The sequence below is a fragment of the Alcaligenes sp. PF14 genome (genome assembly GCF_037150615.1).
Classification (GTDB): domain Bacteria; phylum Pseudomonadota; class Gammaproteobacteria; order Burkholderiales; family Burkholderiaceae_B; genus Alcaligenes; species Alcaligenes phenolicus.
Genome location: NZ_JBAGRS010000004.1, coordinates 342,463 through 400,133 on the forward strand (window position 1 = coordinate 342,463; position 57,671 = coordinate 400,133).

At 57.0% G+C, this 57,671-nt stretch carries 48 protein-coding genes, 1 tRNA gene and 1 pseudogene (1 of these 50 running past the window's edge); 24 read left to right on the plus strand and 26 right to left on the minus strand.

Annotated features, from left to right (window positions below):
* Positions 1 to 39: 39 nt before the first annotated feature.
* Genes WFM49_RS11030 through gcl form a run of 3 tightly spaced genes read right to left on the minus strand, consistent with a single transcriptional unit; the run spans position 40 to position 3,556 of the window.
* The gene (locus WFM49_RS11030) at positions 40 to 924 is read right to left on the minus strand and encodes a 2-hydroxy-3-oxopropionate reductase (RefSeq protein ID WP_035271253.1); all 885 of its coding nucleotides are present in this window, start codon (positions 922 to 924) and stop codon (positions 40 to 42) included.
* Between the two features lie 39 nt (positions 925 to 963).
* Positions 964 to 1,752, minus strand: a complete 789-nt coding sequence (hyi, locus tag WFM49_RS11035; protein ID WP_021446971.1) for a hydroxypyruvate isomerase — start codon at positions 1,750 to 1,752, stop codon at positions 964 to 966.
* Between the two features lie 28 nt (positions 1,753 to 1,780).
* Entirely contained in the window at positions 1,781 to 3,556 is a 1,776-nt protein-coding gene (gene gcl / locus WFM49_RS11040; RefSeq protein WP_009461112.1) for a glyoxylate carboligase, read from the minus strand.
* Positions 3,557 to 3,666: 110 nt separating this feature from the next.
* On the opposite strand from gcl, the gene WFM49_RS11045 reads away from it, so the two are divergent.
* Positions 3,667 to 4,584 (plus strand): LysR family transcriptional regulator, encoded by a 918-nt coding sequence (locus tag WFM49_RS11045; protein ID WP_021446969.1) that lies wholly within the window; start codon positions 3,667 to 3,669, stop codon positions 4,582 to 4,584.
* Positions 4,585 to 4,645: 61 nt separating this feature from the next.
* On the opposite strand, the gene WFM49_RS11050 is transcribed toward WFM49_RS11045, so the two are convergent.
* From WFM49_RS11050 to uraD, 6 genes are all read right to left on the minus strand, one after another.
* Positions 4,646 to 5,521 (minus strand): outer membrane protein OmpK, encoded by an 876-nt coding sequence (locus WFM49_RS11050; RefSeq protein WP_009461111.1) that lies wholly within the window; start codon positions 5,519 to 5,521, stop codon positions 4,646 to 4,648.
* Positions 5,522 to 5,716: 195 nt separating this feature from the next.
* Positions 5,717 to 7,201: a nucleobase:cation symporter-2 family protein gene (locus WFM49_RS11055; protein WP_022983253.1), complete on the minus strand. Its 1,485-nt coding sequence runs from the start codon at positions 7,199 to 7,201 to the stop codon at positions 5,717 to 5,719.
* Positions 7,202 to 7,574: 373 nt separating this feature from the next.
* Positions 7,575 to 7,760 (minus strand): 4-oxalocrotonate tautomerase, encoded by a 186-nt coding sequence (locus tag WFM49_RS11060; RefSeq protein WP_009461108.1) that lies wholly within the window; start codon positions 7,758 to 7,760, stop codon positions 7,575 to 7,577.
* A gap of 27 nt (positions 7,761 to 7,787) precedes the next feature.
* Positions 7,788 to 8,579, minus strand: coding sequence for a class II aldolase/adducin family protein (locus tag WFM49_RS11065; protein ID WP_022983252.1), 792 nt, complete (start codon positions 8,577 to 8,579; stop codon positions 7,788 to 7,790).
* Positions 8,576 to 9,088: an ureidoglycolate lyase gene (locus tag WFM49_RS11070; RefSeq protein WP_009461105.1), complete on the minus strand. Its 513-nt coding sequence runs from the start codon at positions 9,086 to 9,088 to the stop codon at positions 8,576 to 8,578. Before WFM49_RS11070 ends, WFM49_RS11065 begins: the two co-directional genes overlap by 4 nt.
* 145 nt (positions 9,089 to 9,233) lie before the next feature.
* Complete coding sequence (gene uraD, locus WFM49_RS11075) at positions 9,234 to 9,764, minus strand: 2-oxo-4-hydroxy-4-carboxy-5-ureidoimidazoline decarboxylase (RefSeq protein WP_009461104.1); 531 nt, start codon at positions 9,762 to 9,764, stop codon at positions 9,234 to 9,236.
* Between the two features lie 289 nt (positions 9,765 to 10,053).
* Here uraD and WFM49_RS11080 point away from each other — a divergent pair, with 289 nt between their 5' ends.
* From WFM49_RS11080 to WFM49_RS11120, 9 genes and pseudogenes are all read left to right on the plus strand, one after another.
* Positions 10,054 to 11,010, plus strand: coding sequence for a LysR family transcriptional regulator (locus WFM49_RS11080; protein ID WP_009461103.1), 957 nt, complete (start codon positions 10,054 to 10,056; stop codon positions 11,008 to 11,010).
* A gap of 198 nt (positions 11,011 to 11,208) precedes the next feature.
* A complete protein-coding gene (locus WFM49_RS11085; protein WP_336973307.1) occupies positions 11,209 to 12,333 on the plus strand; it encodes an MraY family glycosyltransferase in 1,125 nt (374 codons plus the stop codon).
* Positions 12,334 to 12,382: 49 nt separating this feature from the next.
* Positions 12,383 to 13,663 (plus strand): Vi polysaccharide biosynthesis UDP-N-acetylglucosamine C-6 dehydrogenase TviB, encoded by a 1,281-nt coding sequence (tviB, locus tag WFM49_RS11090; RefSeq protein WP_022983251.1) that lies wholly within the window; start codon positions 12,383 to 12,385, stop codon positions 13,661 to 13,663.
* 14 nt (positions 13,664 to 13,677) lie between these two features.
* Positions 13,678 to 14,703 carry an SDR family oxidoreductase gene (locus tag WFM49_RS11095; protein WP_022983250.1) on the plus strand — a complete coding sequence of 342 codons (1,026 nt, stop codon included), beginning with the start codon at positions 13,678 to 13,680 and terminating at the stop codon, positions 14,701 to 14,703.
* Positions 14,700 to 16,061 (plus strand): murein biosynthesis integral membrane protein MurJ, encoded by a 1,362-nt coding sequence (murJ, locus tag WFM49_RS11100; protein WP_009461100.1) that lies wholly within the window; start codon positions 14,700 to 14,702, stop codon positions 16,059 to 16,061. The genes WFM49_RS11095 and murJ overlap by 4 nt, the downstream gene beginning before the upstream one ends.
* A gap of 39 nt (positions 16,062 to 16,100) precedes the next feature.
* Entirely contained in the window at positions 16,101 to 17,210 is a 1,110-nt protein-coding gene (locus tag WFM49_RS11105; RefSeq protein WP_009461099.1) for a glycosyltransferase family 4 protein, read from the plus strand.
* 63 nt (positions 17,211 to 17,273) lie between these two features.
* On the plus strand, positions 17,274 to 18,401 hold the full coding sequence (locus tag WFM49_RS11110) for a glycosyltransferase family 4 protein (protein WP_009461098.1): 1,128 nt from the start codon (positions 17,274 to 17,276) through the stop codon (positions 18,399 to 18,401).
* 5 nt (positions 18,402 to 18,406) lie between these two features.
* Positions 18,407 to 19,468 (plus strand): annotated as a pseudogene (locus tag WFM49_RS11115) (glycosyltransferase family 4 protein); the annotation flags it as partial.
* 207 nt (positions 19,469 to 19,675) lie between these two features.
* Positions 19,676 to 20,791 (plus strand): glycosyltransferase family 4 protein, encoded by a 1,116-nt coding sequence (locus WFM49_RS11120; protein ID WP_336973310.1) that lies wholly within the window; start codon positions 19,676 to 19,678, stop codon positions 20,789 to 20,791.
* 253 nt (positions 20,792 to 21,044) lie between these two features.
* On the opposite strand, the gene WFM49_RS11125 is transcribed toward WFM49_RS11120, so the two are convergent.
* Complete coding sequence (locus WFM49_RS11125; protein WP_336973226.1) at positions 21,045 to 22,433, minus strand: phosphomannomutase/phosphoglucomutase; 1,389 nt, start codon at positions 22,431 to 22,433, stop codon at positions 21,045 to 21,047.
* Between the two features lie 129 nt (positions 22,434 to 22,562).
* Between WFM49_RS11125 and WFM49_RS11130 the strand changes: the two genes are divergently transcribed.
* Together WFM49_RS11130 and WFM49_RS11135 are read left to right on the plus strand one after the other, a co-directional pair.
* On the plus strand, positions 22,563 to 23,978 hold the full coding sequence (locus WFM49_RS11130; protein ID WP_009461095.1) for an FAD-binding oxidoreductase: 1,416 nt from the start codon (positions 22,563 to 22,565) through the stop codon (positions 23,976 to 23,978).
* Between the two features lie 21 nt (positions 23,979 to 23,999).
* Positions 24,000 to 24,686, plus strand: coding sequence for a phosphatase PAP2 family protein (locus WFM49_RS11135; RefSeq protein ID WP_009461094.1), 687 nt, complete (start codon positions 24,000 to 24,002; stop codon positions 24,684 to 24,686).
* Positions 24,687 to 24,857: 171 nt separating this feature from the next.
* Here the strand turns inward: WFM49_RS11135 and fahA are convergent, their stop codons facing one another.
* From fahA to mutM, 6 genes are all read right to left on the minus strand, one after another.
* Positions 24,858 to 26,183 carry a fumarylacetoacetase gene (fahA, locus tag WFM49_RS11140; RefSeq protein WP_009461093.1) on the minus strand — a complete coding sequence of 442 codons (1,326 nt, stop codon included), beginning with the start codon at positions 26,181 to 26,183 and terminating at the stop codon, positions 24,858 to 24,860.
* A complete protein-coding gene (gene hmgA, locus WFM49_RS11145) occupies positions 26,180 to 27,484 on the minus strand; it encodes a homogentisate 1,2-dioxygenase (protein WP_026485049.1) in 1,305 nt (434 codons plus the stop codon). The genes fahA and hmgA overlap by 4 nt, the downstream gene beginning before the upstream one ends.
* A 15-nt stretch (positions 27,485 to 27,499) precedes the next feature.
* On the minus strand, positions 27,500 to 27,709 hold the full coding sequence (locus WFM49_RS11150) for a DUF2783 domain-containing protein (protein ID WP_009461092.1): 210 nt from the start codon (positions 27,707 to 27,709) through the stop codon (positions 27,500 to 27,502).
* The gene (locus tag WFM49_RS11155) at positions 27,697 to 29,370 is read right to left on the minus strand and encodes an FAD-dependent oxidoreductase (RefSeq protein ID WP_336973231.1); all 1,674 of its coding nucleotides are present in this window, start codon (positions 29,368 to 29,370) and stop codon (positions 27,697 to 27,699) included. The genes WFM49_RS11150 and WFM49_RS11155 overlap by 13 nt, the downstream gene beginning before the upstream one ends.
* A 24-nt stretch (positions 29,371 to 29,394) precedes the next feature.
* On the minus strand, positions 29,395 to 30,351 hold the full coding sequence (locus WFM49_RS11160; RefSeq protein ID WP_009461090.1) for an MBL fold metallo-hydrolase: 957 nt from the start codon (positions 30,349 to 30,351) through the stop codon (positions 29,395 to 29,397).
* Positions 30,352 to 30,515: 164 nt separating this feature from the next.
* Positions 30,516 to 31,343, minus strand: coding sequence for a bifunctional DNA-formamidopyrimidine glycosylase/DNA-(apurinic or apyrimidinic site) lyase (gene mutM / locus WFM49_RS11165; RefSeq protein WP_009461089.1), 828 nt, complete (start codon positions 31,341 to 31,343; stop codon positions 30,516 to 30,518).
* Between the two features lie 122 nt (positions 31,344 to 31,465).
* Here mutM and WFM49_RS11170 point away from each other — a divergent pair, with 122 nt between their 5' ends.
* The 10 genes from WFM49_RS11170 (at position 31,466) to WFM49_RS11215 (ending at position 40,776) form a co-directional block, all read left to right on the plus strand.
* Positions 31,466 to 33,211, plus strand: a complete 1,746-nt coding sequence (locus WFM49_RS11170; protein WP_230940630.1) for a tetratricopeptide repeat protein — start codon at positions 31,466 to 31,468, stop codon at positions 33,209 to 33,211.
* Positions 33,212 to 33,213: 2 nt separating this feature from the next.
* On the plus strand, positions 33,214 to 33,804 hold the full coding sequence (locus WFM49_RS11175) for an outer membrane lipoprotein LolB (RefSeq protein WP_128831687.1): 591 nt from the start codon (positions 33,214 to 33,216) through the stop codon (positions 33,802 to 33,804).
* A 21-nt stretch (positions 33,805 to 33,825) separates the two neighbouring features.
* Positions 33,826 to 34,764 (plus strand): 4-(cytidine 5'-diphospho)-2-C-methyl-D-erythritol kinase, encoded by a 939-nt coding sequence (ispE, locus tag WFM49_RS11180; protein ID WP_336973235.1) that lies wholly within the window; start codon positions 33,826 to 33,828, stop codon positions 34,762 to 34,764.
* Between the two features lie 5 nt (positions 34,765 to 34,769).
* Positions 34,770 to 34,846: transfer RNA gene (locus WFM49_RS11185), tRNA-Gln, on the plus strand.
* Positions 34,847 to 34,950: 104 nt separating this feature from the next.
* The gene (locus WFM49_RS11190; protein ID WP_009461085.1) at positions 34,951 to 35,901 is read left to right on the plus strand and encodes a ribose-phosphate pyrophosphokinase; all 951 of its coding nucleotides are present in this window, start codon (positions 34,951 to 34,953) and stop codon (positions 35,899 to 35,901) included.
* 96 nt (positions 35,902 to 35,997) lie between these two features.
* Positions 35,998 to 36,597, plus strand: coding sequence for a 50S ribosomal protein L25/general stress protein Ctc (locus WFM49_RS11195; RefSeq protein ID WP_009461084.1), 600 nt, complete (start codon positions 35,998 to 36,000; stop codon positions 36,595 to 36,597).
* A 128-nt stretch (positions 36,598 to 36,725) separates the two neighbouring features.
* On the plus strand, positions 36,726 to 37,322 hold the full coding sequence (gene pth / locus WFM49_RS11200; RefSeq protein WP_009461083.1) for an aminoacyl-tRNA hydrolase: 597 nt from the start codon (positions 36,726 to 36,728) through the stop codon (positions 37,320 to 37,322).
* Positions 37,323 to 37,325: 3 nt separating this feature from the next.
* Positions 37,326 to 38,147, plus strand: coding sequence for a CPBP family glutamic-type intramembrane protease (locus tag WFM49_RS11205; RefSeq protein WP_042483028.1), 822 nt, complete (start codon positions 37,326 to 37,328; stop codon positions 38,145 to 38,147).
* Positions 38,148 to 38,278: 131 nt separating this feature from the next.
* A complete protein-coding gene (gene ychF / locus WFM49_RS11210) occupies positions 38,279 to 39,370 on the plus strand; it encodes a redox-regulated ATPase YchF (RefSeq protein ID WP_336973239.1) in 1,092 nt (363 codons plus the stop codon).
* Between the two features lie 194 nt (positions 39,371 to 39,564).
* Positions 39,565 to 40,776 carry a tyrosine-type recombinase/integrase gene (locus WFM49_RS11215; RefSeq protein WP_321270747.1) on the plus strand — a complete coding sequence of 404 codons (1,212 nt, stop codon included), beginning with the start codon at positions 39,565 to 39,567 and terminating at the stop codon, positions 40,774 to 40,776.
* Positions 40,777 to 40,965: 189 nt separating this feature from the next.
* Here the strand turns inward: WFM49_RS11215 and WFM49_RS11220 are convergent, their stop codons facing one another.
* The 9 genes from WFM49_RS11220 to WFM49_RS11260 all read right to left on the minus strand — a co-directional run bounded on the left by WFM49_RS11220 (position 40,966) and on the right by WFM49_RS11260 (position 55,013).
* Positions 40,966 to 42,600, minus strand: coding sequence for a type I restriction-modification system subunit M (locus WFM49_RS11220; RefSeq protein WP_336973244.1), 1,635 nt, complete (start codon positions 42,598 to 42,600; stop codon positions 40,966 to 40,968).
* Complete coding sequence (locus WFM49_RS11225) at positions 42,597 to 43,724, minus strand: AAA family ATPase (RefSeq protein WP_321270752.1); 1,128 nt, start codon at positions 43,722 to 43,724, stop codon at positions 42,597 to 42,599. Before WFM49_RS11225 ends, WFM49_RS11220 begins: the two co-directional genes overlap by 4 nt.
* Entirely contained in the window at positions 43,724 to 46,885 is a 3,162-nt protein-coding gene (locus WFM49_RS11230; protein ID WP_321270755.1) for a DEAD/DEAH box helicase, read from the minus strand. Before WFM49_RS11230 ends, WFM49_RS11225 begins: the two co-directional genes overlap by 1 nt.
* The gene (locus tag WFM49_RS11235) at positions 46,882 to 47,667 is read right to left on the minus strand and encodes a hypothetical protein (protein ID WP_336973247.1); all 786 of its coding nucleotides are present in this window, start codon (positions 47,665 to 47,667) and stop codon (positions 46,882 to 46,884) included. The genes WFM49_RS11230 and WFM49_RS11235 overlap by 4 nt, the downstream gene beginning before the upstream one ends.
* Positions 47,664 to 48,956 carry a restriction endonuclease subunit S gene (locus WFM49_RS11240; protein ID WP_336973249.1) on the minus strand — a complete coding sequence of 431 codons (1,293 nt, stop codon included), beginning with the start codon at positions 48,954 to 48,956 and terminating at the stop codon, positions 47,664 to 47,666. The genes WFM49_RS11235 and WFM49_RS11240 overlap by 4 nt, the downstream gene beginning before the upstream one ends.
* Before the next feature lie 79 nt (positions 48,957 to 49,035).
* Entirely contained in the window at positions 49,036 to 52,014 is a 2,979-nt protein-coding gene (locus WFM49_RS11245; RefSeq protein ID WP_336973251.1) for a type I restriction endonuclease subunit R, read from the minus strand.
* A 67-nt stretch (positions 52,015 to 52,081) separates the two neighbouring features.
* A complete protein-coding gene (locus WFM49_RS11250; protein ID WP_321270763.1) occupies positions 52,082 to 52,291 on the minus strand; it encodes a helix-turn-helix domain-containing protein in 210 nt (69 codons plus the stop codon).
* A 92-nt stretch (positions 52,292 to 52,383) separates the two neighbouring features.
* Positions 52,384 to 53,247, minus strand: a complete 864-nt coding sequence (locus tag WFM49_RS11255) for a phage integrase N-terminal domain-containing protein (protein WP_321270765.1) — start codon at positions 53,245 to 53,247, stop codon at positions 52,384 to 52,386.
* 602 nt (positions 53,248 to 53,849) lie between these two features.
* Positions 53,850 to 55,013, minus strand: coding sequence for an STY4528 family pathogenicity island replication protein (locus WFM49_RS11260; RefSeq protein WP_336973253.1), 1,164 nt, complete (start codon positions 55,011 to 55,013; stop codon positions 53,850 to 53,852).
* A gap of 531 nt (positions 55,014 to 55,544) precedes the next feature.
* Between WFM49_RS11260 and WFM49_RS11265 the strand changes: the two genes are divergently transcribed.
* Complete coding sequence (locus WFM49_RS11265; protein WP_125303769.1) at positions 55,545 to 56,117, plus strand: hypothetical protein; 573 nt, start codon at positions 55,545 to 55,547, stop codon at positions 56,115 to 56,117.
* Positions 56,118 to 56,370: 253 nt separating this feature from the next.
* Positions 56,371 to 57,147 (plus strand): aminoglycoside adenylyltransferase domain-containing protein, encoded by a 777-nt coding sequence (locus WFM49_RS11270; RefSeq protein ID WP_336973257.1) that lies wholly within the window; start codon positions 56,371 to 56,373, stop codon positions 57,145 to 57,147.
* A gap of 88 nt (positions 57,148 to 57,235) precedes the next feature.
* Here the strand turns inward: WFM49_RS11270 and WFM49_RS11275 are convergent, their stop codons facing one another.
* A protein-coding gene (locus WFM49_RS11275) for an ABC-F family ATP-binding cassette domain-containing protein (protein ID WP_336973259.1) crosses the window boundary here: on the minus strand, positions 57,236 to 57,671 show its end. Its footprint extends 1,178 nt past the window's final position; only the last 436 of its 1,614 coding nucleotides appear in the window; its start codon lies beyond the right edge, outside the window — the gene reads right to left on this strand; it ends in the stop codon at positions 57,236 to 57,238.

Genomic DNA, 57,671 nt, shown 5'->3' on the forward strand with positions numbered 1-57,671 from the left:
GAAAAAATCAGTCCGGACGGGAGCATCCTTGAACCGATCTTATTGACCAATCTCGTAGTTGGCCATGATTTCCAGAGCGCGGACCATGGCGGAGTGGTCTTGTGCGGCGCCACCGTGGGCGGCGCAGGTATTGAACAGCTCCTGGGCCGTTGCGGTGTTGGGCAGTGCTACACCCAGCTGGCGCGCCGTGGTCAGGGCCAGGTTCAAGTCTTTCTGGTGCAGTTCGATGCGGAAGCCTGGATCAAACGTGCGCTTGACCATACGCTCACCGTGAACTTCCAGAATACGGGAGTTTGCGAAACCGCCCATCAGCGCTTCACGAACCTTGCCCGCATCGGCACCGGCCTTGGAGGCCAGCAGCAGGGCTTCGCCCACGGCTTCAATGGTCAAGGCCACGATGATCTGGTTGGCCACTTTGGTGATCTGGCCGTCGCCGTAGCCGCCGACCAGAGTGATGTTCTTGCCCATCAGTTCAAACAGGGGCTTGACCTTGTCGAAGGCTTCTTGCTTGCCGCCGACCATGATGGTCAGCGAGCCAGCCTTGGCACCGACTTCGCCACCGGACACAGGAGCGTCCAGGTATTCGCAGCCCAGCTTGACGATGCGCTCGGCAAAGTCTTTCGTGGCCACGGGGGAGATGGAGCTCATGTCCACCACGATCTTGCCAGCGCTCAGACCGGCGGCAATGCCGTCTTCGCCAAACAGCGCATCTTCCACGTGCGGGGTGTCGGGCACCATCGTGATGATGATGTCAGCCTGACGGGTTACTTCGGTGCCGTTGGCGCAAACGGTGGCGCCAGCTTCTTTCACGCTTTTGGGGAAGTCGCCACGGGTGTAGGCAAACAGCTCATGACCACCCTTGATCAGGTTGACGGCCATGGGTGCGCCCATGATGCCCAAACCAATAAAACCGATTTTAGCCATTGTGTAATCTCCTAATAATTATCTGCAGGTATTCGACGATCAGGCAGTGACTTCAGTCAGTTCAGTCATCCAGCCCAGGCCATCCTTGGTCACGCCGGCGGGCTTGTACTCGCCGCCGATCCAGCCCTGGTAGCCAATGCTGTCGATGTACTTGAACAGCCAGGCGTAGTTGATCTCGCCTGTGCCCGGTTCGTTGCGGCCTGGGTTATCCGCGATCTGGATGTGTGCAATCTTGTCCAGGTGCTTTTTCATGGTGGCAGCCAGCTCGCCTTCCATGCGCTGGGCGTGGTAGACGTCGTACTGGATGAACAGATTGTCCGAACCCACGTCCTGCAACAGCGCCGCGGCCTGTTCGGTACGGTTCAGGTAGAAACCGGGAATGTCGAAGGTATTGATGGGTTCAACCAGCAGGCGCAGGCCGGCGTCTTTCAACTTGGCGGCAGCAAACTGCAGATTGCTGACCAAGGTCTTGTGAGCCAGTTCGCGGTCTGCACCTTCGGCCAGCTTGCCAGCCAGGCAGTTGACTTGCTTGCAGCCCAGCGCGGTGGCGTATTCAATGGCATGGCCTACGCCGTCCTGGAATTCACCCACGCGCTCGGGCAGGATTGCAATGCCGCGCTCGCCGCTGTCCCAGTCGCCCGCAGGCAGGTTGTGCAACACTTGGGTCAAACCGTGTTGTTGCAGTTTGTCAGCCAGCTGCTGTTTGTCGTAGGCGTAGGGGAACAGGTACTCCACTCCCTTGAAACCAGCTTCGGCCGCTGCCTGGAAGCGATCCAGGAAGTCGTGCTCGTTAAACAGCATGGTCAGGTTGGCGGCAAATTTTGGCATAGTGCTACTCCGTTTTTTAAATCAGCAATCAGTCCATCAGCGAGATGGCGGTGGGGGCGTCAATACCCGCTTCGGCCAGGGACTCGAATTCCGTCACATTGTGCAGTTCGGTACCCATGGCAATGTTGGTGACGCGCTCCAGGATCAGTTCGATCACAACCGGCACGCTGAACTCTTTCATCCATGCGCGAGCCTGTTCAATGGCAGGCTGGATGTCTTCGGGTTTGTGTACGCGGATGGCCTTGCAACCCAGACCTTCCACCACGGTGATGTGATCCACACCATAACCTTCGGTTTCAGGGGCGTTGATGTTGTCAAAGGCCAGCTGTACACAATAGTCCATCTCGAAGCCACGCTGTGCCTGACGGATCAGACCCAGGTAGGCGTTGTTGACCAGAATATGGATGTAAGGCAGCTTGAACTGCGCGCCCACGGCCAGTTCTTCAATCATGAACTGGAAGTCGTAGTCGCCCGAAATGGCCACCACTTCACGACCTGGGTCAGCGGCGACCACACCCAGGGCGGCGGGAATGGTCCAGCCCAATGGGCCTGCCTGACCGCAGTTGATCCAGTGACGTGGTTTGTACACGTGCAGGAACTGGGCGGCAGCAATCTGCGACAGACCAATGGTGCTGACGTAGGTGGTCGAAGGACCAAAGGCGCGGTTCATTTCTTCGTAAACGCGCTGAGGCTTCAGGGGTACGTTGTCGAAATTGGTCTTGCGCTGCAAGGTGGCCTTGCGCTTCTGGCAGTCGGCTACCCAGGCGGCGCGGTCGCGCAGCTTGCCAGCAGCCTTGTATTCCTTGGCGACTTCAATGAACAGTTTCAATGCAGCGCCAGCGTCCGAGGCAATGCCCAGATCAGGGCCAAATACGCGGCCGATCTGTGTAGGCTCGATGTCCACGTGCACGAACTTGCGGCCTTCGGTGTAGACGTCTACGGAACCGGTGTGGCGGTTGGCCCAGCGGTTACCGATACCGAATACAAAGTCCGATGCCAGCAAGGTCTGGTTGCCGTAGCGGTGCGAGGTTTGCAGGCCAACCATGCCAGCCATCAATGGGTGATCGTCGGCCACAGTACCCCAGCCCATCAGAGTCGGGATAACGGGTACGTTGACCAGCTCGGCAAATTCCTGCAGCAGCTCGGATGCGTTGGCGTTGATGACGCCGCCACCGGATACGATCAGCGGACGCTCGGAAGCGTTCAGCAGTTCGATGGCTTTTTCAGCCTGGGCACGGGTGGCAGCAGGCTTGTAGGCTTCCAGCGGGGAGTAGGTATCCAGATCAAATTCGATCTCGGCCATCTGCACGTCGATAGGCATATCGATCAGCACAGGACCAGGACGGCCAGAGCGCATGATGTGGAAAGCCTGCTGGAACACGCGCGGGATCAGATCGGGTTCGCGCACGGTGACGGCCCACTTGGTCACGGGCTTGGCAATGGATTCAATGTCCACAGCCTGGAAGTCTTCCTTGTACAGGCGGGCACGAGGGGCCTGGCCGGTAATGCACAGAATTGGGATCGAGTCAGCCGATGCGGAGTACAGGCCGGTGATCATGTCTGTGCCAGCGGGGCCGGAAGTACCGATACATACGCCGATATTGCCGGGATTGGCACGGGTAAAACCTTCGGCCATGTGGGAAGCGCCTTCCACGTGGCGGGCGAGAATGTGATCAAAGCCACCTTCCTTGCGCAGTGCGGAGTAGAAGGGGTTGATTGCGGCGCCAGGCACGCCAAATACGGTGCTCACGCCTTCTTTACGTAAAATCGCGGCGGCGGCGTCCACTGCTCTCATTCGAGCCATTGATATCTCCTAGATCATCGTTTGACGAAATTCACAACTCGATAATAAGGAGTGATAGCCCTGCCTAGAAATGGTGGTACGATTGTTTCTATCGATACTTGGAGTATTGAATGAGCCGTTATACCGAAATTCGAAGTTTTGCGCTGGTCGCTGAAAAAGGCAGTTTTGCGGCTGCTTCCGTGATCGAAGGCGTTACCCCGGTGGTGATGGGTAGGCGCCTGGATGCCTTGGAGCAGAGACTGGGGGTGCGTTTGATGCACCGGTCCACGCGCGGGCTGACTTTGACTGATCTGGGCGAGCAGTTTCTGGAGCAGTGCAAACAAATTCTGAAGGATTTTGAAGAAGCCGAAGCCAGCATCAGCGCCCAGCGTAGAGTGGTGCGCGGGCACTTGGTGGTATCGGCTCCGGCTGCCTTTGGGCGCCGTCATGTGGCACCGCATGCCTTGTCCTTCAAGAAGCGTTACCCCGAGCTGAAACTATCTTTCAACTTCACCGACAGCGTGGTGGATCTGGTGCGCGAAGGTTATGACATGGCCTTGCGTATTGGCGAGGTCACTGACCCCAACTATGTGGCGGTACGTCTGTATCCGAACCGCCGTGTGGTGTGTGGTACGCCCGAGTATTTCGAGCGTCACGGGGTGCCGCGCGTACCGGAAGATCTGGCCCGTCATAACTGTCTGGCCTTCAACTTGCAGGGTGGGCAGCAACGCGGCTGGACCTTCTTGCGGGATGGTCGTCCTTTGGCGGTACGGGTTGATGGTGATCTGGATTGCAATGACGGTGAATTGCTTTTTAACTGGGTCAAGCAGGGCTGGGGGATAGGTTGGCGCTCCACCTGGGAAATTCAGCCAGAGCTCAAGCGGGGCGAGCTGGTGACGGTGCTGAACGAGTTCGAGATTCCCAGTTATGACATTCAGGCGGTGTATCAGCAGCAGCGCTATCTGCCGGCCAAAGTGCGGCGCTTTATTGATTATTTGCGTGCCATCTACAACACGCCGGGTTACTGGGACGGTGAGGTGCAGTTCTAGGATTTTTACGCTTTGGAATGAAAAAACCGCTTCGAAAAGCGGTTTTTTTGCTGCGTACGACTTAGAAATGCCATTCCAGCTGTACGGTTGGAGCGCTGGTTTTGATACCGGGTTTCAGGCTGCCGTCTGCCTTGTAGCGGTTACCGAACTTGTTGTACCAGTACTCGTAGCCAATCCCCACCCACAAGGTGTTCTTCTTGTCGAAGGCCACTTTACCCACGTCGGCCATCAGGGATGTACGGACCAATACTTCAGACTTGGTGCTGATGCCCGCGTAGTCATCACCTTTGGGGCCGGCGTAGTTGGCAAAGCCCTGGAACTTCAAAGGCACTGAACCCACATCAAAGGGCAGATTCCAGTTCAGGCTGGCTAAAAACTGGGTGTCGAAAGAGCGGCGGCTGTCCGGGCAGGCGGGAGCACCCAGACCGCAGTGGTTCCACTCCTTACCCACCATCAGGCTCAGGTCCACAAAGCCTCGGGGTACATCGAATTTGAAGGTTGGGCCCAGTACCAGCAGGCGTTTGCGCGGTGCAAAGGCGGTGTTTTTGGTGTTCAGGTCAAAGCCCGCTGTGATGGCCACATCTTTTACGGGGCCGAAGCTCAGATCCTTGTCGAATACCTTGCCCATGGAGAGCTGGTGACGATAGGTGGCGTAGAACTCGGTGGCGCCATTGCTGCCATTCCCGTTGGAGGGATCGTAGCGGTCCGACTGCAGGATATCCAGGTTGAAGAAGTTCTGGCCCAGGCTGTAGCCGTTGACGTGTGTCAGGCTCAGGATGTGCTTCTGAATAGTCCGATCGTTCATCGGCTCGGTGTATTGCGTGCTGAAGCGGTAGCCTAAAAAGGTGTCGCTCCAGTCAGCTGCCAAGGCGGGGCTGGACAGCAGGGCGGCGGCCAGCGGGGCGCATGCCCAGCGAGCAGGGTGTAGCTTTTTCATGGTGTCTCCTCTTTGTTTGAGCACAAGCAGGTCCCTGGGATCTGATGTCCCTTATGGCCTGCGGCCTTAGTTTTCTTTGAGTGGGTGTTACTGACCTTGCTTAGATTAATTATGGGCAGTCGATACTTTTATGAAGGTACTGCGGAAATTTGAACAGCCGCCCATTTCAGGCAGGACGGCTGTTCAAAAAGGGGCTTAGCCGTTTTGCGAGGCCAGGTGATTGCCGCTGTCTTCAGTCGCTTTTTGAGCAGCGGCCTGTTTGCGGGCCTGGGTAGCAGCGGTGGATTCAACGGTGTGGCCTTGGTCGGCGTATTTTTCCATGCCGTTGAAAAACAGGTTCAACAAGATGGCAGATACGGCAGCCAGCAAGATTCCGCTATGCAGCAAGGGAGCCAGAGCAGGGGGCATCTTGTCCAGCAGGTGCTCGGCAACCAGGGGAATCATGCCAAAGCCCAGGCTGATGGCCACGATATAGGGGTTGTAAGGGTTGCGGTTCAGGTTGGCCGACATCAGGATCTTGATGCCGGTAGCGGCCACCATGCCGAACATCACAATGCCAGCACCGCCCAGAACGTAGTTGGGGATGGAGGCCACAATGAAAGCCATTTTTGGGAACAGGCCCAGCATGATCAGGAAGGCACCACCCATGACACATACCCAGCGGCTGCGCACGCCGGTCACGCTGACCAGGCCCACGTTTTGCGAGAACGAGCTGTGCGGGAAGGTGTTCATGATGCCGCCCACCAGGGTACCCAGACCGTCGGTACGCAGACCGCGCACCAGCGCTTCTCGGTCGGTAGGACGGCCGCAGATGGAACCCAATGCCAGGAACATGCCCAGAGACTCAACCATGATCACCACCATGATCAGGGACAGGACTGCCGCTGCGCCCAGCAGGGCCCAGCTGAAAGTAGGCACGCCAAAGTGGAATGGAGTCACCACCGCAAACCAGCTGGTCTGATCCAGACCTTCAAAGGTGATGCGACCCATGGCCAAAGAGACAAAGAAACCGACCAGCAGACCAATCAGCACTGCCACGTTTGCCAGGAAACCGCGTGCAAACTTGGTGATCAGCAGGATCACAGTCAGCACCATCAGGGCAATGCCCAGGTTTTCCAGCGAGCCGTATTCGGGGTTGGGGATGGACAGGCCGGTGGCCGGATCTGTAATAGTGGGAGCGCCGCCACCAATCCAGTTCAGACCTACACGCATCAGTGTCACACCAATAACGGTGATGATGATGCCGGTCACGACCGGGGGGAACAGGCCCATCAGACGGCTAAATACCGGAGCAATCAGAATACTGAAGATACCGGCCAGAATGGTGGCGCCGAAAATACCGGGCAGGCCCAGTTGCGGATCCAGGCCAATGGCGATCATGGGGCTGACCGCTGCAAAGGACACGCCCATCATGACGGGCAGTTTGATACCGAACATACCCAGGCCACGAGCCTGGATGATGGTGATCAGGCCACAGCACAGCAGGTCGGCATTAATCAGGAATGCGATCTGTTCCTTGGACAGGCCCAAGGCCGCACCAATGATCAGGGGGACAGCAACTGCGCCCGCGTACATCACCATGACGTGTTGCAAACCAAGGGTTGCCAGGCGCCCCGTTGGTAGGCGTTCGTCTACACCGTCACAAGCAGCAGGTGTGGACACTTCTGGGTTGGCGGACATCCGGGTCTCCTTATTAATACGTTATGCGCAGCCGATGCCTGGGCCGCGTAAGCATAAAGTTATCGGATGGGCCCTATCACTGGAAGGCAGTACGGCTTGATAAGTAGAATACGTAAAAGCGTATGGCAGGCTGATGCTGACAGGGGGGAAAGGATATATGCCCTGTAGATGGGGCCTGTGTTCAGGCCACGCCCTAGCAGATTCCTGCTTTTTTCATGCATTTTTCAGCGCTAGGGGTATTGCCCACCTAGTCCATCCTGAAAATCTATGTTAATAGCCTCCAAACTACTGTTTGATTTACGTTTGAAGAGCCGTTAAGGTGCTGAAAGATATAAAAAAAGCGGCCCTGTGGCCGCTTTTTCATGGGTCTGATTTACTTGTCCGACCACAGGACGCCGGCCGTGGCCCAGTCCTCGCGTTTGACATCGGTAAAGACCACATCGACGGCCTCCGGGGTACAGCCAAGCACGCGACAGGCTTCTTTAGTCAGGGCCTGGGCGAGCTCACGCTTGATTTCCACGGGACGGCCGTCGAATAGTTGTACGTTAATAGAAGGCATAAAAGCTCCGTAGGGGTGGAAAGGGTCTTAGCGGCAAAAATCCGGCTCGCTCTGATAGAGCTTGCGCAGCAAGGCTGGCCATTCTAACAAGCCCTCTGGCTCATCCCCGGGTAAAAGCTGGCGATGTGTCAAATCCAGCACATCCGTCGGGGGCAGGTGCAGTTGCGGGCTGGCAGCCATGGCCGAGAGCTGAATGCGACAGGCGCGCTCCAAGGCATCCATCAGGACATAAGCTTCGGCAACAGTACGGCCACAGGTCAGGGCACCGTGATTGCGCAAGAGCAGGGCGGGATAGGAGCCTAATTGCTTGAGCAGGGCCTCTTGCTCCTGGGGCGGGAAGGCCAGACCGGCATAGTCGTGATAGCCAATATCCTGCCAGAACCGCATGGCGTGTTGCGATAGAGGCAGCAGTCCACAGGACAGAGCCGAGACGGCAATCGAGGCATCTGTATGTAAGTGGATGACACAGTGTGCATCCGCTCGGGCGCGGTGAACGGCTCCGTGAATGGCAAAACCGCTGGGGTTGGCACGACGGCCTGTGCCGTCCACAACCTGGCCCTGGGTATCAATCAAGAGCAGATTGGAAGCGCAGATTTCATCAAAGCGCAAACCGAAGGGATTGATCAGGAAAGTGTCGTCGTGGCCGGGCAGGCGCAGGGAGATATGGGTGTAGATGATATCGTCCCAGCCCTGGCGGGCCGCCAGCCGGTAGGCGGCGGCCAGATTGACACGGGCGCGCCAGTGCTCAGGATCAATATCGGCCGGACGATGGGCGTAAATGGCCGCTATGTCCGGCGTGATGGGACAGGACTGGCTCACGCTGCTGTGGTTTCCAGTTCAGCAATGATGGCTTTTTCTTCCAGCTGAATCACATCGCAGTTGTCGCCGGGACCTTTGCGGTCAATCACGATGAAGTCGGCCACTTGATTCAGTGCCATCAAGGGGTGGTGCCAAACGCCAGTTGCGTAGTTCACGCCCTGGTCGCCACGGGCCAGGAACAGGCGTAGATCGCTTGCCTTGGGAGTCGGGCCAGCAGGGGCCACAATCACCAGATACGGTTGGCCGGACTGCGGAATGAAGGCCTGGCTACCTTTGGGGTGGCGTTCCATCATTTCCACGGTAAAGGGCAAGGTGCGTGGCTGACCACGGAAAATGGACACAATCGCCTGACCGTCTGCACCCGGCTCGATCTTGGCCAGGTCGTGGTAGCGCTCGGTATTGCCTTCATTGATGGTGAAGTGCTGAACCGTGTCGGAGGCCTCGATGACATCACCAAAGGGGGCGAAGGCTTCGGCTGTCAGGGTTTCCAACTTCAATGTGATTGTCATGGCAGAGGTCCTTGGTAGGGCAGACCCGCGTGGGGCTGAAAGCAGCCGCGCCACGAAGGGTCAGAGGAAACAAAGGGCAGCGTGCCCGCAGGCTGGCGCTACCCCGTGAACTGGATGGGTCAACAAGACCCGGCAGGCAGCAAAATCAGCCCAGCAGCGCATCCAGACGGAAACGGGCAATCTTGCCGATTTCAGTCAGACAAGCTTGAAACTCGGTTTCAGCACTGTTGTTCAGACGAGCTTCTACTGTATCCATGATTTGGTAACGGCTCAAACCCTTGACGGCAATCACGAAGGGAAAACCGAAGCGCTCACGGTATTGGGCATTCAGGCCACGCAGACGGGCCAGCTCTTCGGCCGAACACTGATCCAGGCCGGCGCCACGTTGTTCGCCTGTCGATGCGGTGGTCAGGGTCCCTTGCTCGGCTTCTTTACCAGCCAGCTCGGGGTGAGCACAGATCAGGTTCTTCTGTTCTTCGTGCGATGCTTCTTGGACCACTTGCACCATGCAGGCGTGCAACTGATCCACGCTTTCAAAGGGACGCTGGTTCCAGCTACGCTCAGGGACCCAGGGGGAATGTTCAAAAATACCTTCAAGCTTTTCCACGAATTGGCTCTGATCCAGGCTGGAGAGTTCGGTGAGCGCCTGTGTGGTGGTAAGGGTTTGAGTAGTCATGTGTCAGTCCGATTATCTAAGCGTAAATAGTGCGAGCCGAGGCGGCTCCAGGACCAGGCCTGGAGGCCGTTTTATCAAGGGTAGTGGGTGGGCGTTTACACGGTATGTTTGATTTATTCAAACCCTTATAAACCACCGCCTGTGGGCTATGATTTTCTTATATGGGACCAGTTTAAGTTTTCTGTTTATAAATAAAATAGAATTAGGCGTATAAATGATATATGCCATCTCGTATTGTGCATGTATGTCATTATCATGCTGGAAAAAAGCGTAAGAAGGAGAGAATAAGATGGCCGCCCGACGTGGGGATAACCCGCTTGATACCTATCTCTTGAGGGTATTTTGCTTACTCGTTACCGAGCGCAGCGTCTCGCGTACCGCGTTCAAAATGAACCAGTCGCAGCCTGCTATCAGTGCGGCCTTACGACGCTTGCGTGACATTATTGGCGATCCTTTGCTGGTGCGCGAAAAAGGGGGCATGGTGCCTACCGAGCGCGCCATTGGCCTGCTGGCCCACGCTAAAGGAGCCCTGGCCGAGATCGACTGTATGGTTAATGCGCCCGACAGTTTCGACCCTCAGGTAAGTCGCAGTGAGTTTCATATCGGAGCGCCAGATTATCTGGCGCCTGTCTTTATTGGCGGAGTGGTCGAGCGCATGCGTCGCGAGGCACCGGGGGCACGCTTGAATCTGCATTCTCTGGATGCCAGCTTTGATTTTGAGCGTTCTTTGGCGGAAGGCGACCTGGATATGGTTATTGGGAACTGGCCCGAACCGCCCGATCGCATGCACCTGTCCGTGCTGCTGGAAGATCAGATTGTCTGCCTGGTAGCGGCAACGCACCCCTTGGCTCGCAAGGGGTTGACCATGGATGATTACGTGCGGGCGCGCCATGTGGTGCCCATGCCGTATTCCATCAACCAGCGCGGTGTCATCGATACGACCTTGGCGACTCTGCGTATTCAGCGTGATGAAAGCGTGGCGGTGCAGTCCTTTTCGGCAGCACCGTATTTGCTACAGAATACAGACCTGATTTTTACGACTTCGCGTCATTTCGCCGAGTTTTATTGTCGACTATTGCCCCTGGCGATTCTGGAGGCCCCGCTGGAGTTTCCGCCCATGCGCTTTTATCAGCTCTGGCATGAACGTAACCGGCATTCGCCCAGCCATCGCTGGTTACGGCGACTCCTGACCGAGTGCGGTAATCAGCTGGCCTCGACAGAACCGTTGCCGCAACCCGATTCCTGAGCCCCAATCCCGCAAAATACTTGCTTTCGGGCTCGCGCTCGGGCAAATTAGCGAGCTACTCCTGCCTACACGAAAGTGATACGGGACTTGACGGAAATTGTTGCATTTAATGCGACTGGTCACGGACACAAGCCGGAAGGCAGGTTGATAATGTGTAGTTCCTAACCTAGCAGGTGTTTTGCGGTGTCTTTACCTCAGATGGGGGAGTCTCTTACCTGGTTGTATATCTGTGTCGTGGCTTTTATGGTCGGCGGGCTGATCGTGGCCTCCGAACGTTGGCATGGCCGTCTGACCGGGGACAGCGACCTTAGTAAACCCCAAGCGTCCCATTCTCGTCCTACCCCGCGTGTGGGTGGTCTGGCCGTGGTGGCAGGCAGTTTGGCTGGCTTGCTGGTCCTTGGGCCCAGCAATATGACACTGACCTGGCTGTGGCCGGTCTTGTTTCTGGCTGCCATGCCGGTATTTGTGGCGGGCCTGGTCGAGGACATCACCAAGGACGTAGGTTCTCTGAAACGCTTGCTGGCCGCTTTCCTGTCGGCCTCGATTGCCTGGTGGCTGTTGGGTGGTGTGTCGCGTGTTGGGGTGAGCTGGGCTGATTGGGTTCTGGGTTTCTGGCCCATTTCGCTGCTCTTTACCATGATTGCGGTAGGCGGCTGTACCCATGCCCTGAATATTATTGACGGTATGAATGGCCTGGCCGGCATGATCGCCACCTTGATGGCGCTGTCCCTGGCTCTGGTGGCCTTGCAGGTGCAGGACATTCCGATTTTCCTGATTGCCGCCTCGCTGGCGTCGGCCACCCTGGGCTTTCTGGTATGGAACTTTCCTTTTGGACGGGTCTTTCTGGGGGATGGGGGCGCATATTTCCTGGGCTTCATGCTGGCTGAACTGGCTGTGCAACTGGTGGTGCGCAACCCCAGTGTGTCGCCGTTTTACGCCTTGGCCGTGCTGTTTTACCCTGTTTTTGAAACCATGTTTTCGATCTGGCGTCGCCGTTTCAAACGCGGTGTGCCTGTGGATCAGCCGGACGCGCTGCACCTGCATCAACTGGTGTTCCGTCGTCTGGTGCGTTCCACGTTCAGTCGTGACAGTGGCGGAGCCTTGCCCGCGTTTTGTAATGCCATGACCTCGCCTTACCTGTGGGTACTGGCCCTGATCGGTTTGGTACCAGCCACGATCTGGTGGGACAATACTTGGGCTTTGTGTGCCAGCATGCTGGCCTTCTCACTGGTTTATATCTGGCTCTATTCCCGTCTGGTTTCGTGGCGTCGCCCTTCCTGGCTGCTGCTACCCTCGGTACGGCGGCGGATAGATCGGGACTGATACTGTCAGGCGTTCGAGATTATTCCTTGCGCATAGCGCTAACTGGAGAATGAAGTTGCAACTTGAGAATGTGAAACTGGCCGTCATCGGCTTGGGATATGTCGGTTTGCCTTTGGCTGTAGAGTTTGGCAAAAAGCGTTCCGTTATTGGTTTTGACATTAACGCGCGTCGTGTCGCCGAACTCAAGGAAGGGGTAGACCGCACGTTGGAGGTCGAGAGCGAAGAACTGGCCCAGGCCAGTGGCTTGAGCTACTCCTGCGAGGCCGATGAACTGGCCCAGGCCAATGTGTTCATTGTGACTGTGCCCACGCCTATCGATGAATTCAAGCAGCCTGATCTGACTCCTCTGGTCCGCGCTTCCGAGACCATCGGTAAAGTGCTCAAGCGTGGTGACATCGTGGTTTACGAGTCCACGGTTTACCCCGGTGCGACCGAAGAAGTGTGTGTGCCTGTGCTGGAGCAAGTGTCGGGCCTGCGCTTTAACGAAGATTTCTACGCGGGGTACAGTCCGGAGCGTATCAATCCAGGCGACAAGGAACACCGCGTCTCCACAATCAAGAAAGTCACTTCCGGCTCGACCCCTGAAGTCGCTGAATTGGTCGACGCCTTGTACCGCGAGATCATTGTGGTGGGTACCTTCAAGGCTAGCTCCATTCGTGTGGCAGAAGCGGCCAAGGTGATCGAGAACACCCAGCGCGACGTGAATATCGCCCTGATCAACGAATTGGCTCTGATCTTCAACCGTCTGGGCATCGATACCCTGGACGTGCTGGAAGCGGCGGGCACCAAGTGGAACTTCCTGCCTTTCCGTCCTGGTCTGGTGGGTGGTCACTGCATTGGCGTGGACCCGTACTACCTGACCCACAAGGCGCAAGCCATTGGCTACCACCCCGAGATCATTCTGGCTGGCCGCCGTCTGAACGACTCCATGGGCGGCTATGTGGCCTCCCAACTGGTTAAAGCCATGACCAAGCGCCGCATTCAGGTGCAAGGTTCGCGCGTCCTGTTGCTGGGTCTGGCCTTTAAAGAAAACTGCCCGGACCTGCGTAACACCCGCATCGTCGATATCGTGCATGAACTCAAGCAATACGATGTTCACGTAGATGTATACGATCCATGGGTTGACCCTAAAGAAGCGCAACATGAATACGGTATTACTCCGGTCGAGACTCCTAAAGCGGGTGAGTACGACGGGGTGATCGTGGCTGTAGCCCACAAGCAGTTCAAGGAACTGGGTGTGGAAGGTGTGCGCCAATGGGGCAAGCCCGAGCATGTGCTCTACGACTTGAAGTATGTGTTTGATCGCGAACAATCCGATCTGCGTCTTTAATTTTGGAAAGCATTATGAGCGCTGCATTCGAACAGGCGAGCCAGCAACTGCGTAATCAGCCTAAAACCTGGCTGGTTACGGGTTGTGCCGGCTTTATCGGTTCCAACCTGCTGGAAGCCCTGCTGAAAATGGATCAGCAGGTGGTAGGTCTGGATAACTTTGCAACCGGCCATCAATACAATCTGGACGAAGTGCGCGATCAGGTTGGTGCCGAGCGCTGGGCTCGTTTTCGCTTTATTGAAGGCGATATCCGCAATCTGGATACCTGTCGCGAAGCTGTTAAAGGCGTGGACTATGTGCTGCACCAGGCCGCTTTGGGGTCGGTGCCTCGTTCCTTGAACGATCCGCTGACTTCCAATGAGGTCAACGTGAACGGCGCCTTGAACGTGATGGTGGCCGCGCGTGACGAACAGGTTAAAGCCTTTGTTTATGCGGCTTCCAGTTCCACCTATGGCGACCATCCCGGTTTGCCCAAGGTGGAGGATACGATTGGTCGTCCACTGTCTCCCTACGCCGTCACCAAGTTCGTGAACGAGCTGTATGCGGACGTGTTTGCCCGTGCCTATGGCTTTTCCAGCGTGGGCCTGCGTTACTTCAATGTATTTGGCAAACGTCAGGACCCCAATGGTGCTTACGCTGCGGTGATCCCCAAATGGGTATCGGCCATGATCCAGAACCAGGATGTGCAAATCAATGGGGATGGCCAAACCAGCCGCGATTTCTGCTTTATCGACAACGTTATTCAGATGAATATCCTGGCCGCCGTGCAGCAAAAACCTGCTGTGGCCGAAGTCTATAACGTGGCCGTCAATGCTCGCACCAGTTTGAATGAGCTGTTCGAGCACTTGAAGCAGACCTTGAGTGCAAATGGTGTGAACTACACCAAACAGCCCATCTATGCGGACTTCCGCGCGGGCGATGTGCTGCACTCTCAAGCCGATATCACTAAGGCTCGCACCCAATTGGGTTACGAGCCGACTCACACGATTTTGCAGGGCTTGAACACAGCTATGCCCTGGTACGTGGCGTTTCTGAGTTGATTTGGGCCAGCCTGAAAGCACGTCTGTCTAGTTTGCATGACGACCACCGTCGCATCGCCCTGGGGGCGATGCGGGTGGCGTTTTTTCTGTTGCTGGGCAAGGCAGCGGGCGCTTTCAAAGAAATGGCGGTGGCTTATCGCTACGGTGTGAGCGATGTAGTCGATGCCTATCAGTTCACGATGGTCATGGCCAATTGGCTGCCAGTGACAATCGTTGGCTCCATGTCCGTTGTGCTGATTCCCGTTCTGGTGCGCTTGCATCGTCTGGAACCGGCAGCGCGCAGCCGTTTTCTGGGTGAACTCAAGGCCTGGTGCATTGTGCTGGGCTGCGTGCTGGGTGCATTGATCTGGATTAGCTGGCCCTGGGTGCTGCAATGGACGGGACAGGGTTTAAGTCCTGCAGTCCATGAAATGAGCCAGGAACTGCTGTTTGCCTTTGCGCCAGCGGCGGTTCTGACCCTGATGATTGGCCTGAGTGCCGCCCGTTTGCGGGCGCATGAGCGTCACATCAACACCCTGCTGGAAAGTGTTCCTGCCTTTGTCATCCTGATCTGGGTGCTGGCCGCAGGGGCCAATGCCGGCATTGGCCCCTTGTTGTGGGGCACCTTGCTGGGTATGACGATCCAGGCCGTGTGGCTGATGATTCTGGCTTCTCGGGCTGATCAGATCTGGGCTCGTCCCACGATCAGCTTGCGTGCCGAACAGTGGCCGGATTTGCTCAAGGCCGCCACGATCATGCTGGTGGGGCAGGTTGCCATGAGCTTTGTCGGCCCTATCGACCAATATACGGCGGCCAATCTGGGCGCGAATGCCAACGCGACCTTGGGTTATGCCACGCGCTTGCTGGCCCTGGTTCTAGGTGTGGGGGCGGCCTCTGTAGGCCGTGCTGCCTTGCCTGTGCTGGCTGATATTCAAAGCCGGGGCGATAACGCCCGTGCTCGTTCCATGGCCTTGAAATGGTCGGTCATGATGTTGGCGGCTGGTGGAGTAGCGGCGGCCATCGGCGTCCTGCTGGCTCCTTGGGGCGTGGCACTGCTGTTTGAACGTGGCGCGTTTACCGCGCAGGATACGGCCACCGTCGCCCAGGTTTTTAGCTGGGGACTGGTGCAACTACCTTTTTATTTTGGGGTGCTGATTCTGGTGCAGCTATTGGCCAGTCAGAACCGTTATAAATCCATGGCAATTATTGCCGTGATCAATTTTTTGGTGAAAGCGGCCCTGAACCCGATTCTGGCGGCGCGCATGGGTCCGTCGGGCATCATGCTGGCGACCAGCCTGATGTATGCGGCTTCTTTCACTTGTTATTTCATCTTGGCTTTGAAGCCAGCCAGTGCCTTTGCGTCTGGTTCGCAGGAATAGGAAAACGTGCACAGTCATTCGGGAGTTCGCCCTCATATCATGCTGCTTATCCACTCTTTGGGTGGGGGCGGGGCAGAACGTGTCGCCGTCGATTTAAGCGCAGCCTGGGTGGCGCGCGGCTATCGAGTGTCTCTGGTGACGCAGGCCGGCCGTGACAAAGACGCGTATACCGTAGCAGAGGGCGTAGAGCGCCACGTGCTGGGAACGGCAGGCAGCAGTCGTGGCCGCCTGGATGCCTTGTGGAAGAACTGGCGGCGCGTGAGCCGGGTGCGATCCCTGATACGCAAGACCAAACCCGATGTGGTTCTGGGCATGATGACCACTTCCTCGGTACTGGCCATTTCTGCCGCCAAGGGCTTGCCCTGCAAGGTGATTGCTACCGAGCATACGCATCCGCCCTCTCAGTCCTTGTCCTCTTTCTGGCAAAAAGCCCGTTTGCGTACCTATCCGCAAGCTCATGCCGTGATCGCGCTGACTGCTGGTACTGCAGACTGGTTGCGCGAGCATGTGCCCGGCAGCCAGGTTCAGGTAATTCCTAATGCCGTACGCTGGCCTATGGATAGTGCCGAGCCTGTCGTGCCGGTGCCCGAACTGCCAGAAGGCCGCAAACGTTTGCTGGCTGTGGGGCGACTGCACCCGGTTAAAGGGTTTGACACCCTGATCGAATCCTTTGCCATGTTGTCCAACTATTTCCCGGACTGGGACTTGGTGATTCTGGGCGAAGGCGAGCAGCGTGCTCCTCTGGAAGCACGAATTGAAGAGTTGGAGCTGCAAGAGCGGATTCAGCTTCCCGGCCGCGTCGGCAATATGGCGGATTGGTACGAGCAGTCAGATCTGTATGTACTCAGCTCCCGCATGGAAGGCTTGTCCAACAGCCTGCTGGAAGCCATGGCCAGCGGTTTGACCGCGGTTGCCTTTGATTGCGATACCGGCCCGCGCGAGATTATCCGCGCCAATATTGACGGCGTCTTGGTACGCCCGATTGAAGACGTGGAAGCCCTGGCAGCCCATTTATCCGACCTGATGTCCAACGACGACAAGCGTCAGCGATTGGCACGCCGCGCCACGGATGTGCGCGATCGTTTTTCCTCGGCCCGAGTTCTGGCGCTATGGCAGCAAGTGTTGGAACAGTGCTTGCGTCGGCCTTAAAATGGCGCTTTGCCTAGTGCCAGCAGGCCCAAGCTACCCGGTCGATGAGCCCACGGAGGCCCAGTGAATATTCTGTTTTTCGTCAGCTCCCTGAACGCAGGCGGCGCCGAGCGCGTCGCTTCCACCCTGGCCAATGCCTGGGGTTTGCGGGGCGATCAGGTCACCCTGGTGCCTACTTATAGTGGAGGAGGCAGCGCCTTTTACCCTATTGACTCCAAGGTGGAACTGGTGTGGCTGGCCCATCGCATGCGCGGTAGCTGGTTGCCCAAACCCTTGGCCAAGCTGCGCGCCATGCGCAAGCTGGTGCATGAAAAACAGCCTGATGTCATCGTGTCTTTTCTGACCAATGTGAATATCAATGTGTTGCTGGGGCTGGGCGGCATGGGCGTCCCTATTGTGGTGGGTGAACGCACCAACCCGGCCTTTAGCAGCAGCGCAGGCAAGCTGCTGCAAAGCCTGCGCCGCCGTCTGTACCCCAAGGCGCAGGTAGTGACTGTGCAAACCCGAGCCAGTGTGGCGGCGTTCCAGGCCATGGTGCCGGGCATGAAGCAGGTCATGGTGGTTCCCAACCCCTTGCCGCAGGCCTTGAATGCCGTGCAGCGCGAGGTGCGGGTGGAGGAGAACCGTCACTGCACCTTGATGGCCATGGGGCGTCTGGTGCCCTCCAAACGTTTTGATGTCTTGATCCGCGTATTTGCAGGCCTGGCCGCCGAGCATCCGGAATGGAAATTGAAAATCTGGGGCGATGGCCCGCAGCGAGCCCAATTGGTGCAGCAGATTGCCATGTCCGGTGCGGGCGATCGTATCGAACTGGCCGGCAAAACCGCTGAGCCCTGGCAGGAAATGGCGCGCTCCCATGCCTTTGTCATGACTTCGGAAGTAGAGGGTTTTCCGAACGTGTTGCTGGAAGCCATGGCCATGGGCCTGCCCGCCGTGACGGTTGATTGCCCCAGCGGCCCGCGCGAAATCAGTTCCGATGGCAAGGATGCCCTGCTGGTGCCGGTAGGGGATGAAGGTGCCTTGACTGCCGCCCTGGCCGAGCTGATGGGGGATGGCGTCTTTCGGGGCGTCTTGGGCCGTCGTGCCGCTGCAGCGGTGCGTCAGCGTTATGAACTAGAGCAGGTTTTGCTTAACTGGGACCAGGTCTTTCAGGCCGCCCGTGGCGGTATCGAAGAGGGAGCCAAAGCATGAGTGCAATGCAGCCAAGGTCGTTCAATCAGGACACAGACGCCGTGGATGACAAGCTGGAGAAAGTAACGCCGCCCTTGCGAGTCGTGCATATTATTGCGGGACTGGGGCAGGGTGGGGCAGAAACCGTCTTGTTCCGCTTGGTGACAGCACCCGGTCAAGATACCGAACATATTGTGATTTCTCTGGGCGAGGAAGATGTTTTCGGGCCGCAATTGCGGGCTGCAGACATTCCTTTGTACTGCCTGCACATGCACTCGCCGCTGGGCTTTTTGAAAGGTCTGCGATCGCTGACGCGCTTGCTGCGCGATTTGCAGCCCGATGTGGTGCAGACCTGGATGTATCACTCCGATCTGATCGGTGGTGCCGCAGCGCGACTGGTCGGCATTCCGGCTGTGTCCTGGGGTATTCGTAACTCGGGCGCGAATCTGTATCAAGGCAGCCCGAAAGCTCGTATGGTGGCCTGGCTGTGCGCCCGCCTGTCACGTTTTATTCCCAATTTGATTGTGTCCTGCGCAGAAAATGCCGCCCGACGTCACAAGCAGTGGGGTTATCGTGCGGACATCATGAAAGTGATTCCCAATGGCTACGATCTAAGCCGTTGGCATCCTGACCCGCAGGCACGTGAAGAAGTGCGCGAAGAATTGGGCCTGTCACTGGATACGCCTGTCATTGGCAGTGTGGCCCGCTGGAATCCGCTTAAAGATCATCCCAATCTGCTGGCCGCCTTAGCTCGCAGCCTGCACCGTCATCCAGGCTTGCGTTGTCTTTTGATTGGCGATGGCATGGACAGTAATAACGAAACCTTGATGCGCTTGCTGGATCAGCATCAGTTGCGCGAGAGCGTCATCCTGATGGGACGACGCAGCGATGTCCCTCGCCTGATGAATGCGCTGGACGTGCATGTCTTGTCCAGCTCGGCAGAAGGCTTTCCCAACGTGGTCTGCGAAGCAATGGCTGCGGGGGTGTCCAATGTGGTCACCGATGTGGGTGATGCTGCCTTGATCGTCGGTAATGAGGGCTGGATTGTTCCCCCCAGCAATGCTGAAGCTTTGGCAGGCGCGATCAATAGCGCGGTGGATGAACTGGGTGCGCCTTCCTGGCAGGCTCGTCATGAGCATGCGCGTGAACGGGTTGCCCGCCTGTTCTCCCTGGAAGGCATGGTCAAGAATTACACGCAGGCCTGGAAGACCTTGACGGCGCAGTATCCCCCCAAGCGCAAGCGCAGCCGTCAGGCCTTGAGAGCCTTGACGGACGAAACCAGCAAGAAAACGAGCATGCTGATGTTCGTGGTCAATAACCCCGCTTTTTTCCTGTCACATCGTTTGCCTTTGGCGCAAGCCGCTCAACGTGAGGGTTATGACGTGCATGTCGCCACCATGGACGGCCCGGCGGTTGCCGAGATCGAGCGTCACGGCCTGCATCACCATGCTTTGCCCATGACACGCAGCGGGACCAACCCATTGCAAGAGCTGCACACCATTTGGGCTCTATGGCGCTTGTTTCGCCGTGAGCGTCCGGAGCTGGTGCATGCGGTCACCATCAAGCCGGTTCTGTATGGCGGGATTGCAGCGCGACTGGCCGGTGTGCCTGGTTTTCTGGCCGCTGTATCCGGGCTGGGCTATGTATTTACCAAGCGCGACAAGTCCTTTGATCCGGTGCGCTGGATTGCCCTGCAGCTTTACCGCATTGCCTTGGGACATCCGAATAGCCGCGTGATTTTCCAGAACAGCAATGACCGTGATGTCTTGCTGGAAGACCGTGTTGTCAAACGCGATCAGTGCGTCCTGATTCGTGGCTCAGGCGTGGACTTGAATCAGTTTCAGGCTTTGCCGGAGCCCGAAGGCCCGCCCGTTGCCCTGATGGTATCGCGCCTGCTGGTAGATAAAGGTGTGCGTGAGTTTGTTGAAGCTGCACGCATCAGCGCTGCTCAAGGTAGCCCGGTTAAATGGGTACTGGCTGGCAGTCCCGACCCCGGTAATCCGGCCAGTATCAGCGATCAGGAGTGGCAGAGCTGGCAAAAGCAGGGCGTGGTGGAGTGTCTGGGCGAACGTAGCGATATTGCGCAGCTTTACGCTCAATCACACATTGCCGTGCTGCCGTCCTACCGTGAGGGCCTGCCTAAGTCCTTGGTAGAAGCCGCAGCCTGCGGGCGCGCGGTGGTTACAACGGATGTACCCGGTTGCCGTGATGCCATCGAACCTGGCGTGACCGGTGTGCTGGTGCCAGTGCGTAATGCGCAGGCATTGGCGGCGGCTGTGATGGACTTGGGTGAAGATACGGCCAAGCGGCGAGCCATGGGGGCGGAAAGCCGCCGTCTGGCTGAAGAGGCTTTTGATATAGGCCGTATTAGCGAGGCTCATCTGGATCTGTATCAGTATTTGAGCCGTTAAGGCTTTGACTGCCTTGGCCCTGGGCCAAGGCATAAAGAAACGGGCTGAACTGCTTGCTGTGACTTGGGGTTGAATCCAAGGTTTCAGAGGCAGTGCAGCTCTTTTTTTATCGCTGGGCTGCCCCAAGGCTAGTCGTCCCGGTAAAAAGTGCCCCCTTGGGGGACAGCAAGCCAAAGTTGCCGCGTGGGGGCATTTTTATACTGCGCTAGAGACTAGCGAGCAGGGATCTGGGTATGAGTGCACTTCCACGGCCTTAGAAAGGCAAAGCAGCATCAGGCTTCAAAGCCAACAGTGCCGCCCGGAATTCTCCCTGGATCCGATCCAGCGCCTCTTGGGACTGGGCCTCAAAACGCAGCACAATCACTGGAGTGGTATTGGAGGCGCGAGCCAGACCGAAGCCGTCCGGGTACTCGGCACGTACACCATCAATCGTGTTGAGCTGATTGGAACTGGGGAAACGGCCTTCTTTTTGCAGGCGGGCGATCAAGGCATGAGGCTCACCTTCGGCCAGCGGCAGTTTCAGTTCCGGTGTGGACAGGTCTTGCGGCAAGGCTTCCAACTCTGCCGTCGGGTTGTCACCGCGCGAGAGAATCGCCAGCAGACGTGCGCCTGTGTACAAGCCATCATCAAAGCCGTACCAGCCTTCCTTGAAGAACACGTGGCCGCTCATTTCGCCCGCTAAAGGGGCACCCGTTTCGGCCAGTTTGGCCTTGATCAGCGAATGGCCGGTTTGCCACATCAAGGGCTCACCCCCGGCCTTGGCAATTTCCAGAGCGACGTGGCGGCTGCATTTCACGTCAAAAATAATCGTGGAGCCAGGTTCGCGCTGCAAAATATCGCGGGCGTACAGAATCAACTGACGATCAGGCCAGATGATCTGACCCGTTCGAGTCACCACACCCAGGCGGTCAGCATCACCGTCAAAGGCCAGACCCACTTCGCAGTCCGTGTTTTGAACATGGGAGATCAGGTCTTGCAGGTTGTGCGGCTCGGCCGGGTCCGGATGGTGGTTGGGGAAGCTGCCGTCTACATCCTCAAACAGCATGTCCACTTCGCAACCCAGGGCCTTGAACAGGCGAGCAGCCACGACGCCACCCACGCCGTTGCCGCAGTCCAGGGCGATTTTCATGGGACGGGCCAGTTTGACACGTTCGGTGATGGTGCTGACGTACTGGTCCAGCAAGTCCTTTTTCTCGCCGGTACCTGCTTGAGCCGCAGGCTCAATACCGGCTTGCATGCGTTTCATCAGGCCCTGGATATCCTGGCCGTGCAAGGTCTTGCCGGCCATCATCATCTTGAAGCCGTTGTAGTTGGACGGATTATGGCTACCTGTGATGGCTACGCCCGAGCCGGTTTCCAGTACATTGGCCGCAAAATAGACGACGGGAGTAGGAACCATACCCAGATCGACTGTGTTGATTCCGCCTGCCTGGATCCCTTGTTGCAGGGCACGAGACAGAGCAGGGCTGCTGTGGCGGCCGTCGTAACCCACTACCAGGGTTTGCACGCTTTGTTCACGGGCCAAGGCCGCCAGGGCCAGACCTAATTGGTAGGCGAAGTCGGGATTCAGTTGCTCGGGAACGGTGCCCCGAATATCGTAGGCTTTGAATACAGCGGTCGGTAGAGCGGGAATGTGGGTCACTGTCACGTCCTGAACGAATACACAAAGAAAGAAGTTTAGCGCGAATGCCACCGGCTTTCGTGAGTTACCATTAAGAGCTGTAGCGCGACAGCAAGAGCGCCTGATTGTTTTTCTTGAGTGGCTTGGGTCATGACTTTTCTGAACGAACTTGAACAGCGTATTGGTCAGCAACATGTGCTGACAGGACAATCCATGCAGCAGTACCTGGAGGATTGGCGTGGACGCTATACCGGTACTGCCTTGGCGGTGGCCCGGCCTGCAACGACGGAAGAAGTGGCCCAGGTTGTGCGTCTATGCGCGCAGCACCGCGTGCCTATTGTCCCTCAAGGCGGCAATACCGGTTTGTGCGGGGGCGCAACGCCGGACAACAGCGCCACTGCGCTGGTGCTGTCTTTGGAGCGCCTGAACAAGATTCGCAGCGTGGATACCGACAACGACACCATGGTGGTGGAAGCAGGCTGCATTTTGCAAAATGTGCAGCAGGCCGCCCGTGATCATCAGCGTCTGTTCCCCTTGAGCCTGGCCGCAGAAGGCAGTTGCACGATTGGCGGCAATCTGGCCACCAATGCAGGCGGTACACAGGTTTTGCGTTACGGCAATGCTCGTGACCTGACCCTGGGATTGGAAGTGGTGACTGCCCAAGGTGAAATTTTGCATGGGCTGCTTGGGCTGCGCAAAGACAATACCGGTTACGACCTGCGCAACCTGTTTATTGGTAGCGAAGGCACCCTGGGTATCATCACCGCCGCGACCATCAAGCTCTATCCCCAGCCCGTAGCAGCGTGCACCGCCTTGCTGGCATTGAATACGATTGAAGATGCCGTTCAGGTGCTGGCATTGGCGCGCCAGGGGCTGGCGGCGTCCTTGACCGGCTTTGAGCTGATTGCAGGCAATTGTCTGCAAGCCGTGCTGCATTGCTATCCCGATCAACGTATGCCTTTCCAGGGCCCGGCTGAAAAAGCAGCCTGGTATGCCTTGCTGGAGCTGTCTGATAGCGAAAGCCTGGAGCATGCCCGCGAGCGTTTTGAAAGCGTGATCGGCCAGGCTCTGGAGCAAGATCTGGTGCAAGACGCCGTTATCGCCGAGACCATCGCACAAAGCAAGGCGCTCTGGCATTTGCGTGAAAGCATTCCACTGGCAGAGAAAGCCTATGGGAAAAGCATCAAGCATGATGTGTCCATCCCTGTGTCTGTGATGTCCCAGTTCGTGCACGAGACGGACAAGGCTTTGCAAGAAGCCTTCCCGGGTCTGGAAAACGTGACATTCGGGCACTTGGGTGATGGCAACCTGCACTACAACGTCGCGCGCGGCACGGCCTTCACGGAGGAAGAGCTGCTGAAGCGTCAGGACGAGATCTATGCGCTGGTCCATGACAGCGTGCACCGTTTCCATGGCTCCATCAGTGCCGAACATGGCGTAGGCCAGCTCAAGCGCCAACTGCTGCCCCGTTATAAAGACCCGGTTTCCCTGGCCTTGATGAAGCAGATCAAGACGGCGCTGGATCCTTTGGGGATCATGAACCCCGGTAAAGTATTGCCCGACTGATTGAAGCTACTTGGTGTGTAGATGTTTTTTCGTCCTTATATCGTTGCCAGTGCCGTTTTTTTTACTGTTTTGGGAATCGTTGCGGCAGTGACGATGGGTTCAGCAACGGACCTGTCACTCAGTGCCTATTTCTATGACCCACAAGTCCAGGATTTTTCCTGGCGATTGCAGCCTTTTGTCGATTTGTTCGGGCGCAGGCTGGTGTGGTTCGTTCCTTTTGGCGGCGCAGTGGTATGGACGATCGTGGCCTGGCGGCAGCCCAAGGGTTCCCGCCGCCAACTGGCTTGGGCGGGGGCGGCTTTCTTCATGGGTAGTGGCCCGTTAATGGTAGGCGTCCTGAAACATCTGACCGCCATGCCAAGACCCTTTAATCTGGCCATGTTTGGCGGTATAGAATCCATGCCCACCTACTTCTGGGCGCATTCCTGGGCTGAGGCAGGCAATGCCTTGCCCAGTGCTCATGCCGCATCCGGCTTTGTGCTCCTGTCCCTGTTCTTTGTGGGCGTCATGACAGGCTGCCGCAAACTGGCCGCCGGGGGCTTTGTGCTGGGTATCAGCGCCGGTTTGCTGTTCGGCTTTCTACGCATCATGCAGGGCTACCATTTTCTTAGCCAGGTGCTGGCTTCAGGCGCTGTGCTGGGGCTGTATGGCTGCGTTCTGTTTTATATCCTCTGGTCTTGGGCCAGACATAAGCAATTGCCTGCCTAGTGGCTCTATGAATCTGCAAAAGGGGAATTCAAGTCCCTTTTTTGTTTTTGCGAGCCTGTTTCTATAGGTTTTACGTAACAACACCCCGAAGCCAGGTAGCGGCTGCGGGGTGTTGTTCACAAGCAAGCGTCTCTTGCCAATCAGACCTTCGCAGGTTTTGGTGCCTTGAACTTAAGGCACGGCAGGCAATACTCGACCGGCACATTCACCAAAAGACAGGGTCGGGTAGCCATCTTGACGGCACAGGCCTTTCAAAATGATCTCGTCCTGATCTTCCAGGAATTTACGCTGTTCGCCCCAAGGCAGGTCGATGGGGTTTTTGCCGCCCTGGTTCATTTCCAGCAAGGAGCCTTCCTGACCCTTGGCCGGGCCGGACAAGGTGCCGGTGCCCAGCAGGTCTCCAGTTTGCAGATTGCAGCCGTTGACGCTGTGATGGGCGACCAGTTGGGCCACCGTCCAATACGCTTCCTTGAAGTTGCTGCGCGAGAGCAGAGCCGGATCTTTCTTTTGCTGGCGAGACTGCTCGGTGCTCAGGTACACCTCCAGTTCCACGTCCAGAACGCCACTTTCCTGGTTGGTCTGATCCTGCAAATAAGGCAGAGGCTGGGGATCAGACTCGGGGCGGCTGAAGGGGCGACGGAAGGGAGCCAGGGCTTCCAGCGTCACTACCCAGGGGGAGATCGTCGAGGCAAAGTTCTTGGCCAGGAAGGGGCCCAGAGGCTGGTATTCCCAGGCTTGCAGATCGCGCGCCGACCAGTCATTGAACAGGCACAGGCCAAAAACGTGCTCGTCTGCCTGAGCGATAGGGATACGGCGACCGGCTTCGTTGCCTTTGCCAATCAGAATGCCCATTTCCAGCTCGAAATCCAGGCGCTGGCAAGGACCAAAATTGGGCTGCTCCTGCCCCTCGGGTGGGCGGGTCTGGCCGACGGGACGTGGAAACTGCTGGCCAGACACACCGATGCTGGAGGCACGGCCGTGGTAGCCAATGGGTACCCACTTGTAGTTGGGCAGCAAGGGCGCATCGGGTCGGAACTGTTTACCCACTGCCGTTGCGTGGTGCACGGAAATATAGAAGTCGGTGTAGTCCCCAATTTGGGCGGGCAGGGCGTATTCCAGCTTGCTGCGCTCGATCAGCATGGGGCGCAGGCGCGACTCGGCTGAGGAGCCTTGGCGCAAGTCATGTGACAAGGCGGCACGCAGCGCGCTCCAGTATTCCTGACCCAAGGCCATCAGGCCGTTCAGGGCAGGTTTGACGCAAGCGGCCAGGGCGTCGGCGGCTTTGCCGTGCCAGGGGGTATCGCAGGCCAGCAGGCCCAGGTCCAGCGCGTAGGGGCCAATGGCCACCATGACGCGGAAGTCTTCCTGACTGTCACGGCGACGGGCCACGGCAAAGGGCAGGTTCTGGATAGGGAAACCGTTATCGGCCTCGTTGGCGCCGGGCACCCAGCTTTGCAGCTTGGGGTCGTGAGTGTCATTCAGATAAGGTCGGGTCATGCCTTTTGTTCCGTAGAGAAGTGTTTTTCCAGTCCGTCCCAGACGGCATCGTAATTGGCTTGCAGGCTGCCGCTTTGCAAGGCCTGTGGCGAGGGGCGGATGACTTTGCGGGTTTCGAACATAAAGGCCATGGTACCGCGCAGATAGTCTGCCTTGCTCAAGTCCGCACTGCTGGCTTTGTCAAAGGTGTTGGCATCGGGGCCATGCGGGCTCATGCAATTGTGCAGGCTGGAGCCGCCGGGTGCAAAGCCATCGGCCTTGGCATCGTACACACCTTGGATCAGGCCCATGAATTCGCTGGCGAAGTTACGGTGGAACCAAGGGGGGCGGAAGGTGTTTTCCATGGCCAGAATGCGTGGCGGGAAAATAGCAAAGTCCAGGTTGGCTGTGCCGGGTGTGTCGGAGGGCGAGGTCAATACGCTGAAAATGCAGGGATCGGGGTGATCGTAGCTGATCGAGCCGATCACATTGAAGTCACGTAAATCGTATTTATAGGGGGCGTGCGTGCCATGCCAGGCCACGACGTCCAAGGGCGAGTGCGTCAGTTGCGCAACCCAGAAGCCGCCTGTGAATTTGGTGACCAGCTCATGCGGCTCGCTGACATCTTCGTACCAGGCTACCGGCGTTTTGAAGTCACGGGCATTGGCCAGGCCGTTAGAGCCGATCGGACCCAGTTCGGGCAAACGCAGAGGGGCGCCGAAGTTTTCCAGCAAGTAACCACGGGCCACATCGTCCAGCAACTCTACCTTGAAGCGCACGCCACGCGGCATGACGGCAATCTCGCAAGGCTCGATTTCCATGATGCCCAATTCGCTGACCAGACGCAGGCGGCCCTGTTCAGGCACGAACATCATTTCGGCGTCGGCGTTGTAGAACACGCGCCGACCCATGGACTGGTTGATGGCGTACAGATGGATGGCAACGCCGCTTTGCGAATCGCTGCTGCCATTGCCTGCCCAGGTATGGACACCAGCCAGAAAATCGGTCGGCTTGCCGGGCAGATTCAGTGGGCTCCAGCGCAGGCGATTGGGGTTGGCCGGGCCTTGTCCGAAGTCTTCGTTCCAGTGGGGAGCGCCTTCAAATGCCGTAAATGCTCCTTGCTTGGCGCTGGGGCGAATGCGGTACAGCCAGGAGCGGCGGTTATCGGCGCGTGGCGCGGTAAAGGCCGTGCCGGACAACTGCTCGGCATACAGCCCGTAAGGGCAGCGCTGCGGCGAGTTGCGTCCCAGTGGCAGCGCACCGGGCAGAGCCTCGGTGGCAAAAGCGTTACCAAAACCAATCTGATAATTCAAAGAGCTCATTAGGGGTCTCCAGATTCAGGCAGCCTGCTCCAGGCAGGTCTGGCGGGCGGCGTCCAAGGCTTGCTTGATCACATCCAGCGAGCCGACATGATTGCACAGCAACAGCACCAAAGCGGCATTCATGGCATGACTTTGTGCTGTGCTCAGGCCTTGGTGGGCATCGATCAACATTTGGTAGAAATCGTCAGCCCGTTCCAGGGGGGTATCGGTATTCAGTGTAGACATGAAGCACTCTCCAGGAAATGGCCACAGGCTTTGTGCAAGGCTGCCTGGACAGCTTGCCCATCCAGATGACGCCAGCGGGCGCACAGGTGTTGATCGGGGCGAATCAGATAGCAGGAACCGGGTTGGGCGTCGTAACGCTGGCGCAGCATATCCTGGCTGTCGATGATCTCTTTCTGGGCCTGGGTAGCGCTGGTGCCAGCAGGCCAGACACGCAGGCGGGTCAAGAGACCTTGGGCGACCAGTTCGTCTACCACTTCAGACTGGCTGGCCTGGCCTTCGCCAAATTCCAGCAGGGTGAAGCCGCTGCCCAATTGACCCAGCCACCAGCCTTGCTGACCGTTTTGTTCTATAGGTGCATCGGGGACGCAGGCTCCTAGCGGTGTGGCCGTGGCGGAGAACTCGTGTGTGTCAGCCGTATTCAAGGGGCTGTCTGGGTAGACGCTGGGCAAGGACAGGCGGCCGCTATTGACCAGTACACGGGCAAAGGCGTGGCGACGCGCCAGAATCAGGGCCGCATCACGGAACAGGCGGCTGACTTCGCTTTTAGGCGTGATGAAATCTGTTGAACGGCTGGAATGGCGAATGTTCTCGTCTGCAGCCAATTCACGTTCATGGCTGTAGCTGTCCAGCAGGCTGTCGGGAGCCTGGGCATTCAGAACCAGATTCAGCTTCCAGGCCAGGTTGTCGGCGTCCTGGATACCGCTGTTGGCGCCGCGTGCGCCAAAAGGCGAGACACGGTGGGCCGAGTCTCCAGCAAACAGAATACGGCCATGGCGAAAGCGCTGCATGCGCTCGCAAGCAAAGGTGTAAATGCTGACCCATTCCAGCTCAAAGGGGGCGTCGGCACCCAGGAGGGCACGAATGCGGGGCAGCACGTTTTCTGGTTTGACGGCTTCAACCGGGTCGGCATCCCAGCCCAATTGGAAGTCGATACGCCAGACGTTGTCCGGCTGGCTGTGCAGCAAGACAGATTGATTGGGGTGGAAGGGCGGGTCAAACCAGAACCAGCGCTCGGCGGGGAAGTCGGCTTGCATGCGCACGTCTGCAATCAGGAAACGGTCCTTGAATACGCGTCCGCTGCTGCTTTCACCCAAAGCACGGCGAATGGCCGAGCGCGAGCCGTCGCAGGCCAGCAGCCATTCTGCTTCCAGGGTGTAATTGCCTTGCTGGGTTTCTATATCCAGATGCACGCCTTCTGCCTGATTCACCACGTTCAGCACTTTATGGCCGGAACGCAGTTCGATCAGGGGCTGAGCGCAGACTGCTTCGTAGAGATAACCTTCGCAGTAATACTGCTGCAAATTGATAAAGGCGGGGCGCTGGTGGCCTTCTTCGGGCCGCAAATTGAAGCTCCAGACTTCCTGATTGCGGAAAAAAACCTTGCCCACATTCCAGGACACGCCTTTGTCCATCATGCGCGAGCCCACGCCCAATCGATCCCAGATATCCAGGGTGCGTTTGGCAAAGCAAATGGCCCGTGACCCTTTGGACAGCGTGGTGTCGTCGTCCAGAATCACGACCCGGTGGCCTTTGGCCGCCAGATCCAGGGCCATGGTCAGCCCCACCGGGCCGGCACCCACCACCACAACGGGGTGGCGGGCATGGGTAGCCGGTGGGGGCGCTTGCGTCAGCTCCAGGGTCTGGTAATTAATGTCTCCCATTTTCTTTCTCCCTGGCCTTGCGTCTTACTGACCTTCGAGTTGTTTCCACATCTCCAGATCGCGTTCGGCGGTCCAGATGCGTGGGTCTTCGTGGCCGTTGACTTCGTCGTAGGCACGGGACACGTCAAAGGGCATGCAGTGATCAAAAATGACCCAGTCTGCGTAGCGAGGCTTCATGAAATCGTAGGTTTCGCGGTAAATGGTCTTCAGATCTTTACCGGCTGCCGCGCCTTGCTGCACGCTGGAGTACAGGTCTGTCAAAAACGCGCGCGTGCCGGCCAGGGCCTGACGCACTTCGGTGGCGTTTTTCAGTGCCGGGCCACGGCCAGGAACCATTTGTTCAGCTTTGAAGTCTCCCAGACGGTCCAGTGTGCGGGGCCATTCGCGAAAGTAGCAGTCGCCTGCGTACGGGGTGGATTGGTATTCCACCAGGTCACCGGCGAACAGTATTTTCTGCTTGGGTAGCCAGGCGATGGTGTCGCCCTTGGTGTGGCCACGACCCACTTGCATCAGGTGTACTTCCAGATTGCCCAGGTCCACCGTCATATGACCTTCAAAGGTCATGGTGGGCCAGGTCAGGCCGGGAGGAATGGATTCGGCGTTGCGGAACAGGCGGGGGAAACGGCCGATTTCGCTGGCTTTGTCTTGCTCGCCACGTTCCACGATCAGGTCGTAGGTGTCGCGGCTGGCCAGGATTTCCTGGGCGTTGTAGGCCGAGGCACCCAGCACCCGTACGGCGTGGTAGTGCGACAGCAAGACATACTTGATGGGTTTGTCGCTGACTTCGCGGATGCGGCGAATCACGTCTTCAGCCATGACAGGCGTGGCCTGGGTGTCGATCACCATAATGGCCTCGTCACCAATGATGATGCCCGTGTTGGGATCACCTTCAGCCGTATAGGCGTAGGCGTTGTCGGACAGTTTTTCAAAGGCAACGACTTTGTCTTCCAGGTCGTTATGCGAGGCGAAGGACTTGCTCATGAAAATGACTCCACAGTCGATAGGGATGGTGTCAGATTAGTTTATGGTGAATCAGTTAGATATAGGTGAATACCTGAATAGGGTAGGCTTAGTTGGAAAAAAAGCAGACGAGCGCCTGCCTGCCGGAACCGGCATCAGACGCTGTCAGAAAAAAGGGGGAGGGTTTAGCGGCGCTGGCAGCGCGAGCAGTAATAGGTCGCGCGTTGGCCTTGGACTATCCGTTTGATAGGCTGTTGGCAGCGTGGGCAGGGTTTGCCGGCACGCTCATACACATTGGCGTGAATGTCGAAGTAAGCGCCCGGTTCACCACTTGCATTGACGTAATCGCGCAAGGTGCTGCCCCCGGAGTCCAGGGCGGATTGCAAGGTGCTCAAGATGGCCGAGTGCAGTTTTTCGCAACGATGCAAGGAAACTTCACCGGCGGGCAGTTCGGGGTGAATACCGGCCAGGAACAAGGATTCGGAAGCGTAGATATTGCCGACTCCCACCACAATCTTGCCGCCCAGCAGGGCCTGTTTGATGGCGACGCGCCGCCCTTGCAGATGTCGGTGCAGATACTCGGGGGTGAACAGGGGGTCGAAAGGTTCTACGCCTAAAGTACGTAGCAAAAGGTGGTTTTCCAGAGGGCCGTCCCTATGGGCATGCCATAATATCGCACCAAATCGTCGTGGGTCGTGCAGCAGGAAGCGGGCCTCATCAAAGATCCATTCCGCATGATCATGCTTGCGGCGTTCTTCATCCAGATCCACACGACGCAAGGAGCCGGACATTCCTAAATGGACGATCTGGACACCTTGTTCAAAATGCAACAACAAGTATTTGCCTCGACGCGTGCAATTCCGGACGACCTGGCCTTCAATCCATTGCGGCAAAGAGGCAGGCACGGGCCAGCGCAGACGGGGCTCGTGAACCAGGAATTGTCGGACATTTTTTCCCTGGATAACCGTCGCAATTCCGCGACGAGTTGTTTCAACTTCTGGCAGTTCAGGCATGGGGGGGTGATACCATCAACAAATCTGATTCCTTTATTGTGCCATCGGGCGTTTTGTCGCGCGTATCAGGGCACGGGTTTTTCTGGATGAATGCTCTGACCTTAGCACTAAAGCTGGGCCTGATGTCGTTGCTTGCAGCGGTTTCGGTGCAAGCCCAACCCTCACTTCCCATACTCAAGGCGGAGCCGCCTGCTGACAAGATTCGTTTGCGCAGCGGGCAATTGCCTTTGGTCAGCCTGACTTCGGACATTCTGTATCGCATTCTGGTTGCCGAAGTGGCTGCTTCGCGTGGTGAATACGACGTTGCCAGCCAGACTTTCCTGTCTTTGGCGCGTGACACCAGCGATCCTCGCCTGGCTCAAAACGCCTTTCAATACGCCATGGCCGACCGTGATTTGGGTCGTGCGCTGCGTGCCGCTAAAGAATGGGCCTTGCTGGCCCCGAATGATCCCGAAGCTAAAGCAACGGCTCTGGCCCTGGAAGCCTCCAGCGGTCAGACCGAAGGCTTGGCCGATGCCTTGTGGCTGCGTATCTCTCGCGCCCAGGATAAAGAGCAGGCCGTGGTCCAAGCCATGAGCATGGTCAGCAAGATGGTGGATCGCCGTTTGGCGCTGGAAGTGCTGGACAAGGCCTTGCAGCAACCCGTGCGCTCCTTGCCCATAGCCCGTCTGGCCTTGGCGGATACCGCCTGGAGTGCCGGGGACATGAGCCGGGCCGAGCGCGAAGCACGGGAAGCCCTGAAGCTGGACCCGCATTCCGAAGCCGCCGCGCAGCGCGTGCTGGAATACGGTATCAAGATTGATCCTTCGGCTGCCTTGCAAAGTGCACGTATCTTTGTGCGAGCCAATCCGGATAGCCGCAAGTTGCAACTGCTGCTGGCCAACCGTCTGGTAGAGCGCCAGCAGTTCGACGAAGCCCAATCCATCGTCAGCGCCTTGCAACGCGCCAATCCTGAAGATTTTGATCTGCTCTACACCCAGGCCGAAATTCATATTCGTGCCCAGGAGTTTGACCAGGCCCGTAAATTGCTGGAGCAATACATTGCGGTCCAGCAGCAGCGCCGCCAGTCCTTGAACGACGCCGTCAACACGGCTTTGGCCAGTATTTCTGAAGCCCGCTTGTCCTTGGTGCAAATTGCTGAAGCTCAGGGCGATATGAACGAAGCCATTCGCCAGCTGGACTTGATTGAAGAGCCCGCGCTGCGTTTCCAGGCCCAGATTCATAAAGCCGTCCTGCAAGCCCGCCAAGGCAATCTGCCGCAAGCACGTCGTACCCTGGAGAACTCTCGCCCACGCGACATGAGCGAGCAGGTCGTTGTGGCTTTGACGTATTCCTCTATCTACCAAGACAGCGGTCGTACGGACCAGGCTCTGGAAGTGCTGGAGCGGGCGGACCGTGAGTTGCCTGATAGCGCCGAGATCAAATACAACCTGGCCATGTTGTACGAGCAGCGCGCCAAGCACGACAAGTTTGAAACCTTGATGCGTCGTGTTATTGAGCTGCGCCCGGACCATGCCAATGCGTATAACGCTTTGGGCTACACCTATGCGGATCAGAATCGCCGTCTGGACGAGGCCCAGGATTTGCTGGAACGCGCCATGGAACTGGAGCCGGACAATCCTTATATTCTGGATAGCGTAGGCTGGTATCTGTTCCGTGTTGGCGATCTGCAAGCCGCGCTGGAATACTTGCAGCGTTCCTACGAGCGCCTGCCTGAAGCGGACGTTGCCGCCCACTTGGGTGAAGTACTGTGGGTCAAAGGCCGTCGTGATGATGCCATGCTGGTCTTTCGGGCTGGCTTGAGCAAAGACCCCGAAAACCGAACACTGACAGAAACCATCAAGCGTCTGGGAGTACCGCTGCCGTGAGTATCTTGAAACAGCGGGCTTGGACCCGAGCAGGGGCTTTGGTCCTGGTTGCTTTGCTCAGTGCTTGTGCGACACCGCCCAAATCTGACCTTGGCAGCGTTACGGATGCGTTGCAAGAGGCAAGCGCCTTGTCTCGTTCAGGCCGTTTTGCGCTGAGCGTGACTCACTCCAGCTCGCAGGTCGAAGCCGTGCAGGGTGGCTTTTCCTGGCGCGACGACGGCCAAAAGCTGATGCTGGATTTGAGCAATCCTTTGGGTAATACCTTGGCGCGAGTCTGGGTGTTACCGGGGCGCGCCATTCTGGAACGCACAGACGGTAGTCAGGAAATGGCCTCCCATCCCGATGCCCTGGTTGAACAGGTCTTGGGCAGTCCTGTTCCTGTTGCAGGCTTGCGTGACTGGCTGCATGGCCGCACGGGTAGTGCCCCGGTTCAAAGCGAACGCCGGGATGATCAGCAAAAGCTAAGCAGTTTCGAGCAGTCCGGCTGGCGTGTGACGCTCTCGCGTTACGACGAACAAGGCCCGCGCCTGCTGCAATTGAATCGTCATGAGGCCAATCGCTCCATCAGCGTGCGTTTGGTCGTGGATCAGTAAAGCCCCGAGCAGGTTTGTGTAATGGCGCTCTACAACGTCCCGGCTCCGGCCAAGATCAATCTGTTTTTGCACGTCACGGGTCGTCGTGAGGACGGCTACCATTTCTTGCAAACTGCTTTTCGTTTTGTCGACCTGAATGATTACCTGAGCTTCGTACCACGTAGCGATGGGCAGATCCATCGGGCACACAGTACCTTGAGCGATGTGGAGCCTGAGCAGGATCTGGTGATCAAAGCGGCTCGTGCCCTGCAACAAGCGACGGGCACTCGGCAAGGCGTAGACATCTCTTGTATCAAGAACATCCCTTCGGGAGCGGGGATGGGCGGTGGCTCCAGCGATGCGGCCACGACCTTGATTGCCTTGAACCGTTTGTGGAACCTGGGGCTGAGCCGTCAGGCCTTGATGGATATTGGCCTGCCCCTGGGTGCTGATGTGCCGGTTTTTATATTCGGACAGGCCGCATTTGCGCAAGGGATAGGCGAGCAGTTGCAGGCCATTCAAATGCCGCCACGACACTACATCATCATCCGTCCGCCGCAATTTATATCCACGGGGGAAATATTTACCTCCAAATGCTTGACACGTGATGAAAAACCCATCACAATGACGTTCTTTACTGATTGGCAAGAAAAATTCTGGCAAGCCAAGGACGACAATCCTTATTTTGGCAGAAACAATCTGGAGTCAGTAGCATTCAGTCTTTATCCTGGTTTAAAAAATTTAAAACAGGGCTTGCAAAGATTAAAATTGAATGCTAGAATTACGGGCTCAGGTTCTTGTTTGTTTGTTGAGTGCAGAGACGAACAAAGCGCCAAGACAGGTCAGTTTGAAATTGACCAAAATAGCAGTAAAATAGATTTTTCTGGTAGCGAAGAATCAAATAGTGGTAAATTGCTGGTCGAACAAACTTGGGTTTGTTCAGGTTTGCAAGATCATCCGCTACGCGACTGGATTAAGTAAGTATTTGGGGAATCGCCAAGCTGGTTAAGGCACTGGATTTTGATTCCAGCATGCGAAGGTTCGAATCCTTCTTCCCCAGCCACCTTTCAGGCCTAGCCTGCGATAATGTAAAGCTGTTGAGTCGTTTCCTTGTAGGGGTTTCGATCAACAGCTTTGCTTTTCCTGCATCAAAATCTATCTCCCATCATGGCACAAGACCGATTCATGATCTTCACCGGCACGGCTAATCCTCGCCTTGCTGTCGATGTCGTCAACCACCTTGATATGTCGCTGGGGAAAATGACGGTGGGTCGCTTCTCTGATGGGGAAGCCATGGTTGAAATCAACGAGAACGTGCGCGGTCGCGATGTTTTCGTTCTGCAGCCCACCTGTGCTCCCACCAACGACAATCTGATGGAAATCATGGTGATGGTCGATGCCTTGCGCCGTGCTTCGGCCGGTCGCATCACCGCCGCCATCCCTTACTTTGGTTACGCCCGCCAGGATCGACGCCCCCGTTCGGCGCGTGTGTCGATCTCTGCCAAAGTCGTGGCCAATATGTTGCAAGTGGTCGGTGTCGATCGCGTCATGATGATGGATCTGCACGCTGACCAAATCCAGGGTTTCTTCGATATCCCTGTCGACAATATCTACGCTTCCCCCATTTTGCTGGGCGATATCTGGCGCTGTAACTACCAGGATATGGTGGTTGTCTCGCCTGACATCGGTGGTGTGGTGCGCGCACGTGCACTGGCCAAGCAACTGGAAGTGGACCTGGCCATTATCGACAAGCGTCGCCCACGTGCCAACGTCTCCGAAGTCATGAACATCATTGGTGATGTCAATGGACGCACCTGCATCCTGATGGACGATATGGTGGATACGGCCGGTACGCTGTGCAAAGCGGCTGAAGCTCTGAAAGAGCGCGGTGCCAAGGCGGTTTACGCCTACTGTACGCACCCTGTGCTCTCGGGCGAAGCTATCGAACGTATTACGCAGTCCCAATTGAACGAGCTGGTTGTAACGGACACCATTCCTTTGTCCGCCAAGGCACGTGAATGCAGCAAGATTCGCCAGCTGTCCTGTGCAGCACTGTTGGGCGAGACCATCTTGCGTATCTCCAACGCCGAGTCCGTCAGCTCCTTGTTCACTGATTAAGTTTTTTAGCGTGCGCTGGTCGCGGCGCACGTCAACTTGGTAGTTCGCTACCACTTTCCGCAGTACGTATTCAGCGTTCTGCAATTGGAGTTCTACATGAAATTCACCGCTACTTCGCGTGATGTACAGGGTACGGGTGCGAGCCGCCGCCTGCGTCGCGCTGGCCAGGTTCCAGCTATCGTTTACGGTGGCGACGAACAACCCGTCGTGATCGCTCTGGATCACAACGAGACCTACCACAACCTGCGCAAAGAAGCCTTCCACGCTTCCATCCTGACGATGGAACTGGACGGTAAAGCTGAAAAAGTGCTGTTGCGCTCGGTTCAGTGGCACCCCTACAAGCAGCAAGTTCTGCACGTTGATTTCCAGCGCGTTCTGGCTTCGCAAGCCATCACCACCAAAGTTCCTCTGAACTTTGAAGGTGGCGATGTGTCCCCAGCCGTCAAGCTGAGCAGCCAAGTTATCAGCCACATCCTGACTGAGCTGGAAATCACCTGCTTGCCAGCTAACCTGCCAGCGTCCATCACTGTGGACCTGAGCGGCATGACTGCCAACGCCAACGTGCACCTGGACAGCATCAAGCTGCCACGTGGTGTTACTTACGCTGGTAACGAAGCCAACCCTCTGCTGGCTGCTGCCTTGCCAGTTGGCGGTGGTGCTGCTGCTTCGGAAGCAACAGAAGAAAGCGCCGAGTAATCAAGATTGCCAGCCGGCTTCGGTCGGCTTGCAGCTTGGCGAATCAACCCCTGTCAGCGTATGCTGGCGGGGGTTTGTTATTTGTGCCTGCGCCTTTGCCGGAGCAGGCGCTTTCTGCGAAAACATTCATGTCTGAGCCTATCCGTTTGATTGTTGGCCTGGGTAATCCTGGCCCTGAGTACGAAACCACCCGTCACAATGCGGGCTTTTGGTTGGCAGACCAGTTGGCTGATGATCTGCATGCAACGTTCAACCTGGAAAAATCCTTTTTCTCCTGGGTAGCCAAAGCGCGTTTTGAAGGTGAAAACGTCATCATCGCCAAACCCATTACCTTCATGAACAAGTCCGGGCAAGCCGCCGGTGCCTTGATGCGTTTCTACAAGCTCAAGCCCGAACAGGTGCTGGTCCTGCATGACGAACTGGATTTGCTGCCCGGTCAGGTGAAGATGAAAAAAGGCGGTGGGCACGCCGGGCATAACGGCCTGCGCGACATCCAGTCCGCCTTTGGGACACCGGATTTCTGGCGCTTGCGCCTGGGCATTGGTCACCCTCGCACCTTGGGCCTGGCCCAGCAAGTGGTGAACTTTGTACTGCATACCCCTCGCAATGAAGAGCTGCGCGAGATCGAGGACGGTATGAACCGTTGCCGCGTCATGATGCCTGCTTTGCTGCGTGGCGACTTTGAGCAGGCGACCCGCCAGCTTTACGCGCCCCAGAAGGCTTGATACATGAAGCCAGCGCCAAGCAGCCAGATGCGTTTCCGGGACGAGCTTAAAGACTTCTTTTATTTTCTGCGTCACCCTCGCAGCGCCCGGCGTTTGCCTGGCAGAGTCCAGGGTGATGGCTGGTATCTGGACTGGTTTGCTCCCTTGCCCTGGAAGCGTCTGCTGCAATGGGCGGGCATGCTTTGGCTGATTAATGCGCTGGTACTGGGCCCGATCGCAGTCTCGGTAGCGGGTGTGGGTGGTGCGCAGCATCGTCTGGACCCGACTCGTATTCCCTGGGTGCAAGCTATTATCTGGGCACCCATTGTGGAAGAGCTGGTCTTTCGTTTCGTGCTGAGACGGCCGTCACAATGGCTGACGGTTGTTCCGCTGGCGGTGTTCCTGATGTTTCAGGGACCAGGCTGGTGGTTGATACAAGGCTTGCTGGTCTTGTGCCTGGCTATCTGGATAAGCCGTTATACCGGCATGCCACGCGAGGCTTTGCCCGCCGGCAGCAGCTGGTGGCGCAAGCTGGTGGGCGCCTTGCAGGGAAGGGCGTGGCGCTTTTCATCCATGCGACGCTATTGGCGTTTCTTTCCCTGGGTGTTTTATGGTGCAACGCTGGCCTTTGGTGCGCTACATTTGTATAACTTTCAGCTCAACAGCATGAGTTGGTATTTGCTGCCCATGCTGGTGCTGCCCCAATGTCTGACAGGGCTGGTGCTGGCCTGGCTGCGAGTGCGTCGAGGCATGGGTGCCTCGATCGTGCTGCATGCCATCTTCAATGGTGGCCCGGTCTTGCTGATTATTGGCCTGCTCAAGCTGTTTGACGGCATTCCTGTCTAGGCAAGCCCGCCTTTCAAGGCGCTAGCCTGTGTCCCCGGCACGACTGTTCTGACCCGTCTGCAGGCTCTGTAGCGCCCAAGGGCGCTACAATAGTGCATCGTTTATATAACTCTTTGATTTTCAGGATACTCATGGCACTGCAATGCGGCATCGTTGGCTTGCCCAACGTTGGTAAATCCACTCTGTTCAACGCTCTGACCAAAGCCGGCATTGCGGCTGAAAACTACCCCTTCTGCACCATCGAACCGAACGTCGGTGTGGTCGAAGTTCCTGACCAGCGTTTGCAAGATCTGGCCAAGATCGTGAACCCCGAGCGCATTTTGCCTGCCGTGGTGGAATTTGTAGACATCGCCGGTCTGGTCGCGGGTGCTTCCAAGGGCGAAGGCCTGGGTAATCAGTTCCTGGCCAATATCCGTGAAACCGACGCCACCGTGCACGTGGTGCGCTGTTTTGCCGATGACAACGTGATTCACGTTGCCGGTAAAGTGGACCCCCTGGCTGACATCGAAATCATCAACACCGAATTGGCGCTGGCTGATTTGGGCGTGGTTGAAAAAGCCGTGCACCGCAATCAGAAACTGGCTCGTTCGGGCGATAAAGATGCTGCCAAACTGGTGGCCTTGCTGGAGCGTATCGAAAAAGCCCTGGGCGAAGGCAAGTCCGTGCGTTCGCTGAAGCTGGACGAAGACGAACTGCACCAGATCAAATCCTACGGCTTCATCACCGCCAAGCCCACCATGTACGTGGCCAACGTGAAAGAAGACGGTTTCACCAACAACCCACACCTGGAAGCCGTGCAGAACTATGCTGCCGCTGATGGCGCTCCTGTGGTTGCCGTATGTGCCGCTGTAGAAGCTGAAATCGCTGAGCTGGACGACGCCGACAAGATCGAATTTCTGTCCGATCTGGGCATGGAAGAGCCAGGCCTGAACCGCGTTATCCGCGCCGCCTACAGATTGTTGGGCCTGCAAACCTACTTCACCGCAGGTGTCAAAGAAGTCCGTGCCTGGACCATCCGCGTGGGCGACACCGCCCCTCAAGCCGCTGGCGTGATCCACACCGACTTCGAACGCGGCTTCATCCGTGCACAGACCATCGCTTTTGATGACTTTGTGGCTTGCAAAGGTGAGCAAGGCGCCAAGGAAGCCGGCAAGATGCGCGCTGAAGGTAAGGAATATGTCGTGAAAGATGGTGACGTGCTGAACTTCCTGTTCAACGTCTGACGGATTTTTCGGAACCCAGGAGCGTTCGGTAGCGCTTGGTGGATTGAGCGAGTCTTTTAAAAACAAGGACTTGCCAAACAATACGGTCTGCTGAGCGTTCCTATTGTTCATCGAGGTCTGAAAAATTTGGGGGTAGCGTTGGGGGTACTCGTGTTCAACCGTGGGGGTACTTTTCCCCTCAGTGGAGTCCAACGATGCCCGAGAATCTACTCACCGACGCCAAGATCAGGTCGGCCAAATCAACTGATCGAGATTGGAAACTATCAGACGGCGGGGGCTTGTTCCTGCTGGTCAAGCCTACCGGCGGCAAGCTCTGGCGATGGAAATACTGCCTGCAAGGCAAGGAGAACCTCTTTGCCATTGGCGGCTTTCCTCAAGTAAGCCTTGCGGAGGCTCGCGCTGCCCGCGAGAAAGCGCGTGCTTTGGTCAAGCAAGGTATCCATCCTGCCCATGAGCGGCGGCAGGTCAAAGAGCGCAACCTGGAGGCGCTGGAGGAACGCAAGCGCGCAAAGGAAAGTTCGTTCGCCAAGGTGGCGCAGGCGTACCTGGCCGAGATCAAGCCAGTCTTTGCGCTCAGCTCCTACCGCACGAAAGAATCCCGCATCAGGAAGTACCTGTCGCCCAAATTCGATGGGATGCCAATGAGCGACATTGGCGTGAAGCAGATTCGCCCGCTGCTGGAGGAATGCAAAGCTCATGGCGCGTGGGCGGCCATCCATGTCAAAGGCGATCTTTCGGCCATCTTCGAGTTCGCGGTGGTGCGTGGTTTGGTCGAGGCCAATCCGATCCCCAGTCTGCGCGGGCTGCTGCGCGTGCCGTTCAGCGAGAGCAAGGCGGCGATGACGCGAGAGCAAATCCAGAAGTTCTATCAGGAGTTGCGCGGCTACCGGGGCTATCCGGAAACCTCTTTGTGTCTGCGGCTGATTGCGCTGACCGCCTGCCGTCCAGGCGAAGCGGCGGATGCCGAGTGGGATGAGTTCGACTTTGAGGATGCCCTGTGGCGTCGGCCTGCAGCGAAGATGAAGGCGCGGCGTGACCATGTCAGTCCGTTGTCCACGCAGGCCGTAGCGGTGCTGAAAGACTTGCAGCACATCACGGGTGGCGGGCGCTATCTGTTTCCGCACCGAAGTGGAAAGGGCTTCACCACGCCTAATCGGCTCACCTACGCAATGCGCGACATGAACCTGGGTCGGGGAACGACGCCGCATTGCTGGCGGACGACTTTTTCTACCTGGGCCAATGAGAGCGGATACCGGCCTGATGCAATTGAACGGCAGCTTGCCCACGTGGAAAGCAACAAGGTGCGGGCCACGTACAACAAGGCGCTGCTGCTGGATCAGAGAAGGACGCTGTTGCAGGACTGGGCGGACTACCTGGGTGCTGCGGAGGGCAGCGGCACCGCATAGGGAAGAGTTGGCCGAGTGTTGCAGAGCGAATGTACAGGGGCGGCCTTTTTCCTTTTCTGGATAGGGCCGTTGTCCCTTGAGTGCCGTTCCCTTGCCGTTTGCATTTGTCGAAGGCTGGGCGCTTGTAATGGGGTAAATAATGAAATAAATGGGGCAATTTTTATTGAATTACCCCATTTGTTGGGTCGCTCAGGGAAGCAAAGGCAATCCCAGTTCAGCCAGATATTGGTTGTGACATTTCTTGGCTTCGGCGATCTTTTGCTCGGCAGACACAAGGTCGGCGTGTACGGTCGCCAGGTCGATCTCTTCCTCGGCTTCTGCCGTGCTCACGTAGCGCGAGATGTTGAGGTTGAAATCGTTCCTTTCGATTTCTTCCATGCCTACCCGGCGCGAGTAGCGCGGCTCTTCTTTGCGGAACTGATAGGTGTCAATAATCTTTTCGATGTGCCCGATTTCACCATCAGGCATTTCGTCTGTTCTCAGTAGCTGGTTTTGCCGCTTACCTTTATCGAAGTATTCGGCGGCATTGATGAACAGCACATCGTCCGGCTTCTTGCACTTCTTCAGCACCAGGATGCACACCGGGATGCCGGTGGAGAAGAACAGGTTCGCGGGTAGGCCGATCACCGTGTCGATATGCCCGTCCTTCAGCAGCTTGGTGCGGATACGTGCCTCGGCTCCGCCGCGGAACAGTACGCCGTGGGGCAGGATGATGGCCATTACGCCGTCTTGCTTCAGGAAGTGGAAGCCGTGCAGCAAGAAGGCGAAGTCCGCTGCTGACTTCGGTGCCAGCCCATAGTTCTTGAAACGTGTGTCCTCGCCCAGTGCCTCGCTAGGCTCCCAGCGGTAGCTGAACGGCGGGTTAGCCACAACGGCGTCGAACCGAGGCATCTTGGCCGGATTGGTCTCGCGTAGCATGTCCCACTCATTGAGCAGGGTGTCGCCGTGGAAGATGTCGAACTCAGAATCCTTCATCCCGTGCAGCAGCATGTTCATGCGCGCCAGGTTGTAGGTGGTAATGTTCTTCTCTTGGCCATAAATTTTGCCGATACCGTGCGGCCCCATACGGTGGCGCACGTTGAGCAGCAGGGAGCCTGAGCCGCAGGCAAAGTCGAGTACGCTGTCGAGGTGCGAGCGCTTGCCCGTGGCAGGTTCCTGGCTATCCAGCGTGACGATGGCCGAAAGGATGTCTGAAATACGCTGTGGCGTGTAGAACTCGCCGGCTTTCTTGCCCGAGCCTGCCGCAAACTGGCCGATCAGGTACTCATAGGCATCGCCCAGGGTGTCGCTGTCGGTGGAGAACTGCCCTAGTCCCTTGGCGATCTCGGCGATGATCTTGCACAAGCGCGCATTGCGCTCGGGGTAGGCTTTGCCCAGTTTGTCGGAAGCCAGATTGATCTCCGAGAACAGGCCACGGAAGGTGCTGGCGAAAGATTCTTCCTCAATGTACTTGAAGCCGGCCTGCAAGGTGCTGAGCAGCTCCGCGTTCTGCGTACGCGCCATCTCGGCGATGTTGCCCCACAGGTATCGGGGTTCTATCACGTAATGCACCTTGCGGCGCATCTGCTTTTCGAATTCCGGCACATCGTCCAGGTTACATTCGTACCAAAGCTGCAAGGGAGTAGAGACCGAACCATCAATCTGCTGCGGATAATCGGCTCCCAATTCCTTCTGCGCGGCAGCCTCGTAGTTGTCCGACAGATAGCGAAGGAAGAGAAAAGCCAGCATGTAATCGCGGAAATCGTCCGCATTCATCGCGCCACGCAGTTGGTCGGCGATGGTCCAGAGGGTCTTGCCCAGTTTTTTCTTTTCGGATTCGGTCATGGTGTATCTGCTGTTGCCCCCTCAGGAGTCTGAGGGAACAAATCGGGATTGAATGGGTATCGGCTCAGGAAGTCGTTCAAAATCTTCTTGAAGTAAGCCTTGTTCTCGTCGAGCATCTGCTGCGGCTCATACAGAGAATAGTTGCCGTGGCTGAGGATATTGATCAGGCGCGTATGCAGAATGCCGTCCGGGTCGTTATCGTCCTGCTTGATGCATATGGAGAAATTCTTGTGTCCATGAAAGCTGGCTGTCTTCTCCAGAATCGTACGCAGCATGTTGAAATGGTGGGTGAACAGCCTATCTTCCTGCGCGGCCTGGTACAGCTCGGCAAGAGTGGCGACGTGGTGAAAGAATGGCGTGTCGCCCGTCTCCTCTCGCAAGACGTAGCCGCTACCTGCTGAGTTCTTGTTGATGAAATACCGCTTGGCATTCTTCAACTCATTGCACAACACATTGAAGAACAGCGTGTGATGCGTCGAAAGCACGGTCTTGAGCTTGCTTTCGGGCCGTTTGAGCAGTTGCGCCAAGTGATTGGCCACGGCAATCGCGTTGTGTTCGTCCAATGACGAAATCGGGTCGTCGATATAGAGGTGCTTGACCCAGCGGTAAGCCTCGATCCCCGAGTCCATGGCCAGCTCAACGACGGCAAGGAAGAAGCACCAGACAAAGATGTTCTCCTCCCCGCGCGACACCTTGATGTTGTCGATGACCTGCCCATCCACCGTGCGCGAGAAACGCACTGCCCATTCTTGCGTGTCGATACGGAAATCGAAATCCGCATAGCGCTGCAGCAGCGGCCGGATGCGGTTGTCCATCTCCAACTCGGCTAGACCGGCAAAGAATCGTGAGGCTGCATTGAGCGTGAGCCTGCGGTCGTTGTCACCTTCCAGATCGTTGTCCCAATGGAACAGGTCTTCGGTGAAGGCGTTGAAGTAGAGCGTGTCGCGCTTCTCGTCCGCACCTTCGCCTTGTTTGCCGATGTCTTTGAAGGCCATGGATAGCCGCGTCTTGCCGGTGCCATTGTAGGCATAGAGCAGGATGGTCTTTTTATTTTCCAGCTCGCTGCGCAGATGGGTCGCCAGCGCGGGAAGATCAGGGAAAAAGGGCGGGGTATTCTGTTGCATCACTGCACCCCATCCAGAACCATCCAAGCCTTGCGGTAGATTGCGCCTTCACTACCCAAAGCCTCACTCCAAACCTGCTCCGGCAAGGTTTCCAGACGTTGGCGAATGGTAGGCAGAGAATCCTCCCGGGTTAAGCGCAGGGTTGCTGCCAAACGTGGTGCAGCACGACGGGGAACCCCCAAAAGACGCAGAGAAACCGCTTCATCTGTGGCAACACCGTAGTAAACCTGCGATGGCAGATTCGATAAGTGGTTACGCTCTTCATCATCCAGTTCTGCCGTGGTTATGGCCAGTAAGGCATTTAGGCCCCAGGACGTGGTATGGGTCAGTTTGCCAAACAGGTTTTGTCCGCACTTGGTCAAGGCAGTGACAGCATCTGCACCACCCTCGCTGAAATATTGTTCCGCGATATGGGCAATATCTGCCCCGTTTACCCAATCCTTCAGAATACGTGCCAGCTTGTCACCATCTGGTGATCTGCCACCCAGCACCGAATTCAGGTTGTCGCGCAATTCGGGTACTCGCAGCAGCACGCCCATCATGTTCTGCAGAGTGTTGTCACCAGAACGGAACAGCCGCTCACGATTCCAAGAATCCGGCCCCAGGTCGCCTTTATGCGTCAACACCGTCCTGATACTTTGCAGTGAAAACCCGGTGCTATCCACCAGCTTCAGCGGTTGGGAAGGACTGGCGAGATAATCGACATAGCGATGGATGCCATTCAGCAAACGGCGGGCAATCTGGCTATCCGATACGCGCAATTTCTCAAAGCCAAAGGTGCCACGCAATACCTGTTCGATCTGATCCGCAAAGTTCGATGGCTGCCCCATCTGGCGATAGGTATGAGCCAGATATTGCAAGAAGCTCGACCATTCCGGATGGTGGTACACGATGAGGCCCAGATCCTCCAGCCCGTCAGCCGCAGCCTTTGCAATTTGAATCAGCGCCGAATTCAAGTCGCCTGTGTTTCGGTTAATAAACTCCCGCTTTTGTGCCGCCTCGCTTTCATCCTTGGCGACCAGAGCAATCACACCAAGCTGCCCTTGAGAAACGCGACCGGCACGACCCGCAATATTCCAGAAATCCTCAGGAGGCATATCCTGACCAAAGGGATACTGGGTTGCCGCCATCACCACGCCGCTGACCGGAAAGTTCACGCCCTGGGCCAGCGTGGTAGTAGCCGCCAAGGCATCAAGGTGACCTTGCTCGAACAGCCACTCCATCAACATTCGGACTTCTTCAGGCAGGCCGCCGTGATGGACACCAATACGGTGGGCCAGCAGATCGACCAGAGGAAACGCGGTGCCCAGCTCAGCTGCTACATAGTCCTGAACAAAGTGCACATCCTCTGGCAAAGCATCGCTGCGGCTACCTTTTAGCTTCTCAGCCAGTTTCCAGACATAATCCGGGCGGCTATGCATGGCGATCACAGGGCCACGCACCGACAGCTTGCGTGCGGTCATCGCAGCCAATGTGCCAATATCCTTGGCTTTTGATAGAGAAGCGGCCAGTGCTTCTTCCTTGCCCAGAGAAAAGTCTTCATTCAGATGAATGCTTGGGCGCGAGGTATGTACCGTTTGGAAACTCAGCCGGTAATCTCGACTTCGACCATTCAAGGCTCCGGCATCCAGCGGACTGACAATGCCAATGGCTCTATCATTGGGCTGCCAATCCACCCCTAGACTGATATCGTCCGAGTTTTGACCACCCAACCAGCGTGCAACCTCTCGGGCGTTTTCAATAAAAGGAGTCAGCAACAAAAACTGCGCTTCACGACACTCCCGGTTGATGGTGGCCAGCAGCAGTTCGAGTCGCAGCCCACGTTCCTTGTCCTGAATCGTATGGGCCTCATCCACTACCACCAGAGTCAGGGGACGACCGATTTTTTCCTCCCAGCCCTGGCGCAGCATCAGATCGAATTTTTCCGGTGTAGCCACCAGAACACGGAACTGGGTATCGTCCTGCGATTCCGCCAGCAGTCCGGCTTCGATGCCATTGACTTCCAAAGCGGGGCTGACCCGTTCAACGACCACACCCAGGGGCTGGAAGTCACGCCGTAACTGTCGTGTGACTTGATTCACCAGCGCCCGGCTGGGCGCGAGATAAGCTACCCAGCCTTTCTGGTCGTCAAACTGGTTCAGCGCCTGCAGCATGCGGAACTGGGCGATCAGCGTCTTGCCACTGGATGTCGGCAGGCTGACCACCACCGCACGGCGGCTGGAACCCAACAGTCCGCGCTCAGCCAAGGTGCGTCGTTGCGGCGGCAACACGTCAAACAACGCACGGTCGCTACGACCCCGGCTCACCAGTTCGCGCACGAACCTGGTTACCCGCGAGTTCACGGCACGGGTCACCGTCCACAGCGAGTTCTCGACCATCTGCGCGGCAGCGCGTGCCAGCAGCCGCGTTAGCGGCCCCAACTCCAGCAACTGGCCCGTATCGCAAGCAGCCAGAGCGCGGTCGAAATGCAAATCCAGCAAAGGCTGTATCTGGTAGCTGTCCCCCACCACGCCATCGGTGATGTAGTGCGCTAGCACATCGGCCGCCTTGGCCAAGTGGTAGATGGCTATCAGCTCCAGCGCCGAACGCTTGGCCGCAAGCGGCTCGAAGCTGCCCAGATAGTCACGCTCGAATGTCTGCTGGGCATCACGCAATGCCACCACCCGCTCCAGCACGGCATCGCGGTCAGACCAGCCTTTCTTGCGCACCAGACGCAACCAGATGTCGGTCAGCGCCGCCCAGCAACGCTCGCCCCAATCCACAGAATCCAGCGGCAAGGCGGGCGTGGCTTGATCGCCCTCCAGCGCACGCAGCCAGCGGGCGGCATCCGCGCCACGATCACCAATCACGGCCAGGGCTGAGGCCCGCAAAAGCTGTGTGGCTGCGTCCGTCGACGCTTCTGGCAAAGGCATGACGCGCAGCAGACGGAAAGCATCTTCAGCCGCATGACGCATCACTTGCAGGGAGGCCGTGTCTTCGGCAAAACGATCCAGCTCCATATCCAGCACCGCCAGTTCCAGCGCGGCTGCCACTTCCTGCATGGCTTGAGCATCGAAGGCTGGCGCTTCCGACGTCATTTCGTGATAGAACTGCACCCGGTCGGCCTCGCGCAGCGCCAGGCTACGTTTGTCCGCGATGGCATCGAGCAGCCAGTGGCTCATGCGCCACCTCCCTGCCCGACACGTGTAGGCAGTTGGGCAATCGGCCAGGGTAGATACAGCGCCAGCAGGTGGCAGCAACTGGGGGCTTGCAGGCGATCTGCAAGGGTGCGGCCACGCGCCTGCACATCGGTTTCACGCACGGTTTGGTCACGAATCAGTACGCCAAACAACACCAAATCACGCTTCCCGCTGTTGAAATAGCGCGTACAAGCGTTGTTGAACGCCGTTTCATGCTCAGTACCTTTGACTCGGGGCAGCAGCCATTTGAGCAACTGGCAGAGGGTGGCAAGGTTGCTGGCGAGCGTATCCAGTTGGTGCGTCATACCGCTGCGCCCGCTCATGACCTGCGGCGGCGACTGGACTTCGGATGAACATTTGACTTCCCCCAGCGCAAGCCGGTGAGACTCTCCATCGCGCTGAAAACCCACAATATCCGCGCCGGGCAGTGAGGCAAAGGGATTGCGCTTGTCGCGCTCGGTATTCCATGGCAGTACCACATCGTGCTGCGCTTCCAGCACGGCCTCGGCCAGCGCTTCGCCTGCGGCCCAATCACGGGTTTCCGGCACCTCAGCCGCTAGCACTTCTTCCAGTGCCTCCTGTCCCATGCCGGTCAAGCTCAGCCCACGCAGATGCTCGGTGAATTCGGCATGACCTTCCGCATCATTCAGGCGCCCAGCCACCGCCCCTTGCAGGAAAGCATCAAACGCGTCGCCTTCCTGTGCGCAGTGCCCCTGCCAGGAAACGCAGCCCTGCCCGGACTGATAAGCAGCCAGCCAAGTCATGCGGGCACCTCATCTAGCGCCGGGAACAATTGCTGCATCAAGCCTCTTTTGTGGGACTTGAGGGTGTCGATTTTCTGGTTTTGGGCGGTGATACGGTCATTGAGGGACGACAAGCAGTCCGCGATCCTACGCTGTTCATTCTTAGTTGGCGGTAGCGGAATCTCGAATGACCGAATTTGCGCGAAATTTAGTCCTTGCCTGTTTCCTCCAGCTTGAAAACTGTCAATTTTCTTCTGGCCCCGTTCTGAAATTAAGAACTGGTTCAGCAAAGTGGGATTCAACTCATTGTGCTTAACTCGAATAATACAAACGTGCTGATTGACATTCCCCCCTGCAATACGCGAATCAGCAACAGCACTTCGGCCGATGGATGCTCCGGTAATGTTAAGAAGAACGTCTGATACTTTGATTTCAGTCGAATCGAAGGACTTGTGTGTTCCTTCGTCAATAAATACCACGTCATCTAGGATCAGTTTGCCCCAGCCGATATTTTGACTGCGGACAAATGGACGACCATCTGTCTTATAGTTCTTATTTCCACCTGTCGGCGTGATGCCACTACCAACTTTGGTTGTCAGCGACCCCAGCTCACACTCAGTCCACTCCCCTGCCTCTCGAAACTCTGGGAACCGCAGCCGTGGCACGGTTTCGCCTTCGCGGGGGAAAAGCTGTTGCATCAGGCCCTTTTTGTGGGTTTTGAGAGTGTCCAGCTTTTGGGTTTCCGCAGTGATCAGCTCATCAAGCGAAGACAGGCAGTTGGCGATTTTTTTTTGTTCTTCTGGTTTGGAAACCGGAAGCGGTAACCCCATGAAATCATCGTTTGTGATGCTCATACGGTCATGGCGAGCACCTGTACTCGATACCTGACGCATGTAGTGATGCCAATGCGTCGATTTGAAGTAGTGGGCGTAGAAGTCGTTCTGCTTGTTATTGAACCTGAATACCGTGTACAACGGCGACATCACGCCGAGACCTATCCTATTTTTCGAGACAGGTCCAACGGGGGCTGTAACGGAGATACGGGGGTTATAAACGTAATCTCCTTTTTCAATGATGTAATAGCCCTCAAGGTTTCCTTGGTTGGCAATGTCTTTGTCGAAGAAGTCGCGTTGGTCAATCACTCCATATTCAGCAGAATTGGTCAAAACACGAGTGATATCGCCGCTGACATTTTTCTGCGTCGAGCGCTTCGCAAGTTTCCCGAGTGCTTGAAAGCTCCAGGGCTGGTCATTACAAAACTCTGGGAATCGCAACCGTGGCACCATCGTTTTTTTTTCGTTACCACTCATGCCGCTTGCTCCTGCAGCCTTGTGTGCATACGAAAGTCCGCGCGAATCCACTGCGCTCCTTGTGCAAAGACGGCACCCATCATCGCCCCTCCTCGTAGGCAGCCAAACCGGCAATCTCATGGCCTTGAGCAAGCTTATGCAGTAGCGGCGTCAACTCGTCCATCAGCGCCAGTTCTTTCTGCGTGCGTGCTTTCCAGCCAAGGCTCAGCGGAGCCATCAACTCCGACAGGTGCTCCCCATCGAAGATACGGCGGCGCAGGATGTCATCTACAAAAATTTGCAGGGCCGCTGCGTCCAGTGCGTGGCGGTTTGCAATGTCAGCGAGTTCCCGAGTCTTCTTCTCTGCTTTGAAGCGGTCGAATCCGTCGCGAATTTGCTTTTCGTTCAAGGCTTCATTGACGGGCAGACCTCGGATGTACTCGGCAATGTCCTCGCGCTCGTCGATGAACTTCGCATCGGACTGGATAAGACCGATGAGTTGCTCCCGATTCATCGTGAGCTTGCCGGGCTTCTGCTGGGTCAGCTTCGCAATCAGGCCCATGATGTAGTCATAGTCGATCACCGACGAGGCGAAGAGCACAAACTCGAAGTCAAGCTGCTGTACATCGGGCGGAGCCTGATCGCCTTCCTTACTCTGTATTTCCTTCAGACGCTTGGCGGTTTCCAAGTAGGTACTGCGGAAACTCTGCAACTGGTCTGGCGATAAGATGGTGTCAATGCGCTCTTTCTGCGCTGGTGCCAAATCGGTGTACTGATCGAGCTGGGTCTTGAGCCGCTGCACTTCCTTGAAACGGTTGACGAACTCGATGCGGGCGGTATCGCCCTTGAGGTTGTATACCGCCTCGGGTTCGCAGATGAGGTTCTTGTCCGTCATGAAGCGCGACATGCCCGCCACGGCAGCTTCGTATTTACGGATGACTTCTGCTGCGGATTCCACTAGCCAGATTTCGCGAGGGTTGTCGATCTTTTCGCCGGAAAAGAGCGCAATCGCTTCCTCAACGGGATTCTGTTGCTGGCGGAAGTCGAGAATATTGCCGTAGGGTTTACTATCGTTGAGCACGCGATTGGTGCGCGAAAACGCCTGGATCAGGCCGTGGTACTTGAGATTCTTATCCACGTACAGGGTGTTGAGGTACTTGGAGTCGAAGCCGGTGAGTAGCATGTCCACCACGATGGTGACGTCGATTTTCTGCGCGGCGGGCAGGTCGGTGTTGGGATACTGCTGATCCTTGATGCGTTTTTGTACGTCCTGGTAGTACAGGTCGAACTCACTGATACGGTGGTTGGTACCAAAGCGTGCGTTGTAATCGGCGACGATGCGAGTGAGTGCCGCCTTCTTGCCCTCTGGGTCTTTCTTGTTGTCTTCTTGTTCTTGTGGCAGGTCTTCCTGAATCTGCTGCACGTCCTTGTTGCCGTCGGCTGGTGGGGAGAACACGCAGGCAACATTCAACGGACGGAATTCGGGGTCTTGCTCTTTTTTTTGGTTCTGAATGCGCGCGAACAGCTCAAAGTATTCAATCGCATCGTTGATGCCGGACGTTGCCAGCACCGCATTGAACTTACGACCATTGGTCGCAGTGTCATGCTTGGCGAGGATGGTCTCGATGACCTTGGCTTTGGCTACGCCTTCGCCGGGCTTGGGCGGGTTCTTGCCTTCAGGCTTGAAGTAGTCCACGTGGAAGCGCAGGACATTGCGATCTTCAATGGCGTGGGTGATGGTGTATTGGTGCAGACAGCGCTGGAATAGATCGTCGGTCGTGCGGTAGCTGGCCTGCTGGCCTTCGATCTGCTGATAGCTGGCGTTCTTCTCGAAAATAGGGGTGCCGGTAAAGCCAAAGAGCTGAGCGTTAGGAAAGAACTCCTTGATGGCTTTATGGTTGTCGCCGAACTGCGAACGGTGGCATTCATCAAAGATGAAAACCATTCGCTGGTTGCGTAGCGGCTCCAAACGCTCTTTGTAATTGCGCTTGTTGGCCCCATCCAGGGCAAGGCCCAACTTCTGAATGGTCGTGACTATCACCTTGTCGGCGTAGTCATCCGACAGAAGGCGGCGCACCAGTGTTTCGGTATTGGTGTTTTCCTCAACGCAACCTTCCTGGAAGCGGTTGAATTCCTCGCGAGTCTGCCGGTCCAAGTCTTTGCGGTCGACCACGAACAGACATTTGTCGATGTCTGGATTGTCTTTGAGCAGGGTAGACGCCTTGAAGGAGGTGAGCGTCTTTCCCGAGCCGGTGGTGTGCCAGATATAGCCGTTTCCGCAGTTCTGGTGGATGCAATCCACGATAGCTTTGACGGCATAAATTTGATATGGCCGCATCATCAACAGCTTTTGTTCACTGGCCACTAGCACCATGTAGCGGCTGATCATCTGGCCAAGGGTGCACTTGGCCAAAAACTTCTCGGCAAAGCTATCGAGCAGGGTAACCTTCTTATTGTCTTCGCTGGCGAACTGATAAATCGGCAGAAAACGCTCGTCCGCGTTGAAGCTGAAGTGGCGCGCGTTGTTGTTGGCGAAGTACCAGGTATCGGTGCGGTTGCTGACCATGAATAGCTGTAAAAAACACAGCAGCGTTTTGCCGTAACCGTTGCCGGGAACGGTCTTGTAATCAACAATCTGCTGCATCGCCCGGCGCGGGCTGACGGCCAGGGTCTTCAGCTCAATTTGCACCACTGGCACCCCATTGATGAGCAGCATCACGTCGTAGCGGTGATGGCTGTTGTCGGTGTTGATGCGTAGCTGGTTGATGACCTCGAAGTCGTTCTTGCACCAATCCCGGATGTTCAGCAAGGTGTAGTTCAGCGGCGTGCCATCGTCGCGCTCGAAGCTGTTGATGTTGCGTAGCGTTTGGGCAGCGTTGTAAACATCGTCTGTCACGATGCTGTCCCGCAGGCGCTGGAACTCGCTGTCGGTCAGGCGCACCCGGTTGAGTGCCTCAAACTTGGCGCGGAAGTTGGCCTCTAGCGCGGTACGGTCCCGGATATCAGGGCGATAGGTGTACTTGAGGTCACCAAGCTTGGCGATCAGATCGAGTTCGATTTGTTGTTCTGATGTCGTCATGACTCTTTCCTCAAGGACCCAAACGGTTCGCCATGGCCGTTGCATAGGCGGACAAAAGCCGTGGTGCTCATGTGTGTCGACCCCCTAACTCGGTGGCATCTTCGCCAGCCCCGCCTGCGCGCACCCACTCGTCCACTTCGGACAACTGAAACTTCCACAGTCGCCCCACACGATGTGCTGGTAGGCCCTTGCGCTCTCTCCAGCGATAAACAGTGTCTTTGGCGACCCCCAGATGCTGGGCCACGTGTTCAGCAGTCACCCACGGTTCAGTGCTCATGTCGATGGCGCTCTGGAATTATGTTTTAAAGTCGTCTTAAATCGTCTGAAGTCTATCATTGAAATGCTATTTAAGCACCCGCCTAGCCAGCCTCAACCTCCCAGATAGATCGACGTCACCGTCAACCGCTCATGCCCGAGTTCACGGCTTATTTGCTGGCGCTCGTGTCGGTCGACCAAGCGCTGCGACAGCCCGAATTGAGCCTTGCCAGGTCCGCCTGCTGCCGGCGACTTCCATCCCGTCAACGCTTCATATCGCATCTGTGCATACCGATGCCGCAGGCCATGCATATGGCTCAGACTCGCCGCCTTGCACTGTCCATCGTAGACGTGCCGCTGCTGGATGAAGGTCTTGTCTGCCGGGATTAGTGACCCTGTGCCCGCCAGGCGGTGTGCTGCGTGGAGCGCGTCGCGTTGCTCTGCGGTGGTGATGGGCACAATGCGTTCACGCCCGCCCTTCGTCCACGATCCTTTGAGGGCAATGTGGTCACCCCGATCCGCGTAGCTGGGCTGGAACTTGATCGCTTCCTCCCGGCGCAATCCGAAGGCGGTTTGTAGCTGAAGGCTCATGCGCACGTGGACATCGGTGATCTGTTCAAGACCTGTGCCCAGTTCCTGGGCCTTGCTGATGTTGGTCACATAGCGGCGCTCGGGCACGCCAAGCTGTGTGTTGTCCGCCGGCAAGATGCCAGCCTTGCCGATCTTTTCGGCCCACCAGCGCAGGTGAGAGAGCCGATTCTTGATGGTGCCCGACGACAAACCTTCGCCTTGCCAGCGTTCCAGTAGCGCCTGGACGTGCTTGCCCTTGAGAGACGAAGCTTTCATCTGCCGGAAACCGGCCTCGCGCAGTTGCCGCGCGGTCAGCGACAGCGAACGCATCCGATCGGCCTGCGTGTTGTGACTGCCGTCACGGTTGCGTTGGCATAGCTGCCGCAGGGTGTAGGTCAAGTCGTCCATCTTCCGGCCTCCGAGTAAAGCGCCGTACTGCGTTGTCCTGAAATTCAATGGTTAGTGTTGGTGCCAACTCGACAAGGCGAGATCCCGTGAGGGCAAGGGCATGGTGTTCAGGAGACACCAGAGCCTCGAATGAGGCGTCCGTCTTGCTTCCTGCTGGAAGCCCGGACGGAGGTACTACAAGACGAAAGTGATTTGAACGTGGACGAGTTCTCCTATGAAGTGAGTGGAATGAGAAATGCAGCAGGAGCCATGTGCGTTGCACAAAGGGAATTGCCGCAAAGGACAGCGCGCCAGGAGGCGCGGTAGGGATGAGTCAAACAGACGAAGAAGGCTCCACCCTGGGTAGGGCCGGTATGTGGTCGGAGCCTGGGCATACCTGGGGTGGCTCCACCCTGTCGGGCCAGCGCTTGCAGGAACCTGCGCTGTTGGGGGGGGGCCGATGTGCGAAGCCCATCGGTCTTGGCAACTGTCCGGTCAGTGTAGGGCGGGCATCATCATGTATGCCGCACGCAATAGGAACTGGTTTTCGCCCGCATTGTTGCTGGCGTGGGCGGGGTCGTCACTGCGGCGTGCAGTGACGACCCGTTTCGCGGCAGCATTTGCTACGCAGGATGCGGCTGCCATCCCCTGGCCTGCATTGCCTGCGCTGCGATGTCCCCAGCGTTCGTCGAGGCGTTCAGCATCTTGCGGATGTTGGCGATGTGCGCCAGGGCGGTTTCACGCGATGCCGGTTGCGCAGTCGGTTCAGAGCGGTTTTCGGTACGCGGCGGAGTTGCAGGCCGATTCTCGGCAGCCCGTGAGGCGGCAGATGTCTCCTTACGACCTGCCCACAGACGGAACTCGCCCGCAAAAACGCGCTTCACCAAGGCGAAGAAGTAGGCCACGACATTGCGCACGGTGCCGCTCTGGCTGCGTGCCTGCAATTCGTCCAGCACTTCCTGGCGATGCTGCGGCGGCAGCCGCCGCAAGGCGGCCTGCACGTCCTTTTGCTGATCTGCCTGGGCATTGCTCAGGCAAGGCGGCAAGCTCACCGACTGCGATGCCGGATCGCCGTCGCCTTCGCCCGCGCGATACGTACGTTCTTTTTTATACATATACGTCTTATACGTACTGCCCTGCTCAGCCGTCATATGGCGAGCGTGTCCGGTCTGTTGCGGAACACGCGTGCTGCCAGCGGAATCGCCAGACAATGGCAGTGGGTCGGCTGCTTCGCTCGCCTGCGACGGCGACGGCGGTGTCGGGTGCAAATCATCGTCATCGCCGAGCTGATCGTGGGCCGCAATGGAAGCGGCTTCAGGTGCCTGCGCCAGCGTTGCCTGAATGTGGACGGCCACCCGATCCACCTGGTTGTTTTCGTGGCCGAGGGAGGCTTGCAGAAGCTCGGACAGGCTGGCATCGAGCGCGCAAGCCTGCTGGAAGTGCAGGGCGCTTTCGTGAACCTGATACAGCTCGCTGAGCACATGGCCGGTTAGAGGATCGCGGTGCTGGCCTACCAGGCTGATCCAGCCCGTCAGCCGAAGCACAACGAGGACGCGCCGGGCCGTCTCGTACCCGGCCCGCTGCCCCAGCGGGGTAGAGGTGAGATAGCGGCGCAACTGCCCCAGGTTTGCCAGCGGACTGATGCCCTCGGCAGAGTGCAGCATGCGCAGCACCTGCCAGCCATTGCACTCCAATGGCGTGAGGCGGGCATCGAGCATGAGCGAGGCGGGCGTGGTGAACAGGGCATCTTGCCCCTGCGGGTTGTGGCGGGTGTGATGGTCTGCCATGAGAGTGCTCCGAGGTCTGGGCCACAGCGGCCCGTTCCCCTGCATCTCATCGCGTACCGCTCCAGGCGTCAGCCAACAATGCGGTCTGCGCCATACCCGTTTTATCCGGCAGGCGCAGAGCTGGCACCGGCATCCAGACTGATCTATCATCCTAATGCCCCCTTGGGGGTACAACTGGGGGTACTTCCAGCAATTCCCGCAAAGGCCGTGGCCCGATTTCCCCGCGAAACCTAGCATTCACGGCACTTTGCCGACTGATCAACGTTTAAACGTGTGATCAACGTCTAAGCTTCTTGCAAGTGTTGTAGATGTGGCAGGTGCCTGATATCAGGCACCTGCCATTTTTGTTTGAGTTAGGGGTTGAGGGAAGGATGTTTTAAGACCTTTGCTAGCGGAATCCCTAAAAAGGATAGGTTTTTTGGTAACTGAGAGGATGTCCAGGCGTGTCTCAGGGCGACAGCGTTGTTTGATCGTTTGTTCAGGTAAGGGACTAATCCAGTCAGACTGTCTGGAGTATTTATAGGTTCTTCGGTGATAGAGACCTATTTTTTGCTAGTACAGTTGGCCGCAAAATATAAAGGAAGTGGTATGCCGCAATGCAAGGCCCCTTGGATGCTCGCAGCAAAGGAGTTGCGAAGTGATCTTCCATTTTTTGGTTCCTTTGGCTTGATTGCTGGGTTAGTGCAGTGGGTGGCATATCATTACTTTGATAAGTCCAATGTAGGCGCTGAGTTGTTACAAGAACATATTGCTTTTAGGTCTTTAGTCCTGACTGTGATTTTCCTCTGGGGTGCTAAAGGACTGCTCGCGCGATTGTCTGTTACTGAAGAACGGCCACGTCTCAGTGCATTCGTAGAACATGTAGCTGGTCGCGCTGTGGCTTTTGCTTCAGTGGCGGCCGCCGTTATCGCAGGCTGCGCATTCGCGGCCCTGTTATTAGGTGCCTTTGGGGTTGCTATCCGCGTCTTGTTCTTTGCGATTTATTTTGTGGCGCTTGCTGAAATTGCCGCTAATCCATTCTTGAGGTCTGGACAGTCAAGAACAGTTTGGTTAGCCATGGGTGTTGTTGTCTCCATGCCTTTGAGTGTCGAGCTGACGCATTGATACGATTGCCAATAGCACTTGGCAGCTAGCTATATTCGTGCTTTTGCGTTTGTGATGGTGGCTGTGTAGGTGGGCGTGCAAGTAACCGCTCGACTTTCTCACCCTCGCTTGCTCAAGCTGTGTTCGATCTATTGTTTAGCGACGCGTTCGGAGTCTGGCATTTCAGGGCCAGCAGGCAGCTCACGGCGATGCGGCTTTTGATCCCCGATGCTCGTTTTATATCTTAATCCAGCTTTTGAAGAGACCTTGTTGAATGTTGGCCCCAGAAAGTCCAAATAGCCAGTTGCAAGCTGCCTTGGTGCTTGTACAAGAAATTCTGAGTCTTGATTTGCAAGCTCTCTATCTGCACGGCTCGGCTGTGGCAGGAGGACTGCGGCCACACAGTGATCTGGATATATTGGCGGTCGTTGATGCTCCCTTGTCAGACGAACAGCGTCAGGATCTGATTGCGGCTTTATTGTCTATTTCAGCCCCTCATCCGGCTACGCCCGGTGGTCCGCGTTGCATCGAGCTGGTGGTGTGTCGTCTGGCTGATCTTCAATGCAATGAGCATCCGGCCAAGGTGGAGTTTATCTACGGCGAATGGCTGCGGGATGCCTTCAAGGAGGGCTACTTGTCCGACGCCGCTGCGGACCCGGAATACACCTTGCTCTTGGCCCAGGCTCGTCAGCAGGCGCAGTTGTTATGGGGTAGGGATGTGCTGGCAGATGTTCTTGCCACGCCGATTGAGCATATACGCCAGGCGATGCGGGATGGTGTAGAGCCCTTGTATGAAGGGCTGCGTGGAGACGAGCGCAATGTTCTGCTGACTTTGGCACGCATGTGGCGAACAGGTGTTCATGGGGACTTTGTGACTAAGGAACAGGCGGCTGAGTGGGCTATTCCCAGCCTGCCTGCGGAGCTGGCCAAGACTTTGGAATATGCGCGTCTGGCGTATATCGGTGAGGTGCTTGACCGCTGGGACACAAGGGGCAAGGAAGCAGAGCGTTTGGCGCAGGCACTACTTGGGAACATTAAGCAGGCTTTGTAAGAGTGCGCCCTGAATTTGGCCCTTGGACCCGCCGCTATCAGTGGTTGCCGTTCAGATAGCGGGGGAGCGTCACTTATGTTTTGCGCCGCTACCAAGGTAGCAATCTCCAGCCTTCTTCACTAAATTCCAGCCGTTCCGTCAGCCCAAGATTGTTCATGAAAGTATCGTCGTGCGAAACCACCATCAGCGTGCCCTGGTAGCTGCTCAACATGGTTTCCAGGGCCAAGGCTGAAGGCAGATCCAGGTGGTTGCTGGGTTCATCCAGAAGCAGCAGTTGTGGCGGAGGATCAGCGTACAGCACGCAGGCCAGGGCGGCTTTCAGGCGTTCGCCACCGCTCAAGGCACCGCTGGGGCCGGTAACTTTTTGGGCGTCCAGTCCTAGTTGCGCCAGACGCATGCGCAAGTCGCCCTCGCTGCTTTTGCGGTTGAGGGCCTGTATCTGTTCCAGCACGGTTTGCTGTGGATCCAGATCGGCCAAGCCTTGGTCCAGGTAAACATGTTGTGGCACTACTTTGCAGTGACCA

Excerpts from the sequence above, each read along its gene's own strand:
- WFM49_RS11030 (WP_035271253.1), bottom strand. The coding sequence starts at position 924 with ATGGCTAAAATCGGTTTTATTGGTTTGGGCATCATGGGCGCACCCATG.
- hyi (WP_021446971.1), bottom strand. The coding sequence starts at position 1,752 with ATGCCAAAATTTGCCGCCAACCTGACCATGCTGTTTAACGAGCACGAC.
- gcl (WP_009461112.1), bottom strand. The coding sequence starts at position 3,556 with ATGGCTCGAATGAGAGCAGTGGACGCCGCCGCCGCGATTTTACGTAAA.
- WFM49_RS11045 (WP_021446969.1), top strand. The coding sequence starts at position 3,667 with ATGAGCCGTTATACCGAAATTCGAAGTTTTGCGCTGGTCGCTGAAAAA.
- WFM49_RS11050 (WP_009461111.1), bottom strand. The coding sequence starts at position 5,521 with ATGAAAAAGCTACACCCTGCTCGCTGGGCATGCGCCCCGCTGGCCGCC.
- WFM49_RS11055 (WP_022983253.1), bottom strand. The coding sequence starts at position 7,201 with ATGTCCGCCAACCCAGAAGTGTCCACACCTGCTGCTTGTGACGGTGTA.
- WFM49_RS11060 (WP_009461108.1), bottom strand. The coding sequence starts at position 7,760 with ATGCCTTCTATTAACGTACAACTATTCGACGGCCGTCCCGTGGAAATC.
- WFM49_RS11070 (WP_009461105.1), bottom strand. The coding sequence starts at position 9,088 with ATGACAATCACATTGAAGTTGGAAACCCTGACAGCCGAAGCCTTCGCC.
- uraD (WP_009461104.1), bottom strand. The coding sequence starts at position 9,764 with ATGACTACTCAAACCCTTACCACCACACAGGCGCTCACCGAACTCTCC.
- WFM49_RS11080 (WP_009461103.1), top strand. The coding sequence starts at position 10,054 with ATGGCCGCCCGACGTGGGGATAACCCGCTTGATACCTATCTCTTGAGG.
- WFM49_RS11085 (WP_336973307.1), top strand. The coding sequence starts at position 11,209 with ATGGGGGAGTCTCTTACCTGGTTGTATATCTGTGTCGTGGCTTTTATG.
- tviB (WP_022983251.1), top strand. The coding sequence starts at position 12,383 with ATGAAGTTGCAACTTGAGAATGTGAAACTGGCCGTCATCGGCTTGGGA.
- WFM49_RS11095 (WP_022983250.1), top strand. The coding sequence starts at position 13,678 with ATGAGCGCTGCATTCGAACAGGCGAGCCAGCAACTGCGTAATCAGCCT.
- WFM49_RS11105 (WP_009461099.1), top strand. The coding sequence starts at position 16,101 with ATGCTGCTTATCCACTCTTTGGGTGGGGGCGGGGCAGAACGTGTCGCC.
- WFM49_RS11120 (WP_336973310.1), top strand. The coding sequence starts at position 19,676 with ATGCTGATGTTCGTGGTCAATAACCCCGCTTTTTTCCTGTCACATCGT.
- WFM49_RS11130 (WP_009461095.1), top strand. The coding sequence starts at position 22,563 with ATGACTTTTCTGAACGAACTTGAACAGCGTATTGGTCAGCAACATGTG.
- WFM49_RS11135 (WP_009461094.1), top strand. The coding sequence starts at position 24,000 with ATGTTTTTTCGTCCTTATATCGTTGCCAGTGCCGTTTTTTTTACTGTT.
- fahA (WP_009461093.1), bottom strand. The coding sequence starts at position 26,183 with ATGACCCGACCTTATCTGAATGACACTCACGACCCCAAGCTGCAAAGC.
- hmgA (WP_026485049.1), bottom strand. The coding sequence starts at position 27,484 with ATGAGCTCTTTGAATTATCAGATTGGTTTTGGTAACGCTTTTGCCACC.
- WFM49_RS11150 (WP_009461092.1), bottom strand. The coding sequence starts at position 27,709 with ATGTCTACACTGAATACCGATACCCCCCTGGAACGGGCTGACGATTTC.
- WFM49_RS11155 (WP_336973231.1), bottom strand. The coding sequence starts at position 29,370 with ATGGGAGACATTAATTACCAGACCCTGGAGCTGACGCAAGCGCCCCCA.
- WFM49_RS11160 (WP_009461090.1), bottom strand. The coding sequence starts at position 30,351 with ATGAGCAAGTCCTTCGCCTCGCATAACGACCTGGAAGACAAAGTCGTT.
- mutM (WP_009461089.1), bottom strand. The coding sequence starts at position 31,343 with ATGCCTGAACTGCCAGAAGTTGAAACAACTCGTCGCGGAATTGCGACG.
- WFM49_RS11170 (WP_230940630.1), top strand. The coding sequence starts at position 31,466 with ATGTCGTTGCTTGCAGCGGTTTCGGTGCAAGCCCAACCCTCACTTCCC.
- ispE (WP_336973235.1), top strand. The coding sequence starts at position 33,826 with ATGGCGCTCTACAACGTCCCGGCTCCGGCCAAGATCAATCTGTTTTTG.
- WFM49_RS11190 (WP_009461085.1), top strand. The coding sequence starts at position 34,951 with ATGGCACAAGACCGATTCATGATCTTCACCGGCACGGCTAATCCTCGC.
- WFM49_RS11195 (WP_009461084.1), top strand. The coding sequence starts at position 35,998 with ATGAAATTCACCGCTACTTCGCGTGATGTACAGGGTACGGGTGCGAGC.
- pth (WP_009461083.1), top strand. The coding sequence starts at position 36,726 with ATGTCTGAGCCTATCCGTTTGATTGTTGGCCTGGGTAATCCTGGCCCT.
- WFM49_RS11205 (WP_042483028.1), top strand. The coding sequence starts at position 37,326 with ATGAAGCCAGCGCCAAGCAGCCAGATGCGTTTCCGGGACGAGCTTAAA.
- ychF (WP_336973239.1), top strand. The coding sequence starts at position 38,279 with ATGGCACTGCAATGCGGCATCGTTGGCTTGCCCAACGTTGGTAAATCC.
- WFM49_RS11215 (WP_321270747.1), top strand. The coding sequence starts at position 39,565 with ATGCCCGAGAATCTACTCACCGACGCCAAGATCAGGTCGGCCAAATCA.
- WFM49_RS11220 (WP_336973244.1), bottom strand. The coding sequence starts at position 42,600 with ATGACCGAATCCGAAAAGAAAAAACTGGGCAAGACCCTCTGGACCATC.
- WFM49_RS11225 (WP_321270752.1), bottom strand. The coding sequence starts at position 43,724 with ATGCAACAGAATACCCCGCCCTTTTTCCCTGATCTTCCCGCGCTGGCG.
- WFM49_RS11230 (WP_321270755.1), bottom strand. The coding sequence starts at position 46,885 with ATGAGCCACTGGCTGCTCGATGCCATCGCGGACAAACGTAGCCTGGCG.
- WFM49_RS11235 (WP_336973247.1), bottom strand. The coding sequence starts at position 47,667 with ATGACTTGGCTGGCTGCTTATCAGTCCGGGCAGGGCTGCGTTTCCTGG.
- WFM49_RS11240 (WP_336973249.1), bottom strand. The coding sequence starts at position 48,956 with ATGAGTGGTAACGAAAAAAAAACGATGGTGCCACGGTTGCGATTCCCA.
- WFM49_RS11245 (WP_336973251.1), bottom strand. The coding sequence starts at position 52,014 with ATGACGACATCAGAACAACAAATCGAACTCGATCTGATCGCCAAGCTT.
- WFM49_RS11250 (WP_321270763.1), bottom strand. The coding sequence starts at position 52,291 with ATGAGCACTGAACCGTGGGTGACTGCTGAACACGTGGCCCAGCATCTG.
- WFM49_RS11255 (WP_321270765.1), bottom strand. The coding sequence starts at position 53,247 with ATGGACGACTTGACCTACACCCTGCGGCAGCTATGCCAACGCAACCGT.
- WFM49_RS11260 (WP_336973253.1), bottom strand. The coding sequence starts at position 55,013 with ATGGCAGACCATCACACCCGCCACAACCCGCAGGGGCAAGATGCCCTG.
- WFM49_RS11270 (WP_336973257.1), top strand. The coding sequence starts at position 56,371 with ATGTTGGCCCCAGAAAGTCCAAATAGCCAGTTGCAAGCTGCCTTGGTG.